Below are 55,980 nucleotides of genomic sequence, written 5' to 3'. Positions count from 1 at the left end.
GAAGAAGCCGGCTTGATGTCGAGGCCGCCTGTATCGAAGCAGACGCCCTTGCCGACCAGCGTCACCTTGCGGTGGCCCTTCTTGCCCCAGCGCAGTTCCAGCAGGCGCGGCGCATCGGCACTGGCGCGGCCGACGGTATGGACCAGCGGGAAGTTCTCCTTCAGCAGGTCGTCACCAATGATGACCGACATCTCGGCCTTGTAGTGTGTTGCCAGGTCACGGAAAGCGGCTTCGAGCTGCTCCGGCCCCATATCGTTGGTCGGCGTATTGATGAGGTCGCGGGCAAGAAAGACGCCGGCGAGCTGGCGCTTGATTTCGTTGGCGTCGGCATCGCGCGGGATCATCAGCGTCGCGGCCGGGGATTTTTCGGACTTGTAACGATCGAAACGGTAGCTGCCGAGGCCGAAGCCGAGCGACAGGCGGTTTGCCGTCAGCGGCGCGGTCTCGATATGCCAGTCGCCGGCCGGCAGCGCGCGGGCGAGCTTGCCGGTGATGTAGGGCTGCTCCGACGGATTGGTGCCGAGACCGAAAAGCGCACCGCCGAGATGGCCGTCAGCCGTGGGGATCAGAAGCAGCGAACCGCTTTCCGCCTTGTAGCCGGCTTTGCGAGCCCAATCGAGCGCGATCGGATCGATGGTGCCGGTTTCGATATGGGCGGGCGTGACAGCGAAGATCGGCAGCGTCGTCCCGCCCTTGGTGTTGAAAGGGGTCGGTCTCTCGATGAACTGGAAGGGGGCCATGGTTGTCCTTGGAGGCGGGGGCAGAATCACTTCTTAACTGTCTGTTAGGGTTAACAGACTATTGCTGGAGCGAAGATTGCGTCAAACCTTTCCCTGTTCCGCTTTGAGGTCAGGCGCCGATTTCATTCAGGATCGCGCAATGCCCGTCTCGGCCTCCATTCCTCTCACGAAGCGTATTTTGCAGGGAACCGCGACTGCCGTCGTCATGCTGGCGCTTGCCGGCTGCTCGACGACGGCAAAGGACCGGATGACGACCGGCTCGATCCCGAAGCTCGACAGGCCGGTCGAGCAGATGGACGCCAATCAATTGCGGGCCGCCACCGACCGCGTCGGCCAGGCCTATGAGAAGAACCCGCGCGATCCCGTCAACGGCGTCAACTACGCCAATCTGCTGCGCATGAACGGACGCGACGCACAGGCGCTAGCCGTCATGCAGCAGGTCGCCATCGCCAATCCTGCCGACCGCAATGTGCTTGCCGCCTATGGCAAGGCGCAGGCAGCCGCGGGGCAGCTTCAGCAGGCGCTGGACACGATCGGCAGGGCGCAGACGCCAGACCGTCCCGACTGGCGGCTGATCTCGGCAGAAGGCGCGATCCTCGATCAGATGGGCAAGCCAAACGATGCGCGTCAGCGCTACCGCGATGCGCTCGACATCCAGCCGAACGAGCCGTCGATCCTTTCCAACCTCGGCATGTCCTATCTGCTGACGGGCGATCTGCGCACGGCGGAAACCTATCTTCGCTCGGCGGCAGGTCAGCCCTCCGCCGACAGCCGCGTGCGCCAGAACCTCGCCCTCGCCGTCGGGCTGCAGGGACGTTTTCCAGAGGCCGAGCAGATCGCGCGGCGCGAACTCTCGCCGCAGCAGGCCGATGCGAATGTCGCCTATCTGCGCGGCATGCTTTCGCAGCAGAATTCCTGGCAGAAGCTCGCGGCGAAAGACACGACGTCCGCCGCCGCCAGCAATACCAACTGAGTTATTTGCCGCTCAATCCGGACAGGATGAGACGCAGGCCGAGGCCAGCCATGACCGCGCCTGCGGCCCTGTCGATCCAGGCCTTGACAGCAATATAAACCTTGCGCGGGTGCTGGGCCGAAAAAGCGAGCGCGACGATCGCATACCATCCCGCTTCGACCAGGAAGACACCGACCGGCAGCGCCAGCAAAAGTTCCACCGGCACGGTCTTCGGCAGGAGTGCTGCAAAGATACTGGCGTAGACAACGATCGTTTTGGGGTTGCTCAATTGCGTCAGCATGGCCGCCGTGAAACTGCGCGCCGGCATGCTTTTGCCGGCGATATCGCCTGACAGCGCAAGCGGTTCGCTGGCGCCCTTCCAGATCGCAAAAGCAATGTAGATCAGGTAGGCACCGCCGGCGATCTTCAGCACGAGATAGAGCCACTCGAATTGCGAGAGCAGCGCAGTCAGGCCAGCGAGAGCGAGAATAGCGAAGGTCACGCCGCCGACGCCCATGCCGAGTGCTGCGGCGAGCCCATCAAAGCGGGAGCGGGAGATGGCAATGCGCGAGACGACAACGAAACTCGGACCGGGGCTCATGGCGCCGATCACCAATGCACTGATGATACTGATAAAGATGCCGAGAGACGACATGGCAAAACTCCATCTCTTTGTTTCACGCGAAACCGCCGCACATTTTCGCTGAATTGCCCTGATAATCGAGGGGTGCGCAGGCGAGCGGCGAAAAAACGTTCGTGCTTCCCGATTGTGGCCCAGCTTCGCCAATTATGCGGGAGCGCAAGCTAGCCGGATTCCCTCATAGCGGCAAGCGTCAGAACCGGTCGGCGACCTGGATGCCGGCGGGGCCGAGGATGACCGCGACCAGCACCGGCAGGAAGAAGAGGATCATCGGCACGGTCAGCTTCGGCGGCAGGGCGGCAGCCTTCTTTTCCGCTTCGTTCATGCGTTCGTCGCGGCCTTCCTGTGCCAGCACGCGCAGCGCCGTTGCTACCGGCGTGCCGTAGCGATCTGCCTGAATGAGCGCCTGGGTGACCGAACGAACGAGATCGATCTGAGTGCGGGTTGCGAGATTTTCGAGCGCGACGCGGCGATCCGGCAGGAAAGAGAGCTCAGCGGTCGTCAACACCATTTCTTCGGCAAGCGGCGGCGATTGTTCACCGAGCTCTTCGGAGACACGGCGCATGGCCGCTTCGATGGAAATGCCCGATTCCACGCAAATCAGCATCATATCCAGCGCATCCGGCCAGGCGCGCTTGATGGACAGCTGACGCTTGCCCATACGGTTGGAGATATAGATGTTCGGTGCATAGAAGCCGATATAGGCGATGCCGATGACGATGAAGACCCGTATCGGCAGGCCCTTGTCGGCAAGGTTGCCGAGGCCGAACATCCAGAATGCGGCAACGGCTAGGAAGAGAAATGGCAGAAGAAAGCGCGCGACGAGGAAGGTGTTCAACGCGTTTTCCGAGCGAAAACCAGCGGCGCGCAACTTGTTCATCGTGTTGTCGTCGACGAGTGCCTTGCGCAGGTTGAAACGCTCGACAATCTGGCGGACGGGCCGGTTGTTCTGGCTTCTGAGCGTGGCCTTGCCGCCGGTATCGGCATTCAGGCGGGCGCGTTCGCGGGCGCGGATCTGCTCGCGCTCGGTCGAGACGGCCTTCATGCGCTTGTTGAGATCGCCACGCTCGAAAAAGGGAACGGCAAGCGTGTAGAAGGTGGCGAAGACGGCGATGGCGACGAGCACCGCCACGATCATGGCGGGATCGGTCAATGTTGCGGCAAGTTCTTCCGACATGCTGCCTTGCTCCCGCTAGATATCGAAGTTGATCATGTTGCGCATTACAAAGATGCCGATCGACATCCAGATCGCCGAAAAGCCCATGATGAAGTGGCCGCGCGGATCGGTGAACAGGACCATCATGTATTGCGGCGACGTCAGGTAGACGAGCGTGGCAACGATGAATGGAAGGGCGCCGATGATGACGGCAGACGCCTTGGCTTCCATCGACAGTGCCTTCACCTTGGCCTTCATCTTCTTGCGGTCGCGCAACACCTTGGAGAGATTGCCGATCGCTTCCGACAGGTTGCCGCCGGCCTGCGACTGGATGGCGATGACGATCGCGAAGAAATTGACTTCCTGCAACGGCATCTGATTGGTCATGCGTGCACAGGCTTCGGGCACGCTAAGGCCGACCTGCTGCGATTCGACGATACGCCGGAATTCGCCCTTGACGGGCTCGACTCCCTCGGTCGCAACGAGACGGATCGCATCGTTCAGCGGCAGGCCTGAGCGGATGGAGCGGACGATGACGTCGAGCGCATTCGGAAACTCGTCGAGGAACTTGTTCTGGCGGCGCGAGACGAGGAAGCCGAGCACCCAGCGTGGCAGACCAAGCCCTGCGGCCACGGGAATACCGAGCATGATCGGTGTCGATGCGCCGGCGAGGAAGAGCAAGACCAGCAGCACAAATGCGAAGAGTGCGCTGAAAAGATAGAAGCGGACGGGCGTGATCGGCAGTCCCGCCTGCACCAGGCGGGATTTCAGTGACAGCGTTTTCCTGGTCTTTTCGTGCTGCCGCTTTTCGAGATCCTTCAGGCTGTCCTGCACCGATTTGCGACGCTTCGACAATTCCTGCACGCGGTCGCGGGCGGCCTTGACCTTGGTGCGATCGAGTTCAGCCGATTTGACGCGGTTGATGCGGCTTGCCGATTTCTTGTCGCTCTCGATCCGAGAGAACAATATGGCATAGCTCACCGCCGCCGCCGCAACGGCTGCGAGAACGACAATAGCCAGCACTGTCGGATCGATGCCAAACATCTCAATCCTTCGATTTCGATTCCATCTCGTCGAGCGCGGCGGCGAGGCGTTTTTCTTCGTTGTAATAGCGGGCGCGATCCCAGAAGTGCGGCTTGCCGATACCGGCAGACATATGGCGGCCGATCAGACGGCCGCTCGCGTCCTCGCCTTCGATCTCGTAGCGCATCAGATCCTGCGTGATGATGACGTCGCCTTCCATGCCGACCACCTCGGTGATCTGGGTGATGCGGCGCGAACCGTCGCGCAGGCGCTGCGCCTGGATGATCACGTCGATCGAGGAGGAAATGATCTCGCGCACGGTCTTTGCCGGCAAGGTGAAGCCGCCCATGGCGATCATCGATTCCATACGGCTCAGGCATTCGCGTGGGTTGTTGGCGTGGATGGTGCCCATGGAACCGTCGTGACCGGTGTTCATGGCCTGCAGGAGGTCGAATACTTCGGGTCCGCGCACTTCGCCGACGATGATGCGTTCGGGACGCATGCGCAGGCAGTTCTTGACGAGGTCGCGCATGGTGATCTCGCCCTCACCTTCGATGTTCGGCGGTCGAGTTTCGAGACGCACGACATGTGGCTGCTGGAGCTGGAGTTCGGCCGTATCTTCGCAGGTGATGACGCGCTCGTCGCGGTCGATATAGTTCGTCAGGCAGTTGAGAAGTGTCGTCTTGCCGGAGCCCGTACCGCCGGAGATGATGACATTACAGCGGACGCGACCGATGATCTGCAGCACGGTTGCGCCTTCCGGCGTGATGGCACCGAAGCGCACCAGCTGATCGAGCGTCAGCTTGTCCTTCTTGAATTTGCGGATGGTGAGCGCCGGGCCATCGATGGAAAGCGGCGGGGCGATGACGTTGACACGCGAGCCGTCAGGCAGGCGCGCGTCGCAGATCGGGCTCGATTCATCGACACGGCGGCCGACCTGGCTGACGATGCGCTGGCAGATCGACAGGAGCTGCGAATTGTCGCGGAAGCGGATTTCGGATTCGATCGTCTTGCCGCCGACTTCGATGAAGGTCTGGCCCGCGCCGTTGACCATGATATCGGCAATGTCGTCACGCGCCAGCAGCGGCTCGAGCGGACCATAGCCCAGGACGTCGTTGCAGATATCCTCGAGCAGTTCCTCCTGCTCGGAGATCGACATCGCGAAATTCTTGATGGTGATGATATCGTTGACGATATCGCGGATTTCCTCGCGCGCGCTTTCGCCGTCCAGCTTGGAAAGCTGCGAGAGGTCGATCGTATCGATCAGCGCGGAAAAAACCTGCGCTTTTGTATCGTAATATTCGTCGGTGCGAGCCGGGCGCTTGCGCTGCGGCGTCTGCATCGGCGGCGGCGCGACCTGCTGGCGGGCAGGCTCGCGCGACGGCTCGACGAACACCGCGGGACCGGATGGCGCTGCCGGGGCGGCAGCGGGCATCGGCGGCGGAGGAGCGGCGACACCGCCGGCACCGGCCTTTCCGAAACCTTCATTTCCGCGTTTTCCGAACATTGATCCGATCCAATTCTACTCGTTCACTTGCGCTTCAGAAGGCCGAGAAGGCCGCCCTTCCTGGATTTCTTGATCGCCACGCGACCGGTGACGATGTGCGAGATCTGCGAAAAGGTCTCTGAAGTCGGCGACTTCGGATCGACCTCGGAAATCATCCGGCCGCTGTTGGCGGCGTTTCCGAAGAGGCCGATATCGAAGGGAATGATGGCAATCGGTTCGACCTCCAGCGGCTCACAGAAATCGGAAACCGAGATTTCCGGCCGCTTCGGCATGCCGACCTGATTGAGAATGAGATGCGGTAGCTTGTCGTTCGGGCGCATCTTGCGGAGAGCATCGAGCATGTTCTTGGTGTTGCGCAGGTTGGCGAGATCGGGGACCGCGCAGATAACCACTTCGTCGGCGCTTGAGAGTACCGAACGGGTCCAGTCCGACCAGGCATGCGGAACGTCGAGCACCGTGACAGGCGCGCTGCGCTGCAGCACATCCATGACAGGCTGGAAGGCCTGGCCCTCGAAATCATAGGCGCGGTCGAGAAGCGAGGGGGCGGCCAGCAGCGAAAGATGCTCCGAGCACTTGGTCAGCAGGCGGTCGAGGAAAACCTCGTCAAGCCGCTCCGGCGCAAAGACGGCCTCGGCAATGCCCTGAGCCGGATCCTGATCGAAATCGATATTCGCCGTGCCATAGGGCAGGTCGAGATCGGCCAGGATCGTCTCGGTCGAGAACAGGTTCGAGATACCGAAGGCGCAATTATGGGCGACAGTCGATGCGCCGACCCCGCCCTTGGCGCCGATGAAGGCAATGCTGCGGCCAAGCGGCTCGGCTTCCGGATCGACGAAAATCGCCGCCATCGCGCCCATGATGTCGGGCATGGCGATGGGCTGGACCATATATTCGGAAATGCCGTTGCGGATCAGATCGCGGTAGAGACCGATGTCGTTGTAGTAACCGACGATGATGACCTTGGTCGAGGGATCGCAGACGGCGGCGAGCGGCGCGAGCTCGGCAAGCAGGTTGGCCGGGTTCGTCCTGGTTTCAAGGATGATCAGGTTCGGTGTCGGTGCGCCGGAGAACATGTTTGCAGCGGCAGCCGTGCCGCCGCTGGTGATGCGCAGACTGACTTTCGACATGCGCCGGTCATTGGCACAGCGCTCCATCACCCGCTGCAATCCTTCGCTTTCGCAGAAGGCGTGAACGGAGATGCGCGGCAGCGGCCGCATGTTTTCCAGTTCGCCCATGCGCATCGCCTCTTCGGCATGGCGAAGCTCGCTGCTATTCTTGATCTCGTAGTCGACGGTGCTCATCGTTCTGTCCCGCGGTATTCCTTGATCACCTCGTTACGCTGCTCTGCGTCGATCGGGGTCATGCCGCGGGGAGCGACGAAATCCTCCGGATTGGCGACCTGGGCGGCGAGGTTGTTCTGCGAGGCACAGCCGAAATTGTAATAATTCTGGTTCGTGAAATCGGCCGAGATGTCCTTCGGCCATTGGCCACACTGGGTCGTTACCGCCGTCATGCCGGTGAAGCTCAGGCGTATCGGCGCGGCATCGAGAAGGCCGGTTGCCGCATAGGACGTATTGATGATCTTGCTGCTGGCAATGCCGCGCGAAGCAAGTTCGGCACGAACCTGGCTGCGCAATGCGCGGGCTGCCCCTGCATTCGCTGACCCCTCGGGAGACAGGATGTAGACGGGGCCGGAGGCGCGCGACACGTAATTCTGCGCAAAGCCGCGGATCAGCTCGCGCTGGGCGATCGTCAGACGGCGATCACTGGAGGCAACGGGAATATCGACCGTCTGTTCGGCTTCCGTCACGACGATGGGATGGCGCTCCCGGTAGTCATCGGGAATACCGCCGGTCGTCAGCTGATCACGCGGGCCGGCGCAGCCGGAAAGGATTGCAACGGCGAGCGATGCAGCCACGAGCCGAGGCTTTGCGGTGCGGGAATGTTTCGCGTTCCAAGGGGCCATTGCCTGATCTCTGTTGGTTTTCATCGGTTCAGACCGTGCCCCGCTCATTTGTAGATAAATCCGATGGAGCCGTGGAACTGCGCATCGGCAATCGGCGCCTGAGAGCTGCCGTAAACCTTGTTGACGCGGTTCATGAAGAAGGCGGACGCATCATTCGTCGGGCTGAAATTGTCATCCGGCCGATTGAGCTGATTGCGCGCTACCGGACGCACCAGGTAGGGCGTCGCGATGATGACGAGTTCCGTTTCCTGGCGTTCGACCCCTTTCTGACGGAAGAGCGTGCCGAGAAGCGGGAGCTTCGAGACGCCGGGGGTGCCGTTCATCGTCTGGGAGATGTTGTCGCGGATAAGGCCAGCAAGAGCGATCGAGCCACCCGACGGAAGCTCGACCGAGGTCTGGGCCGAACGGCGCTGATAGGTCGGCGCAGCACCCGATACCGACGGCGCGGGCTCGGAAACATTGGTCGTGATCTGCAAGCTGATGCGGCCGGAAGAAAGGACCACCGGCTTGAAGGCCAGATTGATACCGTAATCATAGGGAACGACGGTGACGTTTCCGTTATTGTCCGTCGTCGAGTAAAGAACCTGGCCGCCGGAATTGAAGGTCGCAGCCTGGCCGGAAATCGCCGTCAGCGTCGGCTCGGCCAGCGTGCGGACGACCTTGCCCTGTTCCAGCGCATTCAGGTAAGTCGAAATATCGTATTTGCCGATCGAGTTCTTGAAGAGCGCGGCCAGGCCGCCACCGATGACGGATGTGGCGCTATCGGCCGATGGGCTGCCGAGTTGGGCGACCGTCATGCCCGAGGAGTTGGTGACGAGATTGTCGAAACCAAGCTGTTTCAGGACTTCACGGCGAACCTCGGCGATCGTGACCTTGAGCGTGACCTGGTCCTCGCCCTGGATCTGCAGGAGGTTGACGACCTGGGACTGCTGACGGCCTTCCACAAAGAGCGCAACTGCGCTGTCACCGCCGGTCCCTGAAGCGGTTCTCGTGCGCGTCGTGGCCTCGCCGCCTTTCAGGAAGGCCATGGCGAGCGACGCTGCCTGGGTCGCATCCTGCGGTGTGCGAACGGTACCGGTCAGTACGATATTGTCGGAGACGATTTCGACTTTGATGGCAGAGTCCGGGATGAAGCGGCGCAGATTGGCCTCGAGACCGGAGACGTCGCGCTCCACCTCGACATCGAGGCTGACGACCTCTTCGCCGCTGGCGCCGAACACGAAAATATTGGTCTGCCCGACCGTCTTGCCGAACAAATAGATGCGCCGCGAGGTGCGGGTCACTGCATCGGCCATGCTCGGATCGGAAACGAGAATATCGTGCGCGTCATCAGGCAGATCGACGACGACGGCCTTGTTGAGACCGAGCTTCACGCGGCGATGCGCGCCGGGGCCGCCCTGCGATATGCGGATGAGGCTTTCCGACGCGGCATTGGCCTGTTCGACGCCCGAGGATGCGACGAAGGAGAGCGGCGTGATGCCGCCGGCAGCCATTGCCAGGGAAAGGCAGCCGGTCAGGAAAAGCCTGGTGCGCTGTGTTGAGTTGCCCATCTGCATTTCCCTTACTCCGGCTTCACTGAGCCGGTGGCATCCGTGACGATGGAGCCGGACTTGATGACCTGGATGAGTGCGCTGCCGTTATCGCCGCTCAGCAGATAATCTGCCGCGCCGGTGTCCTGCTCCTGCGCGTCGGCGACGGAGCGCAGGGCAAGCGAAAGGCGATCGGCCATCTGCTGGGCGACGGCCAGAACCTTGGTCTGGTCTGGGGTGAGCTCCAGGGTTGCTGTCGTGCCGACCGCGGCCTTGGTGCCGTCTTCCTTTTCCTCGATCTGCTGGTCGATGGCGAGGACGCGGACATTGCTCAGTACAGTTTCGGTTATGTATTTGTCCGTGCTCTGCCCCTTGCGCACCATGATGACGTCGACGCGGTCATTGGGGAGGATGAAGCCGCCGGCGCCGGTCGCAACGGAGATTTCGGTCGCAATGGCGCGCTTGCCGGCAGGCAGCAGCGAAGACAGGATGCGGCTGTTGGAATCGGCGACCTTTTCCGGACGGATCGGCTCTCCTTCGAAGACGGGCAGGCGCACGACGGCGCCTTGCAGATCCTTGATGGCATCCGGCCGATCGGTCTCGGTGATGAAGCCCTGGACAACGCCATTCTGCGGCCAGGCCATCCAATGGACAGCCTTCTCATCCAGCCGCGCGCCGACGGGGAGATTGGCGCTGGAGACCAACACGTTGACGGTCGGCTCTTTCTCGATGACGGATTGGACCTTCGTGACGACACCGGCACTACCGGCCATGTTCATCGCAAGAAGACCGGCAAGGCCGGCTGCCACCACGGCGACAGCTAGAATAATAAGGCGGGCCGGTTTCATTGATCATTCCTCGGGGCACGACACGTTCGCCCCGCAGAATGCTCAGGAATTGGTATAATTATGGTTAATGGAACACTTACATTTTAAGTTAACAGCCGATTAAAATGCCGTCATTTCAAGCCTTCCAGCGCGGCAACGAAGAGCGGCGAGGACGGGAAGGCTAGGAAGCCACCGATCGCGATGGCGATACCGTAGGGTATTTTCTTGGCGAGCAGGAGCGAACTCGGCAACGGTAGGCCGATGGCGAGAATGGTGTTCGATTGCGATCTTATAAGCAGGATAAGCAGCGTCAGAAGACCGCCGATCAACCCGACATCGGCCACCAGAAAAAGAAGAGACTGATTAAAGCCGAACCAGAGAGCGGTCGCACTCAACAGCTTGGCATCTCCGCCGCCCATGACATTGACCGCAAACAGTGCAAAGCAGGTGCAGAAGACGATGGCTGCACCCGCAAAATGCATGCCAATGATATCCCACCCAAGGCCCGAGAACGGAGTTAGGACGAGGAAAGACGCGACGAGGATGAAGGAAACGCGGTTCGGGATCGTCATGGTGAATAGATCCGAGAATGCCGCGATAGCGAGGCAGAGTGGCAGTATCACGAAGACTGCAGCTGCGATCATGTTTATATGCCCGATCGGAACACAATGCGAAAAAGGCTCACGGCTGTAAAGCTGCGAGCCCGATCATTGAGCGGCCGGATCATCTCCGCCGAGACGTTTTGAATACCTTGGATTATTCCTTAACCTCGGCAGCGGTCTTTGCCTTATCCATCTGATCGGTAAGATTGTTGAACGTGTCACCGATGCTGTTACCCAGTGTCGTGGCGCCGGCGATCAGCGCTACGGAAATCAGAGCGGCGATCAGGCCGTATTCGATTGCGGTCGCGCCGGATTCATCCTTCAGAAAACGGCTAAAAAGCTTGGTCATGGTTACCTCTAACTCCAGTTGATGTTCAGCACGTCCGCCAACTGTTGCCGTTGATCGGATGGCTGCAACCTAGCGAATGGCCGTTTCCATCGACTTAATGAAATGCCCTAACAAGGTGTAAACGAGACAACCGGCCCGCTCAGGGTAAGTAATTCCTTACCTCATTGCTTAGATTTCTCATGAATTTCCAGAAGCAATGTGGAACAATAGCCGTGCGGCATCCAGAAATGGCACGAATTTCCGCCGCCCGTCGATTTCACGCCTCGTCGGCGCGTACCGAAATGGTCCGATGCGTTTCACGCATGAACATGGCGTGGAAAGCTTAAAGCTTCGTTCACCATTTTTTTCCATTCTATCTGCAATTTGCATTGCGATCGTGAAAGAGGGCCAAAATGCCATCGAACGGCAAGACCGTTTTCTTTGCCTGGGTGATTGCGGCTCTTACGGCATCCGCGGCCTGCGCCCAGGAAGACATGCTGCGCGTCTATATGGATCACGCGCGCGTCCTGAAGCTCGACCGGGCGGTCAGCAAGGTCATCGTCGGCAATGCCAAGGTTGCCGATGCGACGGTCGCCGATGCCAGGACGATCGTATTGACGGGCCGCGCCTTCGGTACGACCAACATCGTGCTGCTCGATGGCGATGGCAACGCCATTCTGGACGAACGCATTCTCGTCTCCATCGATGAAGGCAATACGGTGCGCGTCTTTCGCCAGACGGAGCGCTCGGTTCTGTCCTGCACGCCCAATTGCGAGCAGCATTCACAGCAGGGTGAAGCCGCTTCCGCAAACTAGGCGACATCAACGAAGCTCACGCGCATTCGTTAAAATAGCTGCTCCGGCCTGAAACGGAAAATCAACGAACACGCCTTAGTGTGGCGCCCGAAGAACATTTTCGGGGCCAGACCATGGCGATCAGTGAGCAGGAGACGGGCAAGGTGCGTGCGTCCCTCCGTTTATCCAGACTTCGCGCCCTGGCCCGCTCGCGCGACGGCTCCGCGGCGATCGAATTCGCGCTGCTGGCCATTCCCTATTTCGTCGTCATATTCGCCATCCTGGAAACCTTCATCGCCTTTGCAGCGGAAGAACTCGTCTCGAACGCCGTCGATACAATGAGCCGCCAGATGCGGACGGGGCAGATCACCTTCGTCGATCCCGCGCGTGCGAGCTACAAGACGCAGACCCAGTTCCGGCAGGCCTTCTGCGACGAAATTTCGATCATCATCCGATGTTCGGATACGGAGGCGGCGACGCCCGGCAAGCTCTATCTGGATGTGCAGAGCTTCCCCACTTTCGCTGCCATGCCAACGGCGATCCCGAGAATGTCTGCGGATAAATATTCCGATCTGAAAATTTCAGCCTTCAAATTCACGCCCGGCGGCCCCGGTTCGATCAACATGCTGCGCGCCTATTATCGCTGGTCCATCATTGTCGATCTCGTGCGCCCCTATATTACAGGGCTTCGTCCGGCCGGCAGTTCCATGCCGAGCGAATATTTGATCGTCTCAACGGCTGCCTTCCAGAACGAGCAGTATCCATAATGGCGCGTCACGGACTTCTCATACGGCTGGCTTCGACGACGCGGCGCTTTGCACGCGACCGGCAGGGTGTCGGCGCCATCGAGTTTGCCATCATCTTCCCGGTTCTGGTCATGCTTTATCTCGGTGCATTCGAGATCACGATCGGGCTCAGCGTCAGCAAGCGCACGGCACGTGCCGCCGGGTCGATCGCCGATATCATCACCCAGCAGCAGAGCGTCACAAAGAGCTCGCTCACAGATATCGCCAAAGCCGCGTCGCCAATCTACTCGCCCTACGACAGCTCGGATATGTTGGTGAAGGTCACCGCAATCCAGATCGACGGCAGCTCCAATCCTACGGTCATGTGGTCCTGGGCATCAACGGGGGCAGCGCCTTATGCCAAGAACAGCACAGTTTCCGACGTTCCGACGGAAATGAAAAAGGCCGACAGCTTCCTCATCCGAAGCGAACTCAGCATACCCTATGCGCTATTCGTCTTTGCGCCCAATTTCATGCCGACGGAGATGCGCACCATCACGATCAGCCGCAGCTATTTCTATCGCCAGCGACAGAACAAAGATATCCCCTGCGGCGACTGCTAAAGCACGTCGCGATCCCTGGGATCTGAAGCTTCCACACCCCAAATTTGCCAAGCGGGTCCCGTCATTATATGGCTGGGCGCTACTGCATAATTCCTTAAATCGGAATCGATTTAAGAACAAAAATCATGCAGCAATTTAAAGTTCTACAGCGTTCTTTGCGCGTCCGAAAAGACGCGCGGCGCTGTAGTCAGATCGTTCCAGCTAAAGGCTGACGACAGCAGATAATACGGGTGAAAAATGGCGCGTGCCTTTCTCTTCGTTCTGGATTCCTTCGGTGTCGGCGGAGCACCGGATGCGGCAACCTATGGCGATGAGGGCGCCGATACGCTCGGCCATATCGCCGAATTCTGTGCGGCCGGTGCGGCCGACCGTGCCGGCCTGCGGTCCGGCCCGCTTTCGCTCCCGAACATGTCGGCGCTCGGCCTGCTGCATATTGCGCGAGCGGCCTCCGGGCAATTTCCCGCCGGCATGCCGCTGCCGGACGAGATCCACGGTGTCTATGGCGCCGCCAACGAAACCTCACGCGGCAAAGACACACCGTCTGGACATTGGGAAATCGCCGGAACGCCTGTTACCTTCGACTGGGGCTATTTTCCTGATAAGGGCGATGCCTTTCCGCAGGAACTGATCGAAGCGCTCTGCCGCGCAGCCGATGTGCCCGGCATTCTCGGTAATTGCCACGCCTCGGGAACCGAGATCATTGCCCGCTACGGCGAAGAGCATATGCGCAGCGGCAAGCCGATCTGCTACACATCAGCGGATTCCGTGTTCCAGGTGGCTGCCCACGAGGTCTATTTCGGCCTCGACCGCCTGCTCAACTTCTGCCAGATCGCCCGCGGCCTGCTCGATCCCTACAATATCGGCCGCGTCATCGCGCGCCCCTTCATCGGTCAAAGTGTGGCGACCTTCCAGAGAACGGGCAACCGCCGCGACTTCTCGGTGCCGCCGCCGGAACCGACGCTGCTTGACCGGCTCGTCCAGCATGGCCGCAATGTGCATGCCGTCGGCAAGATCGGCGATATCTTCGCCCACCAGGGCGTTTCGCGAGTCATCAAGGCAAATGGTAACGATGCCCTGATGGATGCTTCCCTTGCTGCAATCGACGAGGCGGAGGACGGCGATCTCGTTTTCACCAATTTCGTCGATTTCGACATGCTCTATGGCCACCGCCGCGACGTTGCGGGTTATGCGGCTGCCCTCGAAGCCTTCGACGCGCGCCTGGGCGAGGTTCATCAGAAGCTGCGGGAAGGTGATCTCGTGGTTCTCACCGCCGATCACGGCTGCGACCCGACCTGGCGCGGCACCGATCATACACGCGAGCGCGTGCCTGTTATCGCCTACGGTCCCGGTATCAGATCGCGCTCTGTCGGCGTGCGCCGGAGCTTTGCCGATATCGGCGAGAGCGTTGCGCGGCATCTCGGTATTCCCTCCGGACCGCATGGAAGGAGTTTTCTGTGACGTCGCATTTGAAGAAGGTCGAGCTGCACTGTCATCTGGAAGGTGCGGCTCCCCCGGCACTGACGGAAGCGCAGGCCCGTAAATACGGCATCGACATCAGCGCCTATCTGCAGGACGGCACCTATGTCTGGCATGATTTCGCGAGCTTTCTGGAATGCTACGACAAGGTTTCCGAGGTCTACAAGACCGAGGAGGACTATGCGCTGCTGACGGAAACCTATCTTGAAGAGCTGGCCGGCATCGGCACGATCTACAGCGAGCTCACTGTTTCGCCCGACCATGGCAAGCGCATCGGCCTCGGCGCCGACGCCTATATATCAGGCATATGCGAAGGCATCCGCCGGGCGAAGGCAAGGAGCGGAATCGAAGCGCGACTGATCGTGACCGGGGAACGGCATTTCGGCCCGGAAAGCGTGATCGGCGCTGCGGAATATGCGGCGAAGGCCAAGAATCCGCTGATCACCGGCTTCAACCTTGCCGGAGAAGAGCGGATGGGCCGCGTTGCCGATTATGCGCGCGCTTTCGACATCGCCCGCGATGCAGGGCTTGGCCTGACGATCCATGCCGGCGAAGTCTGCGGCGCCTTCAGCGTTTCGGATGCACTGGACGAGGTGCGCCCCGCGCGCATCGGCCACGGTGTGCGCGCAATCGAGGATGCCGACCTCGTGAAACGGCTTGCCGACGCGGGCACTGTGCTTGAGGTCTGTCCCGGTTCGAATATCGCGCTCAGGGTTTTTGAGGATTTCAGCTCGCACCCGTTGCGCAGGCTGAAGGACGCCGGTGTGAAGGTGACGATCAGCTCCGACGATCCGCCATTCTTCCATACCTCGCTCAAGCGGGAATACGAGCTTGCCTCGGAGGCTTTCGGCTTTGGCGATGCTGAGATCAATGCGATGACGCGCACGGCCATCGAAGCCGCCTTCGTCGATGAAGAGACCCGCAAGGCATTGCTCGCCCGCCTTTAAGGGCGTGAGATTGTCAAAGCTCCAGGCAAATTTGCCTCCGCTCTTGAAGTGAAGGCGGTTTCCATGGAAGAAACAGCCGATAAGAACAAGGAATTGGAAGGTTTCCCTATGGACGGCGTCACAGTCATCGATCATCCGCTCGTGCAGCACAAACTCACCATCATGCGGCGCAAGGAGACCTCGACAGGCAGCTTCCGCCGGCTGCTGCGCGAAATCTCGACACTGCTTTGTTATGAGGTCACGCGCGATCTGGAACTGACGATGGAAACGATCGAAACGCCGATCCAGGAGATGCAGGCGCCGATCCTCGAAGGCAAGAAGCTGGTCTTCGCCTCCATTCTGCGCGCCGGCAACGGCCTCCTGGAAGGCATGCTCGATCTCGTGCCTTCCGCCCGCGTTTCCCATATCGGCGTCTACCGCGATCACGAAACGCTGCAGCCGGTCGAATATTATTTCAAGGCGCCTGAGGATGTGGCGGAGCGCCTGATCATCGTCGTCGATCCGATGCTTGCGACCGGCAATTCCTCGATTGCCGCGATCGACAAGCTGAAGGAGCGCGGCGCCCACAATATCCGTTTCCTCTGCCTGCTGGCGGCACCTGAGGGCATCAAGAACTTCCGCAGCGCCCATCCGGACGTTCCAGTCTTCACGGCGGCGATCGACAGTCACCTGAACGAGAAGGGTTATATCGTGCCCGGTCTCGGCGATGCCGGCGACCGTATGTACGGCACCAAATGATTTCGACTTCCTTTACCAATTCGAAAGACTTCCAAGGCCCGGCGCTTCATTCCGGGCCTTTTTATGTCGCGGTTAGCAACTTTTCAGCAGTTGTGGCTTAGCTGCTTGAAGCATGAGGTCCGCATGAGGCGGGTTTTGTACAGGAAGGATTTCTGTTTCATGCTCATGCGCACCGTCATATTTGCCAGCATCGCGGCTGCGCTGGCGACACAAGTGCCTTCTCTGCTCACCCGCACGACGCAGCCCGGCAATACGATCTCCGCAAATTTCGTCTCGACCGAAGATAACGCGCCTGACACGTCGGCCACGATTTCCGACGGCGGCATGATCAGCCTGCAGGCCGACGCGCGGGGTCACTATACCGGCAATTTCAGGATCAACGGCAAGCCGGTGCAGGGGCTGATCGATACCGGCGCCACTTATGTCGCACTGAACGAAAGCCTTGCGCGCAGGCTCGGCTACAGCGGCAACCAGCTCGACTTCCGCTACGCGGTTAATACCGCGAACGGCCAGACCAAGGCCGCGCATGTGACGCTTGATCGCGTGGAAATCGGCGGCATCCGCGTTCGCAGCGTCGAAGCCTTCGTGCTGAAAGACGAAGCCCTGAGCGGCACGCTGGTCGGAATGAGCTTCCTGCGGAAGCTTGCCTCCTACTCCGTCGCCGACGGTTCGCTCAGCCTCAAGCAGTAAATTCCATCAGATACGGCCGGCGATAACTGGGGGAAGCTCCGGCTTCTCGTCGGCAATGCGATAGTTTGCGGCAAGTGCGACGGCGGCTCTTTCCGCCGATGCCTCATCTGCTGCGTGAACGAGGGCTATCGGATCGCCCTCATTCACACGCGTTCCCAGCGGCAGCAGACCGGTGAAGCCAACGCTGTGGTCGATCCTGTCGGCCGGATGGCGCCGCCCGCCGCCAAGGTCGATCACGCTCATGCCCACATCGCGGGCGTCGCAGGCCGCGAGCCAGCCGGTGCGCGATGCCGCAACAGGCCGCTCGATCGGCGCCCTGCGCAGATAGGCATCCGGCCGCTCCAGAAGATCGGCCGGGCCGCCGAGCATATGCACCATGCGTGCGAAGATCTCCGCAGCTTTGCCGGAAGAAAGCGCGTCCTGCGCCTTGCTCTCCGCCTCCATAAGCGAGCCGGCAACGCCCGACTGCACGAGCATTTCGGCGGCAAAGGCAAGCACTATGGTTTCAAGGCGGGTACTGGCCTTTCGGCCAGCCAGGAAATCGAGACAATTGCGCACTTCGACAGCATTGCCGGCGCTATCGGCAAGCGGCTGGTTCATATCCGTTATCAGCGCAGATGTCTTCACACCCGCGCCATTTGCGACCTCGACCAGGGAATGCGCCAGCACGATCGCCTGCTCCGGATCGGCCATGAAGGCACCGTTGCCGGTCTTGACATCGAGCACCAGCGTCTGAAGGCCGGCAGCAAGTTTCTTGGACAGGATTGAGGCCGTTATCAGCGGGATGGAATCGACGGTTGCCGTCACGTCGCGCACCGCATAGAGCCGGCCATCGGCTGGCGCCAAGGTACCCGTCGGGCCGATGATGGCGCAGCCGACCTCCTTCACCACGTTTCGGAAGAGAGCGGCATCCGGATTGATCGTATAGCCTGGAATGGATTCGAGCTTGTCCAGTGTGCCGCCGGTATGACCAAGGCCGCGGCCTGATATCATCGGCACAGCCAGACCGCAGGCAGCAGCGATTGGGGCAAGCATCAGCGAAACATTATCCCCCACACCACCGGTCGAATGCTTGTCGGCGACGGGGCGGTCGATACCGTTCCAGGAGAGCATATTGCCGGAACGCGCCATGGCGAGCGTCAGAGCGACCGTTTCCGTGCGCGACATGCCCTTGAACCAGACCGCCATGGCGAAGGCGCCGATCTGGCCTTCCGAGAGGTCGCCGGCGGCAAGTGCCGCAATGAAGGCGTCGATATCGCCTGATGGCAATTCGGCGCCGTTGCGTTTCTGGCGGATGATTTCCTGGGGGATCATCTCAATAGCTCAAGACAGCCGCCGGCTTCGGTTCCGTGCCGCTGAGGACGGCCAGGATATGGTCGAGCAGGCCGGAGGCACCGAAACGGAAGGTGGAGGGCATCGGCCAGTCCGGCGTCATGATGGTTTCGGCCAAGCTCAGATAAAGGGCCGCATCCGCGACAGTCGAGATACCGCCGGCGGGCTTGAAACCCACCTTCCGGCCGCTTTCTCTGATAGCACGGATCATGATGTCGGCGGCTTCCAGCGTGGCGTTGACGGAAACCTTGCCTGTGGAGGTCTTGATAAAATCGGCGCCCGCTTCGATCGCCAGCTCAGAGGCGCGGCGGATGAGGGCCGCGTCCTTCAGCTCACCGGTCTCGATGATGACTTTCAAGAGGACAGGCGCGACACACTCGGCGCGCACGGCCGAAACCATATCGGTGACGGCCTTTTCGTTGCCCGAAATCAGCTTGCGATAGGGAATGACGAGATCGATCTCATCGGCGCCGTCGGCGATCGCCTCACGCGTTTCGGCGGCGACATCGGCGATTTCCAGATCGCCGGAGGGAAAATTGACGACGGTCGCGATGTGGACCGGATGGCCTTTGCCGAGCACGGTGCGGGCATGGGCGACGAAACGCGGCCAGATGCAGATCGCGGCGCTGTTGCCATAAGGCGTCTGCGCGCGGGCGCAAAGCGTGTCGATCTGCTCCTGCGTGCAGTCGTCATTCAGATTGGTGAAATCGAGAAGGGAAAGGGCGACGGCGGCCGTTTCCCGGCTGGAATGGCTATTCATTTCGCTTCCTCCGCCGGCAATCAATTACCGGCAATCATCTCTTTGAGTATGGCGGCGAGACGGGCACCGCCAACCGGCGCCATATCCTTGGTCTCCTCGTGGCTGAGCTCGTTTCCGGTCATGCCAGCCCCATAGTTGGTGATTACCGAGGCAGCCGCAACCCTCAGGCCCAGCATTCTTGCAATGATGACCTCGGGCACAGTCGACATGCCGACCGCATCGGCGCCGAGGATACGGGCCATGCGGATTTCGGCCGGCGTCTCGAAACTCGGGCCTGAGAACCACATGTAGACACCGCTTGCGAGCGGAATGCCGAGCGTCTTGGCTGCCTTGTGCATAGCCGCCGAAAGCTCGGCATCATAGGCATTGGTCATGCCGACGAAACGATGATCGCTTTCTTCGCCGATCAGCGGGTTTATGCCGGAATAGTTGATGTGGTCGGCGATCTGCATGACCGAGCCGGGCGGTATGTCCTCTTTCAGCGAACCCGCCGAATTGGTAAGGATCAGGGCCTCGACGCCGAGGGCCTGCAGGACCTCGATCGGCAGGCGCATGGCGTTGGCATCACCCTTTTCATAATAGTGTACGCGGCCTGAGAGCATGATGACCGGCACCGAACCGAGATGGCCGGCAACGACGTTTCCGGCATGGCCGGAGACCGCACTGACCGGAAAGCCCGGCAGGTCCTTGTAGGGGATGCAGACAGCATCTGTGACCTGATCGACCAATGAACCGAGGCCTGAGCCGAGCACGATGCCGTAACGCGGCTTGAGCCCACCGAGCAAAGCCGCGAGCAGATCGACGGTCGCGTTCATCCGAGTTCGGTCTCGAAGCTGAAGGGGAGAAGCTCTTCCATGGTCATGGTCTTCTTTACGCCGACGTCGTCGCAGAGATAGATCTTGGTGTCCTTCGAGGCGAATTCCGAGATCTTCTGCCGGCAGCCGCCGCAGGGCGGGCAGAGCGGCAGCTTTTCGGCGATGACGGCCATTTCGACGATTTTCTTCGCACCGCCCATGATCATGGCGCCGATTGCCGTCGGTTCGGCACACCACCCTTGAGGGAAGGAGAGGTTCTCGATATTGGCGCCGGTATAGACCTTGCCATCCTCGGCGCGGATCGCAGCACCCACCGGGAACTTGGAATAGGGCGCATGCGCGAAGGCCATGGCGCCGCGGGCGGCTTCGAACAGGTCGTGAGACATATCAACGCTCCTTCACATAGGGCACGCCGCCGGCCTTCGGCGGGATTGCAACGCCGATGAAGCCGGCGAGCAGAACGCAGGTCAGAATATAGGGCAGAGCCTGGAAAACCTGAACCGGTACTTCGCCGATCAGCGGCACCTGCTTGCCCTGCATGAAGTTCGCCAGCGCATCTAGGAAACCGAAGAGCAGGCAGGCGAACATGACGGGCACCGGCCGCCACTTGGCGAAGACGAGGGCGGCGAGCGCGATATAGCCCTTGCCGGCCGACATGTCCTTGATGAAGGCAGCCGATTGGGCGATCGCCAGATAGGTGCCCGAAAAGCCGCAGAGGATGCCGGCGCACATGACGGCGCGGTAGCGCAGCCAGGAGACCGAAATGCCTGCCGTATCCACCGCACCCGGATTTTCGCCGACGGCGCGAAGGCGCAGGCCGAAACGCGTGCGGTAGAGGACCCACCAGGAGAAGGGCACGGCGAGGAAGGCAAGGTAGGTGAGGATATTGTTGCCGGAGATTACGCCGGCATAGAGCGGGCCGATGATCGGCACGTCCCTGACAACATCGGCGCCCGGCAGAATGATCGGTGCGAAACGCGCGTCGGCCGCCAGCTGCGGCGTGCGGCCGCCCTGCCCGAACCAGGCCTGGCCGAGCACGATGGTGATACCGGCGATGAAGAAGTTGATGGCGACACCCGAGATGATCTGGTTGCCGCGATTGGTGATCGAGGCAAAGCCATGCACGAGGCTGAGCGCCACCGAGCACACGATGCCGGCGCCAAGGCCGGCCCAGGCCGAGCCGGTGAGATAGGCGATGCAGGCAGCAGCAAAGGCCGAGCCCAGCATCTTCCCTTCGAGACCGATGTCGAAGATGCCGGCGCGTTCGGAGAAAAGACCGGCAAGCGCGGTGAAGATCAGCGGAATGGAGAGCCGGATCGTCGAACTCAGAACGTTGATGAAAATTTCATAATATTCCATCGTCTGTTCCTCAGGCTCGCTTGAACTGCTGGTAGATGAGCACCATTGCCGGGCGGAACATATATTCCAGCGCGCCGGCAAACAGGATCACCAGACCCTGAATGACGAGGATCATCTCGCGGGTGATGTTGGGCATTTCGAAGGAGATCCAGTCGCCGCCCTGATAGAGGACGCCGAAAAGGATCGCGGCGAAGATGATGCCGAGCGGATGGTTTCGTCCCATCAGCGATACGGCGATGCCGACGAAGCCCGCGCCGCCGACGAACTCCACCTGCAGACGAGCCGACGAGCCCATGACCGGGTTCAGCGCCATCATGCCGGCGAGTGCGCCAGAGAGCAGCATGGCGATGATGATGGTGCGCGCATGAGGCGTGCCGGCATAGGCGGCGGCGGTCGGGCTGATGCCCAGCGTGCGCATATCGAAGCCGAGCTTGCTGCGCCAGACCAGCACCCAGACAAACCAGGCGGCGAACAGCGCGATGATGAAGGAGACGTTGAAGGGCGCTGCACCGAGCTTGGCGCCGAACATGCTCATGACCCAGCCGAGCTTCGGAAGCTGTCCGCCTTCGAGGAAGGTGCGGGTTTCCGGCGCCATCTTGCCCGGCACGATCAGCACATGCACCAGCAGATAGACCATGAGAGCGGCGGCGATATAGTTGAACATGATCGTCGTGATGACGATGTGGCTGCCGCGCTTGGCCTGCAGGAAGGCGGGAATGAAGGCCCAGGCGGCCCCGAAGAGACCGGCGCCGATAATGGCAACCGGCATGGTCACATACCAGGGCACATAATTGTCGAGTGCCAGCGCCACCAGCGCACAGCCAAGCCCGCCAATATAGGCCTGACCTTCCGAGCCGATGTTGAAGAGGCCGGCATGGATGGCTACGGCGACCGAAAGGCCGGTGAAGATGAAGCTCGTCGCGTAATAGAGCGTGAAGCCGATGCCTTCACCGCTGCCGAAGGCACCTTCGATGAGCAGCGAAAGCGCGGCCAGCGGGCTTTCGCCGATCAGCCAGATGACAAAGCCCGAGATCAGGAAGGCGACGACCAGGTTTAAAAGAGGGATCAGACCGTAATTGATCCATCTCGGTAGGGATACGGAAGCAGTGCTCATCGAGGCCTCACGCGGCAATGCCGGCCATCATCAGGCCGAGGGTCTGTTCACCGGCATCGGGCGTCTTCTCGCCGACGACATGGCCGGCAAACATGACAAGGATACGGTCTGAAAGGGCGCGGATTTCGTCGAGTTCGACGGATACGAGCAGGATGGCCTTGCCCGCATCGCGCATCTCGATGATCCGGCGATGGATGAATTCGATGGCGCCGATATCGACGCCGCGGGTCGGCTGGCCGATGATCAGCATCTTCGGGTCGCGCTCGATCTCGCGGGCGACGACGATCTTCTGCTGGTTGCCGCCGGAGAAATTCGCCGTCTTCAGGCGCGGGTTCGGCGGGCGGATGTCGTATTTCTCGATCTTCTCCATGGCATCCTTGCGGATGGCGTCGAGATCGAGCAGCGGGCCACGGCTGTATTCGGGACGGTGGTGATAGCCGAGTACGGCATTTTCATATTCCTCGAATTTCAGGACCAGGCCCATGTGATGGCGGTCTTCGGGAATATGGGCGAGGCCGAGTTCGCGAAGACGTGCCGGATCGGCCTTGTCGATCGGCTGGCCATCAAGCAGGATTTCGCCCGATGCCGGCTTGCGGATACCGGCAATCGCCTCCAGCAGTTCCGACTGGCCGTTGCCGGCGACACCGGCAATGCCGACGATCTCGCCGGCGCGGACATCGAAGGAGACGTTGTCGACCATCGTCACGCCTCTGTTGTCCTTGACCGTCAGGTTGCGGACGGACAGCAAGACCTCGGCAGGCTTTGCCTCGCCCTTCTGGACGCGCAGCAGAACGCGGCGGCCGACCATGAGTTCGGCAAGTTCCTCGACCGTGGTCTCGCTGGTCTTGCGGGTGGCGACCATCTCGCCGCGGCGCATGACGGAGACGGTATCGGTGATCGCCATGATTTCGCGCAGCTTATGGGTGATCAGGACAACGGTCTTGCCCTCGTCGCGCAGCACGCCGAGGATGCGGAACAGGTGATCGGCCTCGGCCGGGGTCAACACGCCGGTCGGCTCATCGAGGATCAGTATCTCGGCGCCGCGATACATGGCTTTGAGGATTTCCACGCGCTGCTGCAGGCCGACCGGAAGCTGCTCGATCAGCGCATCCGGATTGACCTCCAACCCGTATTCGGTTTCCAGCCGCTTGAGCTCGGCGCGCGCGGAAGCAACGCCCCTTGCCAGCAGCGCGCCGCCTTCGGCGCCGAGCATGATGTTTTCGAGGACGGTGAAATTGTCGACCAGCATGAAATGCTGGTGCACCATGCCGATGCCGGCGGCGATCGCTGCCTGGCTGTCCCGGATGGTGACGGGCTGGCCGTTGACGCGGATCTCGCCGCTGTCGGCGTGGTAGAAACCGTAGATGATGGACATCAGGGTCGATTTGCCAGCGCCGTTTTCCCCGATAATGCCATGGATCGAGCCCTTGGCGACGGTCAGGTTGATGTCCTTGTTGGCGTGAACGGCGCCGAATTTCTTGTCGATGCCGACAAGTTCGATGGCAGGCTGGTCTGTCACAGCAGGCTCCAAATAAGAAAAGGGCGTATGGCGAAAATCCTTGTCCGCCATACGCCCGATCTCAGTTACGACTCACTTCGGGCAGGCATTGTCCGTGGTGTAATCGTGAACCTTGATGGTACCAGCAATGATATCGGCCTTGGCCTTGTCGACGGCAGCCTGCATCTCCGGCGTGATCAGCGGCTTGTTGTTGTCGTCCATGGCGGCGGCAACGCCGTCTTCCTTGATGCCGAGAGACTGGACACCGGCCGTGAACTTGTCGCTCTTGGTGTCGTTGAAGGCGTTGTAGACGGCGAGGTCGACGCGCTTGACCATCGAAGTCAGAACGGAACCCGGATGCAGGTGGTTCTGGTTGGAATCGACGCCGATCGACAGTTTCTTGTTGTCGGCTGCCGTCTGCAGGACGCCGAGACCGGTCGCACCGGCTGCCGCGTAAACGACGTCAGCGCCCTGGTCGATCTGGTTCTTGGTGAGTTCGCCGCCGCGGACCGGATCGTTCCAGGCTGCACCCGTCGTGCCGGTCATGTTCTGAAAGACTTCGATGTCGGCCTTGGCGGCGCGTGCGCCCTGCTCGTAGCCGCATTCGAACTTGCGGATCAGCGGAATGTCCATGCCGCCGACGAAGCCGACCTTGCCGGTCTTGGAGGCCATGCCGGCGAGAATACCGACGAGGTAGGAGCCTTCCTCTTCCTTGTAAAGGACGGAACGGACGTTCGGCTTGTCAACGACGGAGTCGACGATGATGAACTTGGTATCCGGGAATTCAGCGGCAACCTTCTCGACAGCCGAGGTCCAGGCGAAGGAAACGGCAACAACCGGGTTGAAACCGCGGCTTGCGAAGTTGCGGATGGCCTGCTCGCCCTGGGTATCGCCGGTCGGCTCGAAATCGCGGTAGGCGATACCGGTCTCTTTCTTGAACTTTTCAGCGCCGTTAAAGGCAGCTTCGTTGAAAGACTTATCGAACTTCCCGCCGGTGCCGTAAACGAGAGCCGGCTTGATGTCGGCGGCAAGCGCCGTCGTCGACATCGCTGCCACGGCAAGGAGGGTGAGAAGGGATTTTTTCATGAGTTTGCAGCCCTGTTGTTTGCTATTTGTCTGGGGTCCTCCCGCAAGCCTTTTTCAGGCATGTCTGCGGAACCACCGACCTCCCCCCGGAGGCCTGGCTGCGTGCATCCTTGCATGGCTCAACGAAAAATTCACGAGAAATTTTTCGGTTGGTAAAGATTTGCCATGATTGCCGAAATTCAGTCCACAGGTCCTGAATTCTGGGCAAATCGACCGCTGAAATGCGGATTTTCTAACCAGTGCCGCCGCGTCATCGGCATCATCCTCCGGCCGTTTCCGGAACTGCCGATTGCACTTTTTCAGACCCCGCAGCCCTTCAGCTATGCGGTAAAGCGGCCTGCCACCGGCGGCTTCTTGTAGCCGATCATCCATAGAAGCAGCGCCAATACCAGAAGCACGGCAAAGGCCGGCTGCAGCATGAGCCACTGAAAGATGAAGGCGTAAAAACGCGGATGGACATAATAAGAGACGGACGACTGGAGCGCGATCAGCGTCGACGGGCTGACATCCTGCCATGCATCCGCCATCGGGGTCATGATCACCTGCGAGGATGCAACGGACTGAATGGAATCGATGGTTCCGGCAATGACAGCAACTGCCAGCGCAAACAGACTGGCAAGACGCAACAAGAAACGCATCAAATCCTCCGACGACGGGTGTGCCCTGATGTCCGGCGAGCCGCGCCATTCTCCACTCAAACCTAGAGATAGGCTTGGAGCGGGCACGGCGCAATGGACGGCATGCGCGCAGTTTTATCGGAAGAAGTCAAAAAACTGTTAGATTTGGGTTGATCGGCAAAAATTCATCGGTATATATCGCGCCGTTCCGACGATTTGCTCCTCTCCGGTGCGAAACGCAAAATGGACAGGTGGCCGAGTGGTTGAAGGCGCACGCCTGGAACGCGTGTGTACGTGAAAGCGTACCGAGGGTTCGAATCCCTCTCTGTCCGCCATTTTGTTTCTAGCTAATGCACTGAAAATGCTGCGTTATTTGGTTCATCTCGCCTGCATCTCCATTTTGACCGCGGCGTATAGCTCTGACTGACAGCTACTGAAGACCTATGAAGAATGTTCACGCTTGCTGTGAAGTTCAAGAAGTTGACTAGCTGGCCTTGTTGCGCGGTACGAGCGCCTACTTCGCAGGGAAGCACAGCGGAAGTATGGCACGCGCGAGGCGCTTTAACCAACAACTGAGTTGCCGGTAACCCTTCCTTCAACTGCTTCTTGTAAATTGACTCAACGATGGCCAAATGATACGGCGGGCGCCGGCTGCGCCAGATATCGCGGAACGAATCGATGCACCGTCCGTTGCATCTTGAGTCAAGCGTTTCTTGTAGTACACTCAACCTAATTCGATTCGGGGGAAGTCATGGTAATAAACCTAATTCTCGCCGTGGCGTCGGGCGCCATCGGTCTATCCCTGATTCGCTTCGCTTTCAGCCTCGCGAAGCTCGATAAGATCGAATATCAGAAATCGCGTGCGCGATATCCTTCCCTGCGAGCAGCAATTTCCGGCCAGGCCACGGTACGCTACAACGGCACTCCGGACGGGCGCGTTCGTGCAGGCATCGTCTATAACACCCGTAAGAATCGTATCGAGCCTAATGGCAAATTGCGTAACGATGTTGTCGATCAGGTTCTTTAAAGCGGGATGTTTTACAAGGGGTGGGTGCCGACGGTAAACGGGCGACTGTCGTTCAAGCTTATCGGAGAGACCCGATATCCGGCTGAACCTGAGTACGTCAATTCTGCCGACGATTCTCATCTTTATGTCTCTGCCCTCCAGTCTCGACAATTGAGCGACGTCCTGTTTGAGCGGGTAGTGGGTCCCCTTCTAGGGTATAGTGGGAAATTCGAGTTCGTCTTGTGCGCGCGTTCTCGTCGATCTCGCACCTCGCCGGACTCGAAGCTCATTGGCAAGGTGTTTATATTCCACTGCCAGACCTTTAAGGAGACGAAAGCTCGAGACATATTTCGGAGCTCCGTGAAATCTATGCGCGCGCTTGATCCTGGTGCGCTAAATCCGGGTTTGAAGCAGCAATATCTCGCCCTCAGCCAAACGCTGCTTAGCCGATGCGACATGTACATGAACGTCGTCTTGAATCGCGATGGCGTCGTAACGCTCTCACATCTCACCTGGGGAAACTCTCGTCTGGAGAGAAACACCGAGGAGCACGCCATTGAAATTGGGTTCGACCTCGAACACGGCATTGCTGACCAGACGTATTTCTTTGTCCGCGACTTAACTCATCAGCATCAACATCACGGAAACGACGCGGATACGATTATCACGACCCAGCGCCAGGAGAAGCCTGACGACCTGAGCTGGTGCTTAGAGATTATGTACAGTCTCTATTTCCACATCATCACGGTGAAGAGAAAAGGAAACCCGACAGAACATGTTAGGGCGCTCGGGATTCTGGCCTACCTTCAGTCTTACAAAAATATAATTAAACGGCGTAAAGACCTCGTCCAGCCTACTCTGGTTTTGCCTGAGTTCGATGACGCGTCGTCAAAGGAATCGATTAAAGCGACGAAGGACTACATCGATTTCAAACTCAACGAGCAGAAGCGAAACAGCGACAATCGGAAATCCTTTTTTCTCTGGGTGTTAGCGACAATCTTCACTGTCGTGAATTTTACAGTCAGTTTTGCCGATAAGGCGCTTCCGCCGAACCCGACCGTCGCGTCGGTAGCCAATTTCCTTAAAACAAACGCCTACGTGCTTCCGATGATGGCGATTGCTGCGTTAATTTATCTAGTCAGCAATCTCATCTCAAAGCCGCGATATGATTTCAAACGAGACGTTGTTCGAGTGTCTATTGCTGGAAGGGTGCCCTCCGTTGCAATAGCGCTTGCGCTGGGTGTCGGAATGATGGCTGTCTGCGTCTATTATGTTATTCGCCTCCTAGCAGATTGAATTCCTCGCCAGCGTTCCGGCATGTTTGCCTTTTACTCCGGGGCGCCGCATACACGACCATCCCGCCCTCGACGTGCAATCCCGTTTCATGTTCCCTAACTTTTTCAGCACTTGAACCGCCGCCCGGACCAGGTTCGTCAAAGCGACGAATTTCGTCGCGGTGGTCCACAACGCGACCGCAACACGATAAGCTGCTCCAGACTTTCAGCACAAAGCACTTCATTGCCAACGACGCAGAGGGGAAACCAGCGATGGCGAATTTCAAGGCTGAAGATGAAGCGATCGGGACGATCATCCTGGTGGAGGAACTGTTTCAAAGCTTGGTCAAGTCCGGCATCGTGCCGGCAGCCGTTATGGCGGATGTCGTGCGCGGCGCGGTTGCGAGGCTGGATACGACCGATCATTTCGGCGCGGGTGCGGCTGTCCGCCACTATTTCGAAAGCTGGCTGTCGAAGTAGATAATCTTCGCTGGGTGCATAGGACGCATAAGATGCATAGGCCGTTTCAACGGCTCTATAGGAAATGTCAGATTCAATGCCTGTCATGTCACCGTCTGACATTTCCCACACGACCAATGAAAAAGCCTATGCAACTTATGCAACCTATGCACAGAGGTCATTGAAAGCCCTCCTCGAGGCGGGATTATTGGTTGGCTGCCGCGATGAACATCCATTTCGACGAAATCCGTGCGGCTTGGCGTGTCACGCAGGCAGCTCCTTTGCCTCAACTTTCCCCGCGTTTTCGACCTTCCAAAGCACCCCGTTCACACGGTTTTTCCCTGCGCTGACGATCATCTGCCCGTTGACGATCCTGCCGCAGTGCTTGCGCAGGAACCCGCTGAAGCGCGTCGTATTCAGCTTGCCGCGCTCGATGAATTCGCCGAGAGCATCGATCAGCCCCTGATGCCGGCGGTTGCCGACCGGATCGAAGGCGCCTTCGTCCACCATCCTGGCAATATCGGCCGCGGCCCAGGGTTTGCCGGCCGGCAGGGCCGCGATGATCGCCGATGTGCGCTCCTTCTCCGGGTCGTTGTCCCTGATCTTGGCCGCATTGCCGAGCGGATCGGGCAGGCCGAGCCAGACGAGCGCGGAGCGAACGAGGTTCGACCATTGCTCGAAGGAGCCGAGCGCCGGCGAGACCTTGTCGGCCTCATTGGCGACGAAAGCCCGCAGGAGCGTCAGGGCCGATGTGACGATTTCCACCCGCTGCCGGCGTGTGTCTTCGATGACGTCGCTCTCGAAGACGCGCTCTTCCGGCCGCTCGACGCCGGCATCGAGGTTGATCAGCACCACGCGCCGCGTCAGGTCGCCGGCAAAGCGCAGCCCGTTGCCTGTGGCGCAGAGCATGACCGCCGTTGCCGAATCCACCGCAAGCGTCTTGCCGAGCGGACGGATACTGACTTCCTCCTGGGACAGAACCTGGCAAAGATGATCGGAGCGAAGCGCCACCGACAGGTTGTCGAGAGTGATGAAACTGTCGCCCTGCAAGAGCCTGGACTCGAGCACCTTGCGCAGTTCGTTGTCGTCGCCCGCATAGGAGTTGACCGCCGCGAGCCGGCCGGTTGCGAGAATGGCGGCAACGTCCACCAGCTTGGATTTGCCCGTGCCGGGCGCCGTCGCATTGACCCCGAACAGCGGGGCGGTTTTCAGGCTGGGGCGGACGATCGCCGTCAGGATCATGGCGAGGGCTGCCGATTCATCGATGCCGCTCACGAAGGGGAAGCTCGCGACAAGCTTCCTGATGTTTTCCAGCGCTGTCATGGCTTGCGCCCTGTCGGGGCATTCGGGGATTTGGGGCCATGTCTTGTCCGATTCGAAGAGTATGCCGGATTGCCGGTCGAATCCCCTGGTGTCGATGACGGTGCCATCGCTGCGCATCGTCGGCAGGGATGCGACCGCCGTGATCTGCGGGAAAGGCCATTCCCCGTGCCGCGCAATGACGGATCTCGCGACCAGCGCCGGGCAGGACACGGCGTTGTAGCCGAGCGTCCTTCTCGCATCGGGTTTCAGCCAGCGTATGTATTTTGTCAGTATTGCGATCAGCGCATGCTCGTCGACGGGGACCAGCACCGTCTTTTCCTTCCCCGCGATGCGGACGGCGTGAAACAGGGCCGTGTCGCGGGCATAGAGCGGCGCGCCGGCATCGAGCGCCAGGCGGCAAGCGGTCGTTACCGCTTCCGAAAGGTCGGCTTCATGGAAGAGCAGCGTCGGCCGTTCGTCTCCCTCCGTGGTCGGTGGGGGCAGGTCACGGACGACTGGTTTGCGGTGCGATGCGCGGCCCTCACCCTCGACCGTCACAGGTTTTTCGTCGTCAGCACCCGCGGGCGCGAAGGGGCGCACCGTGGCCTGCATGAAGGCGTCGATCTCGGCTGGCGTCCATCCGTCATCGAGCGCATCGGCGCAGTCCCAGCCGCGGCCGGGAAAAAGGCCGGCGCGCCAGTCGTCGACGCGATAGCATTCGAGTTCGCTTGCGGCACCGACATCGGCAAGGCCGACAAGCCGGATGCGAGCCCCGAGGCGCGTCAGCTGCAGCGCGATTTCATGCGCTGCGGCCATGCCCGGGCGATCGAAATCCGGCCATATCAGCACGTCGCGGCCCGAGAGCGGCGACCAGTCGGTGTGCCTGACGCCCTGCGTGCCGCCCGCCCAGGAAACGACCGCCCGCTCGCTCGCCATGCTGAGCCTGTCGCCGCACTTCTCGCCCTCGACAATGATCACTTCTTTCTCGCCGATATCCTGCAAACCATAGAGCGGCCGCGGCTTGGCGAACGGCAGGCGGCACCATGTTTGCGTCCCGTCGGGCAGGCGGGCGAACATGACCATCGGCGTTTCCTTAGCCCCATCGGCGAGATCATGGCGCAGCACGTAGCCAAGGAGCGAACCGTCAGCGTTGCGATAGGGAAACACCATCGACGGCGCAAAGGAGCCCCATTCGGAGCGCCCGCCCCTGCGCTTGGGATTGTAAAGCCTGACAGGCCGGCCGGCCTGCAACAGATCCGCCGGCGGCGGCAGGGCCGTTATGCCCTCATAGGCATCCTGCGCCTTGACCTCTCTCGGCCGGGCGTTCGGCCGGCTGCCGATGCCGCCGAGGATGCGGATCGCTTCGGGCAGATCGACGCCCTTCACCTCCTGCACGAAATCAATGATATCGCCCTGCCTGCCGCAGCCGAAGCAATGGAAACGCTCCATTCCATCGTGCGCTATGAAAATCTTGAACGACGGCGTATCTTCGGCATGGAAGGGGCAGCAGGTTTCGAACTCCCGGCCATTTCGGCTGAGCTTGTAGCCGTATTGCCTGACGGTCGAAGACAGCGATATGTCCCGCCGCAGACGTGCGATATCGTCAGGTTCGCCCGAGGATGCGTATGCATGTGTTCGCGACATGAAATTTCCGTGTGAGTTAAAGCTGATCTTTTGCCGGGATCGTTTGGTGCATCGCCTGTGGGTCCCTCATCCGCCCTTCGGGCCGCCTGACCGATGAAGGCCCTAGTCCGAAGCCTGGAGGTTCCGGTTGACGAAATCCTGCAGATCCGCGGGACGGAACAGCGTGCGGGAACCGAGTTTCACGAAGGGAAGTTGGCCGGTCTTCATCTGCCGGTAGATGCTGGCGCGGCTGATGCCGGTCGCCTCTGTGACTTGCCTGATGTTCAGCAGAATTTTAGGCGTGACTTCCACGGTTTCTCTCCAGGTCTGGTTATGTGTCTGAGCGTATCCGTAGAGGCGAACAGTTATCGGGGCGAAGTTACGCCTTTCGGGAACAAGAGCGCGCCGGCACAGTTCCTCTCCCATGGCGAAAACAGGCACGATCCGCATCGGCATATCGGGATGGACCTATGCGCCCTGGCGCGGCGTCTTCTACCCAAAGGGGCTGGCCAGGAAGAGCGAGCTTGCCTATGCCTCGCGGCAATTTCCTTCCATCGAGATCAACGGCACATTTTACGGGCTGCAGAAGCCGGATGCCTTCGCCAGCTGGCGAGATGAAACGCCTGACGGTTTCGTCTTTTCGGTGAAGGGCTCGCGCTACATCACCCATCTCAAACGGCTGCGCAACGTCGAAACGCCGCTTGCCAATTTCCTGGCATCCGGCCTGCTGCGCCTGGGGCTGAAGCTCGGGCCGATCCTCTGGCAATTTCCGCCGAGGCAGAAATTCGATGCCGAGCTCTTCGACCATTTTCTGGCAATGCTGCCCAGGGATACGGATGCTGCGGCCGATATGGCGAAGCGGCATGACGAACGGCTTGACGGCCGAGCCTGGACGAAGAGCGAGAGGGTGCTGCCGATGCGTCATGCGCTGGAAATCCGCCACGACAGTTTCTGCGCACTCGAATTCATCGAACTGCTGCGCAGGCACAAGGTTGGGCTGGTGGTCGCCGATACCGTGGAATGGCCGCTGCTGATGGATGTGACGGCGGATTTCATCTATTGCCGCCTGCACGGGTCGGAGCAGCTTTATGTCAGCGGCTATGGTGACGAGGCACTCGATCGCTGGGCTCGGCGCATCGATGCCTGGACGCATGGAATCGAGCCCGACGATGCCAAGCGCATCAAGCCGCCGCTGAAACGCTCGGCCAAGGGCCGCGATGCCTATGTCTATTTCGACAATGACGTGAAGGTACGCGCGCCGGCCGATGCCCGTTCACTTGCCGAAAAGCTCGGTGTCGCGCTGCCGCCGGATGACAGGCTCGCCATCAAGCCGACACGCCGTGGCGGCAGAACGATGGTCGAAGAGCCGCGCCGGCATTGGCCGGCGCTGCGTTCAGGACCTTGATCTAGACCAGCACGGCCTGATCGGTCCGGTCCTCGGTGCCGAAGAATTTCAGATAGCGCTCGACCTCGGCCGGTTCGCCGGTCGCCTTCTGGGGATTGTCCGAGAGCTTGACGGCGGGGCGGCCATTGGCGTCGCTCACCTTGCAGACGATCGAAATCGGCAGGAAGTCGGAACTGTCGTTCGGCGCGCAGCCGGCGAAATCATTCGTCAGGTTCGTGCCCCAGCCGAAGCTCATGCGGACACGGCCTTCGAAATGCCTGTAGGTATCGATGATCGCATCGACATCGAGGCCATCGGAGAAGATCAGGAGCTTCTGGCGCGGGTCGCGGCCCATCTTCTTCCACCAGTCGATGATCTTTTCGCCGCCTTCGACCGGCGGGGCGCTGTCCGGGCGGAAGCCGGTCCAGTCGGCCACCCATTCCGGCGCGTCGCGCAGGAAGGCGGCGGTTCCGAAGGCGTCCGGCAGCACGATCAAGAGGTTGCCGCCATAAAGCTTGTTCCAGTCGCGCAGCACCTTGTAGGGCGCGTTCTTGAGCTGCTCGTCGGTTTCCGCGAGAGCTGCGGCGACCATCGGCAGCTCGTGGGCATTGGTGCCGACGGCTTCGAGATCGGAATCCATAGCCAGCAATACATTGCTGGTGCCAGTAAAGGCTGGGCCGATGCCTTCCTTCAGCGCTTCCACGCACCAGCGCTGCCAGAGGAAGCTGTGGCGGCGGCGGGTGCCGAAATCGGAAATGCGCAGGCCCGGCAGCTCACGCAGTTTCTCCACCTTGGCCCACATCTTGGCCTTGGCGCGGGCATAGAGAACATCGAGCGTGAAAGGCCCCATCGTCTTCATGGCTGCGCGCGAGCGCATCTCGTTGATGATGGCGAGGGCCGGGATTTCCCACATGGTCGTTTCCTTCCACGACCCATGGAAATCGAGCACATATTGCCCGTCCTTCTTGGAAAGCTCGTATTCCGGCAGCTGGAAATTGGAGAGCCAGGCCAGGAATTCCGGCTCAAAGATCTGGGCGCGGCCATAGAAGCTGTTACCGGCCAGCCAGATCATCTCCTTCTTGGCGAGCCTCAGCGTGCGCGCATGATCGAGCTGCTCGCGCAGTTCGCCCTCGTCGATCTGCTCTGCGAGGCGCACGCGTTTGGTGCGGTTGATGAGGGTGAAGGAGGCGTCGACATCAGGATAGAGCTTCCAGATCATCTGCAGCATCAGGAGCTTGTAGAAATCCGTATCGATCAGACTGCGGACGATCGGATCGAGTTTCCAGGTATGATTGTAGACGCGCCTTGCGATATCGGTCCTGGCCATGAAGCTCCTGCCTGTCCGTCAATCCGGTCAGGTGCGGCCGTCTTGCAGCCGGCGCACGAAACCGGCTCGTGCGCCTTCTTATCGAAAAATAGATCGGCAAAGTCCAGAAAAAACAACAGGCAACGTCCCGCAGCGGGAATGGCTGCGGGACGTGGTTTAAATGCCTGACATCCGCACGTTATCGTGTGGGTGCTGGCTGGGCCGGTGCCGGGCCGGCGTTCTGCGGCGGAGCCTCCGGAACCTGAGACTGCAACTCCTGGCCGGGCTGCTGCGGGGCAACGTCATCGGCTTCCTTCTGACCCCAGATCTCGACTGGGATCCAGACAAGGAAAGCCAGGACCAGCGCGGCAATCAGCACAGTCAGAATGCGGTAGCCCATGCGGCCCTGCCTGGCCTTAAGCGACGAAATCCGGTTTTCTTCATGAAGCTTCTGATCGGACTTTCCCCAACGCGTTCCCATATGCGCCATGATCGTCTCCTTCCGGTAAACCACAAGCCAAGCCTGCGGCGCTTCTGGAAAGAAACGAGAAGCGATGGAGGATGGTTCCGAGAGAGGTCAATATCCCGTTGTGCGATCGACGACGAACTGAAGCGGCTCGCCGCGTTCGAAGCGGGCTATCTGGCTCTCGACATGACGGAAAAGTGCATTCTCTTCCGAAGTCGCGGCGTCATGCGGCGTGATGAAGACGTTTTCCAGATGCCAGAGCGGATCATCCGCCGGCAGCGGTTCGACCTCGAAGACATCGAGCGAGGCACCGCCGAGCACGCCGCTTTCAATCGAGGCGACGATATCGGCCTGGATCTGGCTCCTGCCGCGACCCGCATTGATGAAGACCGGCTTGCCGAGCGCGCCGCCCTGGCGAAGCTTGGCGAAGAAGGCCTTGTTGTAGAGACCCGTGGTGTCAGGCGTCAGCGGCAGCAGGCCGACGACAATATCGGTTTTCGACAGGAACGTATCGAGTTCCGAGCCACCGAATGTTTCGATGCCGTCAACCTGCTTCTTCGAGCGCGACCAGCCGATCACATTGAACCCCATAACACGCAGCTTGGCGGCGGCATCCTGGCCGAGAATGCCGAGGCCCATGATACCGACCGTCATTTCGGCGGCTTCCGGCGGGACGCGCTTGCCCCAGACACGGTCGCGCTGATGCCGGTCATGCTCGCGCTGCCGGCGCAGATGCATGAGGCATTGCATGACCACCCATTCGCTCATGCGGGTCGTCAGGCTGCGATCGACGAAACGGACGATCGGAACGTCAGGCAGATCAGGAATGGACAGGATGCTATCGACCCCCGCGCCGCCCGAAAAGAGCACCTTCAGGTTCGGCGCGCGCTGAAAAATATCCGCATCCGGCTTCCAGAGCAGCGCATAGTCCACGCCTGTCAGGTCGAGCCGCTTGCTGGCGGGATCGGCGGCATTGATGCTGCCGCGATCGGCAAAGGCGGTCTTCAGGATGCGGGCGGTGCTTTCGGGATCGAACTTGAGGTCGACGAGAACGGGAGGTCTTGTTGGCATGATCTTCTTTTACTGCTGGACCGCTGTTGTCGGCACCGCCTCGATATTGAAGGCGGCTGCCATCAGCGCCTTGGTATAGTCATCCTTCGGCGCGCGGAAGATCTCCGCTGACGGCCCCTGTTCCACGACCTTGCCGAAACGCATGACGATGACATCGTTGGCGAGCGCCTTGACCACCTTCAGGTCGTGGCTGATGAAAAGATAGGCGAGATCATGCTTCTTCTGCAGGTCGCGCAGCAGGTCCACCACCTGCGCCTGGACGCTCATGTCGAGCGCCGAGGTCGGCTCGTCGAGCATGACGAAGCGCGGCTTCAGGACCATGGCGCGGGCAATGGCGATGCGCTGGCGCTGGCCGCCGGAAAATTCATGCGGGAAACGCCAGCGGGTCAGCGGATCGAGGCCGACCTCCTCCAGCGCCCAGCAGACGCGCTGGTCGCGCTCGGCGGCAGAGAGCGAGCGCTCATGCACCTTCAGGCCTTCGGCGACGATATCGCCGACCGACATGCGCGGGCTCAGCGAACCATAGGGATCCTGGAAGACGACCTGAAGCTGGTTGCGCAACGGCCGCATTTCCGTGAATGAATAGCTTGCTATATCTTTGCCGACGAAGGATATGCGCCCCGTCGACGAGATGAGGCGTGTCAGCGCCAGCCCGAGCGTCGTCTTGCCCGAACCGGATTCGCCGACGACGCCGAGCGTCTGCCCGGAGCGGAGCGTCAGGTCGATGCCGTCGACTGCCTTCACATGATCGACGACCTTGCGCATGAAACCGGCCTTGATCGGGAACCAGACCTTGATGTCACTGCCTTCCATGACAACAGGCTTTGAGGGGTCGGTCACCGGCGGTTCGCCGCGCGGTTCGGAGGCGAGCAAATGGCGGGTGTAGTCGTGCTTCGGATTGGTGAAGACCTCTTCCACCGGTCCGCTCTCGACGATCTTGCCCTTGGTCATGACACAGACACGGTCGGCGAACTTGCGCACGATGCCGAGGTCGTGGGTGATGAAGAGCATGGACATGCCGTGCTCGCCCTTCAGCTTGCGCAGGAGTTCGAGGATCTGCGCCTGGACCGTGACGTCGAGCGCGGTGGTCGGCTCGTCGGCGATCAGCAATTCGGGCCGGTTGGCGAGGGCCATGGCGATCATCACGCGCTGGCGCTGGCCGCCGGAGAGCTCGTGCGGATAGGCTTTCAGGCGCTTTTCCGGCTCGCGGATGCCGACCTGGTTGAGGAGTTCCAGCACGCGGGTACGCGCCGCCTCCCCGGTCAGGCCCTGATGCAGGTCCAGGATTTCGGCAATCTGCTTCTCGATCGTGTGGAGCGGATTGAGCGATGTCATCGGCTCCTGGAAGATCATGGTGATGTCGTTGCCGCGAACCTCGCGCATTTCGCGGTCGGGCGCCTTCAGCAGATCTTTGCCCTTGAAGAAGATCTCGCCGCCCGGATGACTGGCCGAGGGATAGGGCAGAAGCCGCAGGATGGAGCTTGCCGACACCGACTTGCCGGAACCGGATTCGCCGACGAGCGCGACAACCTCGCCCTTGCCGATATCGAAGGAGATGCGGTCGACGGCAAGCGAGGTTTCACCGCCCTGATGGAAGGCGACCGAGAGGTCGCGGACGGAGAGCAGCGCTTCACTCATTGGAACGTCTTTCTCGGATCGAAGGCATCGCGCACCGCTTCGCCGATGAATATCAGCAAGGACAGCATGATCGACATGGTGAAGAAGGCCGTCAGCCCGAGCCAAGGCGCCTGAAGATTGGCCTTGCCCTGGGCGATCAGTTCACCCAGCGAAGGAGAGCCCGGCGGCATGCCGAAGCCCAGGAAGTCGAGCGAGGTCAGGGTAGTGATCGAGCCGGAGAGGATGAAGGGCAGGAAGGTCAGGGTCGCGACCATCGCGTTCGGCAGCATATGCCGCCACATGATGGTGCGGTTGTTGACGCCGAGCGCGCGGGCGGCCCGGACATATTCGAAATTGCGGGCACGCAGAAACTCGGCGCGCACGACGCCGACGAAGCCCACCCAGGAGAAGAGCAGCATGATGCCGAGCAGCACGAAGAAGCCGGGCGGCAGGATGGCGGCGATGATGAGCAGGATGTAGAGCACCGGCATCGAGGACCAGATCTCGATGAAACGCTGGAAAAACAGGTCCGTCCAGCCGCCGAAATATCCTTGAATGGCACCCGCCGTCACACCAATGACAGCCGAGCAGATGGTGAGCACCAGGCCAAAGAGAACGGAAATGCGGAAGCCATAGATGACCCGGGCCAGAACGTCGCGCGCCTGGTCATCCGTGCCGAGCCAGTTGAGATTGCCAAGCCTGCAGCCGGGATCGTCGATGCCTTGCGGATAGGCCGAGCAACGCTTTTCCGCCGACATCAGCCAGAAGGGCGCGGTTGGGGCCGAATGCGGGATATTGGAATTGACTGATTGATAGGAATAGCGGATCGGCGGCCAGATCATCCAGCCGTTGGCATCGATCTCGTCCGAGATGACGGAGGAGCGGTAGTCCGTCTCGGCGAGGAAGCCGCCGAACTTCTCCTCGGGATAATCGATGACGACAGGAAAAAGGATCTCGCCCTTGTAGGAGGCGATGATCGGCTTGTCGTTGGCGATGAACTCGGCAAACAGGCTGAGCACGAAGAGGACGAGGAACAGCCAGAGCGACCAGTAACCGCGCCTGTTGGCCTTGAAGTTCCGCCAGCGGCGGACGTTGGTCGGCGACAGCAGACCCTTGCGGGGCGGGCGAACGGGCGATGTTGTGGGGTTTGCAGCGACGTCCATCAGACATCCCTCCGCTCGAAGTCGATGCGCGGATCGATCCAGGTATAGATCAGGTCCGAGATCAGGCCGACGAAGAGGCCGAGCAGCGAGAAAATATAGAGCGTTGCAAAGACGATCGGATAGTCTCGGTTGACGACCGAGAGGTAGCCGAGGCGGCCGAGACCATCGAGCGAGAAGATGTTCTCGATCAGCAGCGAACCGGTGAAGAAGGCGGAGATGAAGGCGGCCGGAAAGCTTGCGATGACGATCAGCATGGCATTGCGGAAGACATGGCCGTAGAGCACCTGGCGCTCGTTCAGGCCCTTGGCACGCGCGGTGATGACATATTGCTTCTTGATCTCGTCGATGAAGGAATTCTTGGTCAAGAGCGTCGTCGTGGCGAAGGATGCCAGCGACAGCGAGATCAGCGGCAGCGTGAGATGCCAGAAATAATCGAGCGGTTTCTGCCACCAGGCAAGCTGGTCGAAATTATCCGAGACCAGGCCGCGCAGCGGAAACCAGTCGTAGAAGGAACCGCCGGCAAACAGCACGATCAGCAGGATGCCGAAGAGGAAACTCGGCACGGCATAACCGACGACGATGACGCCGGAGGTCCAGACATCGAAGGAGGAGCCGTCCTTGACCGCCTTGCGGATGCCGAGCGGGATGGAGATGGCGTAGGAAAAGATCAGGATCCAGATGCCGAGCGAGATCGAAACCGGCAGCTTCTCCTTGATAAGGTCGAGCACGGAGGTGTTGCGGAAGAAGCTCTCGCCGAAATCGAAGCGGATGTAATTCCACATCATCTCGCCGAAGCGGGTCAGCGGCGGCTTGTCGAAGCCGAACTGCTTTTCGAGCTTGGCAATCAGTTCGGGATCGAGGCCCTGCGCACCGCGATATTTCGAACCGGCATCGTCTCCTCCTCCGGCCATGAGATCACCGCCACCGGAAAGGCGTTGGTCGGCACTGTCGGCCTGGCCGGTCAACTGGGAGATCACCTGCTCGACGGGGCCGCCGGGAGCGAATTGAACGACGATGAAGGAAATCGCCATGATGCCAATGATCGTCGGGATCATCAGGAGCAGGCGGCGAAGGATATAGCCCCCCATCAGTCTCGAGCCTCCGGGAATATCTTCGCCTGCATGCCGTCCAGTCTATTGCCGTTCAATCTGCCAGCCTTCCCTTGCCGGCGTGTGCCGGCGTTTCATGATTCGCCGATGCCATTTGGAGCGCAGGCCTCCTCGCATTGCAAGTCCGCTCATTTCGCCGAGGTGGACCACCAGGCATCGGGGAAGCCGAGGCTGTATGCCGGAAACTCTGCCGGACGTGTCACCGTGTTCCAATAAGCAATCGAATAGGTGTCGCGGTAGAACAGCGGAATGACATAGTGGTTGGCGAGCAGCACACGGTCCATGGCCTTGATGGCCGCAACCTGCTCATCTCGATTAGGGGCAAAGATAATCATGCGAACGAGCGCATCGATGGCCGGATTGGCAATGCCGGCATAGTTGCGCGAGCCTTGCTGATTGGCGGAACCCGATCCCCAGTAGTCGGCCTGTTCGTTGCCCGGGTTCACGGTTTGAGCCCAAACATTCCAGATCATATCGAAATCGAAGCTGCGCGCGCGGTTGGTATATTGCGCGGCATCGACCGTGCGGACCCGCGCATCGATGCCGATCTTCTTCAGATTGGTGGCATAGGGCACCGCCCAGCGCTCGAGCACGGGACTCGACAACAATATCTCGAAACTCATCGGCTGGCCGCTCTTGGCATTGACCATGCGATTGCCCTTCAGCTCCCAGCCGGCTTCCCTCAGAAGAGAGATCGCCTTGCGAAGGTTGTCGCGGCTCTTCTGCGGATCTCCGCCGACGGGATTGCTGTAGGGGGTGGTGAAGATATCCGCGGGGACCTGATCCTTCAGGCCCTGGAGAATTTCCAGCTCCCTGCCCTGCGGAAGGCCGGACGAGGCAAGATCGGTGTTCCAGAAGTAGCTGTCAATGCGCTTGTAGCTGTTGAAGGCTATCGTGCGGTTCAATTCCTCGAAATCGAAACCGTAGTTCAAGGCCTCGCGCACCCGCTCGTCCTTGAAGATGTCGCGCCGCATATTCGGCACGAGCGCCTGCATGATGCCGGTGGAGCGCAGGGGATTGGTGACATCTTCCTTCTTGACGCGCCCTTCCTTCACCGCGGGGAAATCATATCCGGTTGCCCAACGCGCCGCAAAAGTCTCCTGCCAGTAATCGCTGTTGCCGGCACGAAACGCTTCGAACTCGACATCGCGATCACCATAATAGGTGTAGAGAATGTTGCGGAAATTGTTTTGGCCGACGTTCACATTGAGGTCCTTGCCCCAATAGTCATCCCGCAATTCGTAGCGGATCGTCGCACCAGCCGAGAAGGCGGCAATCTTGTACGGCCCTGAACCCATGACGGGCTCAAGCGTTGTCTTCGAAATGTCTCGCGGCTTGCCATCCGGTCCCGGTGCTTCCCACCAGTGTTTCGGCACGATCACCAATTGGCCCAGAATGTCCGGCAGTTCGCGATTGTTCTTCTCGTCGAAGGTGAACGTAACGTCCCGCTCGCCCGTCTTCTCGGCCTTGACCACGTGACGGTAGTAGTTTCCGGTAAGCGGGTTCAGCTCCTTGGTCTTGTCGAGGCTGAAAATCACGTCTTCGGGCGTGACCGGCTGGCCATCGGCCCATTTCGCTTCCTTGCGAAGGCGAAAGGTCGCGCTCGAGACGTCGGGTGGATAGGAGACACCTTCGGCAAGCAGACCATAGGAGACCAGGAGTTCGTCATCGGCGGGTTTCAGCAGGGTGTCGTAAACGCGCGCCAAGCCGACCGCGATCTGGCCTTTTGCGAGCAAAGGATTGAAGGTGTCGAAAGTGCCGCTGGAAGACAGCCGCAAGTCACCGCCTTTCGGGGCATCGGGATTGACGTAGTCGAAATGGGTAAAGCCCGGCTTGTACTTCATCTCGCTGATGACCGAGCTGCCAATCTGGAACTGCTGATCCTGAGCCAATACAGCCGCAGGTATAAGCGTACCCAGAAATACTACCAAAACGCTGATTTTCGACCACGAAGCCACTATTCATTCTTCCCCTGTTATTAGCCTTCTCCGACAATACGAGAAATGCAGGCGAAAAACAGGAAAGACTTTGTTTTTTACCGGGCTCGCGAAATTTTGACCTTACCAGCGGAGGTCAGGGCGTCACTTCCTCGAGACGCTTGCGGAGCATGCGGCGCAGCTCTCCGACCAGGCGCGGATCGCCCGAGCCGTCGGGGTCGTTGGCGGCCGCGACGACGATGCGCAGCAGCTCCAGGACGAGGGCGCCCAGGAGATCGACATCGCGCTCGACCGACGGTTCAGCATTCTTCAGGAGTGCGGCGATGCTGGCGCGAAGCTCCGCGCGCGATTTCGCCTTGCGTTCCTTGGGCACATCGCGCCTAGCTGCGAGAACCGGAAATTCCGGATGATCCTCGATGAAGCGGCCGAGCCGCGTGAAAATCGCATCGCCGATTTCGGCAGCACTCTTCCCCCTGGTCTTTTCCGCGAGTTCGGCGAGCCCGCTGTTCAGACGCTGCAGGCGATCGATATGCAGCGCCTCGGCAAGCAGAGGCTTGGTCGGAAAGAACTGATAGAGCGAACCGATCGAAGAGTTCGCGGCCGCAGCAATCTCCGTCATGGTCGCAGCGTCATAGCCTTTTTCGAGAAAGACCCTGGCTGCCGCTTCGAGCAGGGTCGCGACGCGTTCATGGCCGCGCTGCCGTTTCGGCACACGGGTTTGCGGTTCAGGGCTTGATTTTTGTGAGGCAATCCTCGTATTTTTCATTGTGAGGATATCCTCATATTTTCTTCCCCGGAGACTCCCGATGTCCCTTTACGATCCGAAGACCACCGCACTCATTTCCATCGACCTGCAAGGCTTCATTATCGGCCGGCAGCTTGCGCCCCATTCCGCCCGGCAGGTGATCGAGAACACCGCCGCGATCGCCACGAAACTGACGTCCGAAGGCGGGACGGTGATCCTCGTTACCGTCGGATTCTCCCCGGACTATGCCGATGCTGTCAACCAGCCGGTGGACGAACCGGCGGTTTTCCCCGAAGGCGGTCTTTCGGAGGCCGCGCTTGCGGCACCGGTGGAAATCGCTGCGCTCGCAGCCGATGTCCATATCGTCAAGCATCAGTGGAGCGCCTTCTACGGCACCGAGCTGGACCTCCAGCTTCGCCGCCGCGGCATCAAGACCGTGATCCTGACGGGCATCGCCACGAATTTCGGCGTCGAGGCAACGATCCGCGATGCATTTGCCCATAATTACGGTGTCATCGCCGTCGAGGATGCGATGAGCTCCTTCACCGCCGAGATGCACGCGCTGTCCTGCGAGCGCATCCTGCCGCGCCTGTCGCGCGTGCGCAAAACCGCGGAGGTTCTTCCCAACGCGTGACGCTGCGGCGATCCGTCCCCGCGCCGCCTGCCAAAACATCGATTCACCAAAATTGCTTTTCACGGTAGATTCGATTGCAAATCACTTCGGCAGGCGCGGCAAGGAAACGGCATGGCATTCAGCTTGGTTCAGGCTTTCAAGGCCCAGACTCTCAGAACTCTCGGCAAACTGACGCTCGGTTTCAGGACGTTTGGCAAACTGACGCTTGGTTTCAGGACGTTTGGCAAACTGACGCCTGGTTTCAGGACGTTTGGCAAGCTGACGCTTGCCGGGGCAATGGGCGCAAGCCTTGTCGCCGGCGATGTCGGCGCACAGCAGAAGACGCCGAGCCCCGGCAGCGCCAAGGCGATTTTCGGTTCCGAGAAACTGCCGACGCAGGGGCCGGCGCAGCCGATCGGCTTCTACGCCAAGGGCTGCATGACCGGTGCCGAGGCGCTGCCGACCGACGGGCCGACCTGGCAGGCGATGCGCCTGTCGCGCAACCGGCGCTGGGGCAATCCGGCGATGATTTCGCTTCTGGAAAAATTCTCGCAGGATGCGCGCACCAAGATCGGCTGGCCCGGCATCCTCGTCGGCGATATCGCCCAGCCGCGCGGGGGGCCGATGGCCAACGGCCATGCCTCGCACCAGATCGGGCTGGATGCCGATGTCTGGTTTACTCCCATGCCCTCGCAGCGCATGAGCTACGAACAGCGGGAAGACCTGCCCTTCACCACCATGTTGCAGAAAGACAAATTTCTGACCGTCGACCCGAAAGTGTGGAGCAAGCAGCGGGCGGAACTCCTGATGCTGGCGGCAAGCTATCCGCAGGTCGAGCGCATCTTCGTCAACCCGGCGATCAAGAAGAAAATGTGCGATACCTGGACGGGCGACCGCACCAATCTCGGCAAGCTCAGGCCCGAATACGGGCACGATTCGCATTTCCACATCCGCATGAAATGCCCTGTTGGTGCCAAGGGCTGTACAGGGCAGGCGCCGGTGGCAGCCGGCGACGGCTGCGACAAGTCGCTCGCATGGTGGTTTACGAAAGAGCCGTGGGCGGCACCGAAGCCGAGTGCAAAGCCGCCGAAGCCGCCGCGTGAGGTCATGGTCTCCGACCTGCCGAAGGCCTGCTCTGCCGTTGTCGATGCCCCGTCCATCGCTTCTACGGAAGCAGAGACCTATGGCGGCCCTTCCGCGGCGAGTGCGCTGACGGCAGTCCCAGCGGCGGCACCACCTGTCGATACCGGCAGCGCGCTTCCTTCCGTCGGCCCGGTCCCAAGCGACAAGCCGGTCGTGCAATAGGCTGAACAGGCGGGCGGCGGGCTGTCTTTCAAATCGCAAACGCCTGGTGTAGAAGCGGTCAAATCGATTGAATTACGCGTGGAGAACCCGTTCATGGCCGGCGACAAATGCCTCGCATTGATTGCGCATGACCAGAAGAAGGACGAGATGGCGGAGTTTGCCCGCCGCAACAGGGATCTCCTCGCCCAATGGAAAATCGTCGCCACCGGCACGACGGGCGGGCGCGTGCTCGACGCGGTTCCCGACCTTCACGTTGTCAGGCTCAAGAGCGGTCCGCTCGGCGGCGACCAGCAGATCGGCGCGCTGATCTCCACCGGCGAGGTCAGCGCCCTGATCTTCTTCGTGGACCCGCTGACGCCAATGCCGCATGATGTCGACGTCAAAGCGCTGATGCGGCTTGCGATCGTCTACGACATTCCGATGGCATTGAACGAGTCGACAGCCGAAAAGCTTCTCCCTACCCTTAACGCCTGATCCCTCGGGCTACAGCACGGAACCGGCCATGACTGCATCCTCTACTCCCTTGCCCTTTCCGATTCTGATCGGCGACATCGGTGGCACGAATGCCCGCTTCTCCATCCTGACGGATGCCTATGCGGAGCCGAAGCAGTTTCCCAATGTCCGCACCGCCGATTACGAGACGATCGACGAGGCGATCCAGAAGGGTGTGCTCGACAAGACCTCCGTGCAGCCGCGCGCCGCGATCCTGGCCGTCGCCGGCCCGATCAAGGCGGATGAAATCCCGTTGACCAACTGCCCCTGGGTGGTGCGGCCGAAGAGGATGATCGAGGGCCTCGGCCTCGTCGACGTACTCGTCGTCAACGACTTTGAAGCGCAGGCGCTGGCGATCGCGGCACTCTCCGACGAAAACCGCGAGCGCATCGGCAATGTCTCGGGTGACATGGTGGCCTCCCGGGTCGTTCTCGGGCCCGGCACCGGCCTTGGCGTCGGTGGTCTGGTCCATACCCAGTCGACCTGGATTCCGGTTCCCGGCGAAGGCGGGCATGTCGATCTCGGGCCGCGCAGCAAACGCGACTATGAAATCTTCCCGCATGTCGAAACGATCGAGGGCCGCATTTCGGCCGAGCAGATCCTCTGCGGGCGCGGCATCGTCAACCTCTACCGCGCCATCTGTGCGGCAGATGGCGTCGAGCCGACCATGAGCGACCCGGCGGACATCACCTCGCATGCGCTTGCCGGCAGCGACAAGATCGCGGTCGAAACCGTCTCGCTGTTTGCGACCTATCTCGGCCGCGTGGCGGGCGACATGGCGCTGGTGTTCATGGCCCGCGGCGGCGTCTATCTCTCCGGCGGCATCTCGCAGAAGATCCTTCCGGCGCTGAAAAAGCCGGAATTCCGGGCAGCCTTCGAGGACAAAGCGCCGCATTCGGCCCTGCTGCGCACGATCCCGACCTATGTCGTGACGCATCCGCTGGCTGCTCTTGCCGGGCTTTCTTCCTATGCACGCATGCCTGCAAACTTCGGCCTTTCGACGGACGGACGGCGCTGGCGGGCCTGAGCCTGAAGCATGGTTTCAAGGCTCTAGAGCGTCCTTTGTCCGCCCCGATGGAACGCACGGCGCTCTAGCCAAAGCCCCCTCAACTCTTTATAGAGCCCGCGCATATGCGTGCCGCGCCTGTGGCATGCAGCCCCGAGACAGGAAGCCTATTTTTGGAAGCCGCCGACAGCAGAAAGCCACACGTCAACAGCGATACCGTGACCGGAATCCTGAAGCGCATCATCGCGGAAAACGGCCGGGACCATCTCTGGGGCTATGTCTTCGCGATCTCCTGCCTTGTCATCGTGGCACTATCGACGGCATTTACCGCCTGGATCATGCGGGCGATCATCGACGAGGCCTTCGCCAACCGGCGCGCGGACGTCGTCTGGATCATCTGTCTTTCCATTTTCATCGCCTTCATGCTGCGCGGTTTTGCGAGCTACGGACAGGGTGTGGCGCTGTCGCGGATCGGCAACGATATCGTCGCGCGCTACCAGCGCCGGCTCTATTCGCACCTGATGACGCTTTCCGTCGGCTACTTCAACGAGGCGCGCTCGGCCCAAATCGCCGCACAGGTCAGCCAGAATGTCAGCGGCATCCGCGACGTCCTGAACCTCACCATCACCTCGACGGTGCGCGATCTCCTGACCTTCGTCTCGCTGATCGGCGTCATGGTGCTGCAGGATCCGCTGCTGAGCCTTGCCGTCTTCATTCTGGCGCCGCCGCTGCTTTATGCACTGCGCTACGTTTCCAAACGCCTGCGCTCGGCCACCCGCGAGGCCGTCGACCTCAACAGCCACGTTCTCGGCGCCATGCAGGAGACGATCCAGGGCATTTCCATCGTGAAGGCCTTCACGATGGAAGAGGCGCTGGAGAACAAGGTCAACAAGCTGATCGGCGCCGCCGAGGGCCGGGCAAACCGCATCGCGCGGCTTTCCGAGCGTACCTCGCCGCTGACGGAGAGCTTTGCCGGCTTTGCCGTCGCGAGCGTGCTTGCCTATGCCGCCTATCGCTCGATCTATCAGGGCGTGCCGCCAGGCGCCTTCTTCTCCTTCGTCACCGCATTGCTGCTCGCTTACGATCCGGCCCGGCGCCTTGCCCGCCTGCAGGTGCAGATGGAGCGCGCCGTCGTCAACGCCCGGATGATCTACGAGCTGCTCGACATGGAACCGCGCCAGCGTGACTTGCCGGATGCCAAGCCGCTTGTTGTCACCGAAGCGAAGATCGAATTCCGCAACGTCTCCTTCGCCTATGGCAATGAACGCGTGCTTGACGGCGTGACGCTGACGGCCGAGGGCGGCAAGACGACGGCGCTCGTCGGTCCTTCGGGCGCCGGCAAATCCACCGTCATCAGCCTCATTCCTCGCTTCTACGATCCGAAGGAAGGCCAGATCCTGATAGACGGGCAGGATATCGCCCATATCACCAAGCAGTCGCTGCGCCGGCAGCTCGCCTATGTCTCGCAGCAGCCCTATCTCTTCGAAGGCACGATCCGCGATAATATCCGCTACGGCCGTCCTGAAGCCACGGACGAGGATATCGAGAAGGCGGCGCGGCTTGCCTATGCGCATGACTTCATTCTCGCGCAGCCGCAGGGCTACGACACGCCCGTCGGCGAAAATGGCGTGACGCTGTCCGGCGGCCAGCGCCAGCGGCTGTCGATCGCCCGTGCGCTGGTGCGCAACGCGCCGATCCTACTCCTCGACGAAGCGACCTCGGCACTCGATACGGAATCGGAAGCGGCCGTGCAGAAGGCACTCGACGAAGCCATGACCGGTAGAACGGTCGTCGTCATCGCCCACCGGCTTTCGACTGTGGTGCGCGCCGACAAGATCATCGTGATGCAGCAGGGCCGCGTCGTGGAAGAAGGCAATCACGAGACGCTTGCGAAGGTCAGCGACGGACTTTACGCTCGCCTCAACAATCTGCAGAGGCCTTCGGCTTCTGATTCATACTGATCGGGATATGGACTGACATGAGCTACGCTGCGATGAAACTGGTGGTGGTTGGAGCAGCGGGGCGCATGGGTCAGACGCTCATCCGTCTCATCCATTCCATCGACGGTGTGACGCTGCACGCAGCGATCGAGCGTCCCGGCTCGCCCTTCATCGGCACGGATGCCGGTGAAATCGCCGGGCTCGGAGCAACCGGCGTCATTGTCGGCGACGATCCGCTGTCAGCATTCCTGCATGCCGAGGGCGTGCTGGACTTTACCTCGCCCGCCGGCTCCATCGAATTTGCCGGTCTCGCTGCGCAGGCCCGCATCGTTCATGTCGTCGGTACGACCGGCTGCTCGCAGGAGGACGATCAGAAGATTGCGGCGGCCGCGCGCCATGCCCGCATCGTCAAATCTGGCAATATGAGCCTCGGCGTCAATTTGCTCAGCGTCCTCGTGCAGCAGGCCGCACAGGCGCTCGACCCGGCCGACTGGGATATCGAGGTTCTCGAAATGCATCACAAGCGCAAAGTCGATGCGCCCTCGGGTACGGCATTGCTGCTCGGCGAGGCGGCGGCGAAGGGCCGCAACATCGATCTTGGCTCAAAATCGGTACGTGTGCGTGACGGCCATACCGGCGCGCGGGAAGCCGGCACGATCGGCTTTGCGACATTGCGCGGCGGTTCCGTCATCGGCGAGCATTCCGTCCTCTTTGCCGGCGAAGGCGAGACCGTCACTCTGTCTCACAGTGCGACCGACCGTTCGATCTTTGCGCGTGGCGCCATCAAGGCAGCCCTTTGGGCGCGCGACAAGAAGCCGGGGCTCTATTCCATGCTCGACGTTCTCGGGCTTTCTTCCCATTGACCATTTCTCGGAGGCATTTTTCATGAGCGGTACCCTCGTCCTCGTTCGTCACGGCCAGAGCGACTGGAATCTCAAGAATCTCTTCACCGGCTGGAAGGACCCCGATCTGACCGAGCTCGGCATCCAGGAAGCCACGGCCGGCGGCCAGGCGCTTGCCGACTACGGCATCAAGTTCGATATCGCCTTCACCTCTGCGCTGGTGCGCGCCCAGCACACGCTGAAGCTCGTCCTCGACAAGGTCGGCCAGCCCGATCTCGAGACGATCCGCGACCAGGCGCTGAACGAGCGCGACTACGGCGATCTCTCCGGCCTCAACAAGGATGACGCGCGTGCCAAGTGGGGCGAAGAGCAGGTGCATGTCTGGCGCCGCTCCTATGACGTTCCGCCTCCGGGCGGCGAAAGCCTGCGCGACACCGGCGCCCGCGTCTGGCCTTACTATCTGACGGAAATCCTTCCGCGCGTCCTGCGTGGCGAAAAGGTGCTGGTCGCCGCGCACGGCAATTCGCTTCGTTCGCTCGTCATGGTTCTCGACAAACTCACCCGCGAGCAGGTTCTGTCGCTCAATCTCGCGACCGGCGTGCCGATGGTCTACAAGCTGAAGGCCGATTCCACCGTCGCTTCCAAGGAAGTGCTCGGCGACATGTCCGGCGCGCACTGATCGCGATCAGGCATCGATAGAGTTCAAGGCCGGGTTCGCGCCCGGCCTTTTCATTTTCAGTTTTCGATGGTGAACTGGACGCGATCGGCGGCAAAACGGCTGATCGAATATTGCACCGGCACGCCCTCCAGATCGGTGTTCAGTGCCTTGGTGATCAGGAGGACAGCACCCGGCGTCAGTCCCAGATCGGCGATATCGCCGGAATCGGCGTGAGCGGCAGTGATCTCCGTCGTGGCGCGCACATAATCCGACAAGCCGAGGGCGACAAAGGCCTTGGTGATGGATCCCGCCGTCCGGTAGGCTTCGCCGATACCGGCAAAGCGCGCGGCCGGGAACCAGCTCGTGGCGCGGGAAACCGGACGTTTATCTGCTTCGCGCACCGTTTCCAGCCGGATCACCGGCGTGCCTTGCTCCAGGTGCAGCCAGCGGGCCACCTCTGAATCCGCCTCCTCCTCGGCATGGCCAAGCAGGAGCGCGCGCGTCTCGCGCGCCTGATCCCTGATACCATCGGTGAAGCGGGTGCGGCGGCTGATCGGAAAATTCAGGCGTTCCTTGCGCTCGATCAGCGTGCCACGACCCTGCACCGCGCGTACGATGCCTTCCTGCGCCAGGGCGGCGAGCGCGCTGCGGACGGTGTGCCTGTTGACCCCGAACTGCAGCGCCAGAACGGTTTCCGGGGGCACCATGCCCGTTTCGTCGTAAGCGCCACTGCTGATCGCCTCGCGGATCCTGTCGGCGATCTGGCGCCAGAGCGCCACCCCCGTCTGACGCTGCACCTGCTTTATTCCTGCCATTACACCCCTGCCAGCCAATTTCGGACGCGCCGTGTCACACGCTTGTCACCTCGCCGATTTAGGGATAGGCATAGCTTGTATGGTTGTCTATATCAATAGACATTTCGAGGAAAAGATGATGACGGCAGCGGAGAAGACGGAAGCTGCGGCGCGAACGGATGACGGGCGTAAACGCACCGTCGATCTGCTCGCCCGCGCCGAGACACAGGAATTGCAGGCGGCGTGGGATGCGCTTGCCGAGAAGCCGGTCGTGCAGCCGGTGCGCGGCCCGGAGACGGGCCTCGTCATGGTCCGCGGCCGCATCGGCGGCGGCGGCGCCCCCTTCAATCTCGGCGAAGTGACGGTGACGCGCGCAACGGTGCGCCTTGCCTCCGGCTCAGTCGGTCACGCTCAGGCGCTCGGCACCAACAGTGAGAAGGCACGGCTTTCCGCGATCTTCGATGCGCTCTGGCAGGAGGAGGCAACCAGGGGCTTCGTCGAGGAAAGGCTGCTTTCGCCGATCGCCCGGCGGGTCGCCGATGACACCAATCGCAAGGCTGAAGAAACGTCCGCAACCCGCGTCGACTTCTTCACCATGGTTCGGGGAGAAGACTGATGGGCCTCAAGACCGACGTTCTGACCGGCGGCTTCGCTGAGCCGGTTTTCAATGCGCAGAGCGTGTTCAAGATGCTGATGGACGGCATGGCCCGGCCCGGCACGATCCAGACCGTCACGCCTGACGTTGTACCTCCTGCGCCGCTTGGCATTGCCGCCGGTGCAATCGGCCTGACGCTCTGCGACCATGACACGCCGGTCTGGCTTTCTGCGGGGCTTGCCAAGTCGGCGGTGCCGGAATGGCTCGGCTTCCACGCCGGCGCACCCGTGACCGCCGAAAAGGCCGAGGCGCGCTTCGCTTTCGTCGAAGCCGGTATGACGTTTTCCACCTTCGGCCTGTTTGCATCAGGCACGCAGGAATATCCCGACCGTTCCACGACTGTCGTGATCGAACTTGAGGATCTCGAAGGCGGCCGCCGGCTCGCCCTGATGGGTCCCGGCATCCAGAGCGTGACCGAGATTTCGCCTGTCGGCCTGCCGGAGACCTTCCTGCGCCTGTGGGCGGAAAACCGCGCCCTCTTCCCGCGCGGCATCGACATCGTGCTGACGGCGGGCAAGCGTTTCCTCTGCCTGCCGCGCACCACCAAGATCACAGCAACGGAGATCTGAGCTCATGTATGTTGCCGTCAAGGGTGGCGAGGCCGCCATCGCCAATGCCCACCGCCTGCTCGCCGACCGCCGGCGCGGTGATCGCTCCGTGCCTGCCATCGGCATCGAGCAGATCGTCGAACAGCTGGCGCTCGCCGTCGACCGCGTCATGGCCGAAGCTTCCCTCTATGACCGGACGCTCGCCGCACTTGCCGTGCGCCAGTCGCGCGGCGACATGATCGAGGCGATCTTCCTGCTGCGCGCCTATCGCACGACGCTGCCGCGCTTCGGTTATTCGAAGCCGCTCGATACGGCCAATATGCAGATCGAGCGCCGCATCTCCGCGACCTACAAGGATCTTCCGGGCGGCCAGCTGCTCGGCCCGACCTTCGACTACACGCACCGCCTGCTCGATCCCTCGCTGCTTTCGGACGAGGCCGTGGAAGAGCCGGCGCAGCGCGAGGCGGAGAGCGGCCGCGTCATACGCGTTTCCGAAATCCTCGGCCAGGAAGGGCTGATCGAGAACGACGGCGAACTCCCCGAGGACCACGAGACGGGCGACCTGACGCGCGAACCGATGGAATTCCCGATGACCCGCGATCTTCGCCTGCAGGCGCTTGCCCGCGGCGACGAGGGTTTCCTGCTGGCGCTCGGCTATTCCACCCAGCGCGGCTATGGCCGCAACCATCCCTTCACCGGTGAGATCCGCATCGGCGAGGTCGAGGTGGAATTCGACGTGCCGGAACTCGGCTTTGCCGTTTCGCTCGGCACGATCCAGCTTACCGAATGCCAGATGGTCAACCAGTTCAAGGGTTCGGCCAAGGCTCCGCCGCAGTTCACCCGCGGTTATGGCCTCGTCTTCGGCCAGAGCGAGCGCAAGGCGATGGCCATGTCGCTGGTGGATCGCGCGCTGCGCGCCGAAGAGCTCGGCGAGGACATTACCGCGCCGGCGCAGGACGAGGAATTCGTCATTTCCCATTCCGACAATGTGCAGGCGACCGGTTTCGTCGAGCACCTGAAGCTTCCGCATTACGTGGACTTCCAGGCCGAACTGGACCTCGTCCGCCGCATGCGCCGCGAATTCGAAGCCGCCCGCAACAGCGGCGAGACCCAAAAGGAGGCCGCCGAATGAGTGATCTCGCCACCTACAATTTCGCCTATCTCGACGAACAGACCAAGCGCATGATCCGCCGCGCCATCCTGAAGGCGATCGCCATTCCCGGCTATCAGGTGCCCTTTGCCTCGCGCGAAATGCCGATGCCTTATGGCTGGGGCACCGGCGGCGTGCAGGTGACTGCCTCGATCATCGGACCCGACGACGTCCTCAAGGTCATCGACCAGGGCGCCGACGACACGACGAACGCCGTCTCCATCCGCGCCTTCTTCCAGAAGGTCGCCAATGTCGCGGTCACGACGCACACCAAGGATGCGACGATCATCCAGACGCGTCACCGCATCCCCGAGGAGAAACTCGCAGAAGGCCAGGTGCTCGTCTATCAGGTGCCGATCCCGGAACCGCTGCGCTTCCTCGAACCGCGCGAGACCGAGACACGCAAGATGCATGCGCTCGAGGAATACGGCCTCATGCATGTGAAGCTCTACGAAGATATCGCCCGCAACGGCCGTATCGCCACAACCTATGCCTATCCGGTCAAGGTTCACGGCCGCTACGTCATGGATCCCTCTCCGACGCCGAAATTCGATAATCCGAAGATGCACAGGTCGGACGCGCTGCAGCTTTTCGGCGCCGGCCGCGAAAAGCGCATCTATGCCGTGCCGCCCTATACCGATGTCGTCAGCCTGGACTTCGAGGACCATCCCTTCGAAATCCAGCGCTTCGGCAAGCCCTGCGCGCTCTGCGGCGCCGAGGACGTCTATCTCGACGAGGTGATCCTCGACGACAAGGGCGGGCGCATGTTCGTCTGCTCCGATACCGACCATTGCGAAGACCGCCGCGCACACGGACATGCCGGCGAAATGCTGGCCCAGGAGGCTGCAGAATGACCGAAACACCGCTCCTCAAAGTCAACGACCTCTCGAAGTTCTACGGCAACCGCATCGGCTGCCGGAATGTCTCCTTCGAGCTGTGGCCGGGCGAAGTGCTCGCCATTGTCGGCGAATCCGGCTCGGGCAAGACGACGCTGCTGAACTGCATCTCCACCCGGCTGATGCCGACCACCGGCAGCGTCGAGTACCATATGCGCGACGGCAACTACCGCGACCTCTACCATATGAACGAGGCCGAGCGCCGCTTCCTGATGCGCACAGACTGGGGCTTCGTGCACCAGAACCCGGCCGACGGACTGCGCATGACGGTGTCTGCCGGCGCCAATGTCGGCGAGCGGCTTATGGCGATCGGCGACCGGCACTACGGCAAGATCCGCTCCACCGCCATCGACTGGCTGAAGCGAGTCGAGATCGATACCGGCCGCATCGACGACCAGCCGCGCGCGTTCTCCGGCGGCATGCGCCAGCGCCTGCAGATCGCCCGCAACCTTGTCACCGGCCCGCGTCTCGTGTTCATGGACGAGCCGACCGGTGGTCTCGACGTTTCGGTCCAGGCGCGTCTTCTCGATCTGGTGCGCAGCCTCGTCAACGATCTCGGGCTGTCGGCCATCATCGTCACGCACGACCTCGCCGTCGCCCGCCTCCTCTCCCACCGCATGATGGTGATGAAGGATGGCTTCGTCATCGAGCAGGGTCTGACCGACCGGGTGCTGGACGATCCGCGCGAGCCTTACACCCAGCTCCTCGTTTCCTCGATCCTGCAAGTTTAAGAAAGAAGAACCATGGCAACGCCTCTCGTCGCTTCAGAAGTCGCCAAGAGCTTCACCATGCACCTGCGCGACGGCATCAAGCTGCCTGTCGTCTCCGATGTCTCCTTCTCGGTGGCTTCGGGCGAATGCGTCGTGCTCGGCGGCCCCTCGGGCATCGGCAAAAGCTCGCTGCTCAAGATGATCTACGGCAATTATGCCGTCGATACCGGACAGATCCTCATCGACCACAAAGGCAAGGTCGTCGATCTCGCCTCTGCCGATCCGCGCACCATTCTCGACGTGCGGCGCCAGACGCTCGGCTATGTCAGCCAGTTCCTGCGCACCGTGCCGCGTGTCGCGGCGATCGACGTCGTCGCCGAGCCGCTGCTCGCACGCGGTGAGGCCGCCGCAAGCGCCAGGGAAAAGGCAGCAAGCCTGCTCGAAAAGCTCAATCTGCCGGAAGCGCTCTGGCAGCTGCCGCCCGCTACTTTCTCCGGCGGCGAGCAGCAGCGCGTCAACATCGCCCGCGGCTTCATCACCGAGCACACGATCCTGCTGCTCGATGAGCCGACGGCCTCGCTCGATGCGAAGAACCGGGCCGTCGTCGTCGGTATGATCGAGGAAAAGAAGAAGGCGGGCGTCGCGCTGCTCGGCATCTTCCACGACGAGGAAGTGCGCGAGGCCGCCGCCGACCGCATTCTCGACGTTCAGCAATTCTCCCCGCGAAAGGCAATCGCAGCATGAGCCGCAAGCTGGGCATCGAGCCCTATTTCCACGAGACCGCCTCGGTCTCCAATTCGACCTTCGGCCGCTATACGGAAGTTTCCGAGCGCTGCCGCATCAGCGAGGCGGAGTTCGGCGACTATTCCTACATCATGCAGGACGGCTCCATCTGGTGCGCGACGATCGGCAAGTTCGTCAACATCGCCGCTGCGGTGCGCATCAATGCGACCAACCATCCGACCTGGCGCGCGACGCTGCATCACTTCACCTACCGCGCCGTCGACTACTGGCCGGATGCCGACATGGAGAGCGAATTCTTCGAATGGCGCCGCTCCAACCGGGTCGTCATCAGCAATGATGTCTGGATCGGTCATGGCGCCACGATCCTGCCCGGTGTGACCGTCGGCAACGGAGCCGTCATCGGCGCGGGGGCCGTCGTCTCGAAGGATGTCGCTCCCTACACCATCGTCGGCGGCGTGCCTGCCAAGCTCATCCGCGAACGCTTCCCGAAAGAGATCGGCGAGCGCATGGACAGGCTTGCCTGGTGGGACTGGGAACACGACCGGCTGCGCGACGCATTGCCTGATTTCCGGGCACTTGGGGCTGAAGACTTCCTCTCCCGCTACGGCGGCTGAGCTGAATATTGCGGCGCAGAGTTTTGTGACAGGACTTACACAAAACTGACACGCGAGGTTCATGAAGCGGGACTAATGCGATCCCATAAGCAAGCCTGAAATGCGAGGGAAGAGCATGATGTTCGAACTGAAGAATGTCACACGCCGGTTCGGAAAGAAGCTCGCTGTCGACTCCGTGACGCTGGACATTCCTCAGGGCCAGATGGTCGGCATCATCGGCCGTTCCGGCGCCGGCAAGTCCACGCTCCTGCGCATGATCAACCGCCTGCAGGAGCCTTCCTCCGGCACGATCCATTTCGGTGGTGTCGAGGTTTCCGGCCTTCGCGGCCAGGCGTTGCGCAACTGGCAGCGCGACTGCGCGATGATTTTCCAGCAGTTCAACCTCGTGCCGCGTCTCGACGTGCTGACCAACGTCATGCTCGGCCGTCTGAACCATCGCTCGACGATCCTTAGCCTGCTCAACGTCTTCAGCCGCGAAGAGCGCATCCACGCGATTGCTGCATTGGAACGTCTCGGCATCGAGCAGACGGCGCTGCAGGCGGCCGGTACGCTCTCGGGCGGCCAACAGCAGCGCGTCGCCATAGCACGCGCGCTGATGCAGAAGCCGAAGATGGTTCTCGCCGACGAGCCGATCGCCTCGCTCGACCCGCTGAACGCCAAGATCGTCATGGACGCCCTGCGTGACATCAACGAGCGCGAAGGCATCA

At 61.0% G+C, this 55,980-nt stretch carries 58 protein-coding genes and 1 tRNA gene (2 of these 59 running past the window's edge); 28 read left to right on the top strand and 31 right to left on the bottom strand.

Going from position 1 to position 55,980, the window contains the following annotated elements; translation table 11 throughout:
- Positions 1-740: the 5' portion of a M17 family metallopeptidase gene (locus tag FHT82_RS06705; protein ID WP_183727642.1), read on the bottom strand. Its footprint begins 652 nt before the window's first position; 740 of the gene's 1,392 nt are visible here — the first part of the coding sequence; the start codon lies at positions 738-740; the stop codon falls past the left edge of the window.
- Positions 741-879: 139 nt separating this feature from the next.
- On the opposite strand from FHT82_RS06705, the gene FHT82_RS06700 reads away from it, so the two are divergent.
- Positions 880-1,713 carry a tetratricopeptide repeat protein gene (locus FHT82_RS06700; protein WP_183727640.1) on the top strand — a complete coding sequence of 278 codons (834 nt, stop codon included), beginning with the start codon at positions 880-882 and terminating at the stop codon, positions 1,711-1,713.
- Between the two features lies 1 nt (position 1,714).
- On the opposite strand, the gene FHT82_RS06695 is transcribed toward FHT82_RS06700, so the two are convergent.
- The 10 genes from FHT82_RS06695 to FHT82_RS06650 all read right to left on the bottom strand — a co-directional run bounded on the left by FHT82_RS06695 (position 1,715) and on the right by FHT82_RS06650 (position 11,291).
- Positions 1,715-2,347: a LysE family translocator gene (locus tag FHT82_RS06695; RefSeq protein ID WP_183727638.1), complete on the bottom strand. Its 633-nt coding sequence runs from the start codon at positions 2,345-2,347 to the stop codon at positions 1,715-1,717.
- 178 nt (positions 2,348-2,525) lie between these two features.
- Positions 2,526-3,509, bottom strand: coding sequence for a type II secretion system F family protein (locus FHT82_RS06690; protein WP_183727636.1), 984 nt, complete (start codon positions 3,507-3,509; stop codon positions 2,526-2,528).
- A gap of 15 nt (positions 3,510-3,524) precedes the next feature.
- Positions 3,525-4,532 (bottom strand): type II secretion system F family protein, encoded by a 1,008-nt coding sequence (locus FHT82_RS06685; protein WP_183727634.1) that lies wholly within the window; start codon positions 4,530-4,532, stop codon positions 3,525-3,527.
- A gap of 1 nt (position 4,533) precedes the next feature.
- Positions 4,534-6,018 (bottom strand): CpaF family protein, encoded by a 1,485-nt coding sequence (locus tag FHT82_RS06680; protein ID WP_183727632.1) that lies wholly within the window; start codon positions 6,016-6,018, stop codon positions 4,534-4,536.
- A 23-nt stretch (positions 6,019-6,041) separates the two neighbouring features.
- A complete protein-coding gene (locus tag FHT82_RS06675) occupies positions 6,042-7,319 on the bottom strand; it encodes a CpaE family protein (RefSeq protein ID WP_183727630.1) in 1,278 nt (425 codons plus the stop codon).
- Entirely contained in the window at positions 7,316-8,032 is a 717-nt protein-coding gene (locus FHT82_RS06670) for a CpaD family pilus assembly lipoprotein (protein ID WP_183727629.1), read from the bottom strand. Before FHT82_RS06670 ends, FHT82_RS06675 begins: the two co-directional genes overlap by 4 nt.
- On the bottom strand, positions 8,029-9,534 hold the full coding sequence (locus FHT82_RS06665; protein WP_183727627.1) for a type II and III secretion system protein family protein: 1,506 nt from the start codon (positions 9,532-9,534) through the stop codon (positions 8,029-8,031). Before FHT82_RS06665 ends, FHT82_RS06670 begins: the two co-directional genes overlap by 4 nt.
- Before the next feature lie 11 nt (positions 9,535-9,545).
- A complete protein-coding gene (gene cpaB, locus FHT82_RS06660; RefSeq protein WP_183727625.1) occupies positions 9,546-10,361 on the bottom strand; it encodes a Flp pilus assembly protein CpaB in 816 nt (271 codons plus the stop codon).
- A gap of 110 nt (positions 10,362-10,471) precedes the next feature.
- Positions 10,472-10,984 carry a prepilin peptidase gene (locus tag FHT82_RS06655; RefSeq protein WP_183727623.1) on the bottom strand — a complete coding sequence of 171 codons (513 nt, stop codon included), beginning with the start codon at positions 10,982-10,984 and terminating at the stop codon, positions 10,472-10,474.
- Between the two features lie 112 nt (positions 10,985-11,096).
- On the bottom strand, positions 11,097-11,291 hold the full coding sequence (locus FHT82_RS06650; RefSeq protein WP_183727621.1) for a Flp family type IVb pilin: 195 nt from the start codon (positions 11,289-11,291) through the stop codon (positions 11,097-11,099).
- Positions 11,292-11,683: 392 nt separating this feature from the next.
- Here FHT82_RS06650 and FHT82_RS06645 point away from each other — a divergent pair, with 392 nt between their 5' ends.
- The 7 genes from FHT82_RS06645 (at position 11,684) to FHT82_RS06615 (ending at position 17,263) form a co-directional block, all read left to right on the top strand.
- A complete protein-coding gene (locus tag FHT82_RS06645; protein ID WP_183727619.1) occupies positions 11,684-12,085 on the top strand; it encodes a pilus assembly protein N-terminal domain-containing protein in 402 nt (133 codons plus the stop codon).
- Positions 12,086-12,198: 113 nt separating this feature from the next.
- Positions 12,199-12,831 carry a TadE/TadG family type IV pilus assembly protein gene (locus tag FHT82_RS06640; RefSeq protein WP_183727617.1) on the top strand — a complete coding sequence of 211 codons (633 nt, stop codon included), beginning with the start codon at positions 12,199-12,201 and terminating at the stop codon, positions 12,829-12,831.
- A complete protein-coding gene (locus FHT82_RS06635) occupies positions 12,831-13,412 on the top strand; it encodes a TadE/TadG family type IV pilus assembly protein (protein ID WP_183727615.1) in 582 nt (193 codons plus the stop codon). The genes FHT82_RS06640 and FHT82_RS06635 overlap by 1 nt, the downstream gene beginning before the upstream one ends.
- 237 nt (positions 13,413-13,649) lie before the next feature.
- A complete protein-coding gene (locus FHT82_RS06630; protein ID WP_183727613.1) occupies positions 13,650-14,870 on the top strand; it encodes a phosphopentomutase in 1,221 nt (406 codons plus the stop codon).
- Positions 14,867-15,835 (top strand): adenosine deaminase, encoded by a 969-nt coding sequence (locus tag FHT82_RS06625; protein WP_183727611.1) that lies wholly within the window; start codon positions 14,867-14,869, stop codon positions 15,833-15,835. Before FHT82_RS06630 ends, FHT82_RS06625 begins: the two co-directional genes overlap by 4 nt.
- Positions 15,836-15,943: 108 nt before the next feature.
- A complete protein-coding gene (upp, locus tag FHT82_RS06620) occupies positions 15,944-16,573 on the top strand; it encodes a uracil phosphoribosyltransferase (protein WP_183729158.1) in 630 nt (209 codons plus the stop codon).
- 123 nt (positions 16,574-16,696) lie between these two features.
- Positions 16,697-17,263: a TIGR02281 family clan AA aspartic protease gene (locus FHT82_RS06615; protein WP_183727609.1), complete on the top strand. Its 567-nt coding sequence runs from the start codon at positions 16,697-16,699 to the stop codon at positions 17,261-17,263.
- A gap of 6 nt (positions 17,264-17,269) precedes the next feature.
- Here FHT82_RS06615 and deoA read toward each other — a convergent pair whose 3' ends face one another.
- The 9 genes from deoA to FHT82_RS06570 all read right to left on the bottom strand — a co-directional run bounded on the left by deoA (position 17,270) and on the right by FHT82_RS06570 (position 25,865).
- Entirely contained in the window at positions 17,270-18,577 is a 1,308-nt protein-coding gene (deoA, locus tag FHT82_RS06610; protein ID WP_183727607.1) for a thymidine phosphorylase, read from the bottom strand.
- A 1-nt stretch (position 18,578) separates the two neighbouring features.
- Entirely contained in the window at positions 18,579-19,355 is a 777-nt protein-coding gene (gene deoC / locus FHT82_RS06605; RefSeq protein WP_183727605.1) for a deoxyribose-phosphate aldolase, read from the bottom strand.
- 20 nt (positions 19,356-19,375) lie between these two features.
- Entirely contained in the window at positions 19,376-20,170 is a 795-nt protein-coding gene (locus tag FHT82_RS06600) for a purine-nucleoside phosphorylase (RefSeq protein WP_183727603.1), read from the bottom strand.
- Complete coding sequence (locus tag FHT82_RS06595; protein WP_183727601.1) at positions 20,167-20,556, bottom strand: cytidine deaminase; 390 nt, start codon at positions 20,554-20,556, stop codon at positions 20,167-20,169. Before FHT82_RS06595 ends, FHT82_RS06600 begins: the two co-directional genes overlap by 4 nt.
- A gap of 1 nt (position 20,557) precedes the next feature.
- Positions 20,558-21,529 (bottom strand): ABC transporter permease, encoded by a 972-nt coding sequence (locus tag FHT82_RS06590; RefSeq protein WP_183727599.1) that lies wholly within the window; start codon positions 21,527-21,529, stop codon positions 20,558-20,560.
- A gap of 10 nt (positions 21,530-21,539) precedes the next feature.
- Positions 21,540-22,643 (bottom strand): ABC transporter permease, encoded by a 1,104-nt coding sequence (locus FHT82_RS06585; RefSeq protein ID WP_183727597.1) that lies wholly within the window; start codon positions 22,641-22,643, stop codon positions 21,540-21,542.
- Between the two features lie 7 nt (positions 22,644-22,650).
- Complete coding sequence (locus tag FHT82_RS06580) at positions 22,651-24,162, bottom strand: ABC transporter ATP-binding protein (RefSeq protein WP_183727595.1); 1,512 nt, start codon at positions 24,160-24,162, stop codon at positions 22,651-22,653.
- Between the two features lie 72 nt (positions 24,163-24,234).
- The gene (locus tag FHT82_RS06575) at positions 24,235-25,227 is read right to left on the bottom strand and encodes a BMP family ABC transporter substrate-binding protein (RefSeq protein WP_183727594.1); all 993 of its coding nucleotides are present in this window, start codon (positions 25,225-25,227) and stop codon (positions 24,235-24,237) included.
- A gap of 320 nt (positions 25,228-25,547) precedes the next feature.
- Complete coding sequence (locus FHT82_RS06570) at positions 25,548-25,865, bottom strand: hypothetical protein (RefSeq protein ID WP_183727591.1); 318 nt, start codon at positions 25,863-25,865, stop codon at positions 25,548-25,550.
- A 224-nt stretch (positions 25,866-26,089) separates the two neighbouring features.
- Here FHT82_RS06570 and FHT82_RS06565 point away from each other — a divergent pair.
- From FHT82_RS06565 to FHT82_RS06550, 4 genes are all read left to right on the top strand, one after another.
- Positions 26,090-26,179 (top strand) — tRNA-Ser (locus FHT82_RS06565).
- 416 nt (positions 26,180-26,595) lie between these two features.
- Positions 26,596-26,871: a hypothetical protein gene (locus FHT82_RS06560; protein WP_183727590.1), complete on the top strand. Its 276-nt coding sequence runs from the start codon at positions 26,596-26,598 to the stop codon at positions 26,869-26,871.
- Between the two features lie 348 nt (positions 26,872-27,219).
- Positions 27,220-28,146: a hypothetical protein gene (locus FHT82_RS06555; RefSeq protein ID WP_183727588.1), complete on the top strand. Its 927-nt coding sequence runs from the start codon at positions 27,220-27,222 to the stop codon at positions 28,144-28,146.
- Positions 28,147-28,397: 251 nt separating this feature from the next.
- A complete protein-coding gene (locus FHT82_RS06550; RefSeq protein ID WP_113320548.1) occupies positions 28,398-28,604 on the top strand; it encodes a hypothetical protein in 207 nt (68 codons plus the stop codon).
- A gap of 243 nt (positions 28,605-28,847) precedes the next feature.
- On the opposite strand, the gene FHT82_RS06545 is transcribed toward FHT82_RS06550, so the two are convergent.
- Positions 28,848-31,529: a CHC2 zinc finger domain-containing protein gene (locus FHT82_RS06545; protein WP_183727586.1), complete on the bottom strand. Its 2,682-nt coding sequence runs from the start codon at positions 31,527-31,529 to the stop codon at positions 28,848-28,850.
- A 102-nt stretch (positions 31,530-31,631) separates the two neighbouring features.
- Complete coding sequence (locus tag FHT82_RS30655; protein WP_183727584.1) at positions 31,632-31,820, bottom strand: helix-turn-helix domain-containing protein; 189 nt, start codon at positions 31,818-31,820, stop codon at positions 31,632-31,634.
- 112 nt (positions 31,821-31,932) lie between these two features.
- On the opposite strand from FHT82_RS30655, the gene FHT82_RS06535 reads away from it, so the two are divergent.
- Complete coding sequence (locus FHT82_RS06535) at positions 31,933-32,913, top strand: DUF72 domain-containing protein (protein WP_183727582.1); 981 nt, start codon at positions 31,933-31,935, stop codon at positions 32,911-32,913.
- Between the two features lies 1 nt (position 32,914).
- Here the strand turns inward: FHT82_RS06535 and pncB are convergent, their stop codons facing one another.
- From pncB to FHT82_RS06495, 8 genes are all read right to left on the bottom strand, one after another.
- On the bottom strand, positions 32,915-34,219 hold the full coding sequence (gene pncB / locus FHT82_RS06530; protein WP_183727580.1) for a nicotinate phosphoribosyltransferase: 1,305 nt from the start codon (positions 34,217-34,219) through the stop codon (positions 32,915-32,917).
- A 178-nt stretch (positions 34,220-34,397) separates the two neighbouring features.
- Positions 34,398-34,688: a hypothetical protein gene (locus FHT82_RS06525; protein WP_183727577.1), complete on the bottom strand. Its 291-nt coding sequence runs from the start codon at positions 34,686-34,688 to the stop codon at positions 34,398-34,400.
- Positions 34,689-34,775: 87 nt separating this feature from the next.
- On the bottom strand, positions 34,776-35,735 hold the full coding sequence (locus FHT82_RS06520) for a glyoxylate/hydroxypyruvate reductase A (protein ID WP_183727576.1): 960 nt from the start codon (positions 35,733-35,735) through the stop codon (positions 34,776-34,778).
- Between the two features lie 9 nt (positions 35,736-35,744).
- Positions 35,745-37,373 (bottom strand): ABC transporter ATP-binding protein, encoded by a 1,629-nt coding sequence (locus FHT82_RS06515; RefSeq protein WP_183727574.1) that lies wholly within the window; start codon positions 37,371-37,373, stop codon positions 35,745-35,747.
- Positions 37,370-38,515, bottom strand: coding sequence for an ABC transporter permease (locus FHT82_RS06510; RefSeq protein WP_183727573.1), 1,146 nt, complete (start codon positions 38,513-38,515; stop codon positions 37,370-37,372). The genes FHT82_RS06515 and FHT82_RS06510 overlap by 4 nt, the downstream gene beginning before the upstream one ends.
- Complete coding sequence (locus FHT82_RS06505) at positions 38,515-39,603, bottom strand: microcin C ABC transporter permease YejB (protein WP_183727570.1); 1,089 nt, start codon at positions 39,601-39,603, stop codon at positions 38,515-38,517. The genes FHT82_RS06510 and FHT82_RS06505 overlap by 1 nt, the downstream gene beginning before the upstream one ends.
- 149 nt (positions 39,604-39,752) lie before the next feature.
- A complete protein-coding gene (locus FHT82_RS06500; RefSeq protein WP_348647590.1) occupies positions 39,753-41,564 on the bottom strand; it encodes an extracellular solute-binding protein in 1,812 nt (603 codons plus the stop codon).
- A 133-nt stretch (positions 41,565-41,697) separates the two neighbouring features.
- Positions 41,698-42,327, bottom strand: coding sequence for a TetR/AcrR family transcriptional regulator (locus FHT82_RS06495; RefSeq protein ID WP_183727569.1), 630 nt, complete (start codon positions 42,325-42,327; stop codon positions 41,698-41,700).
- Positions 42,328-42,367: 40 nt separating this feature from the next.
- On the opposite strand from FHT82_RS06495, the gene FHT82_RS06490 reads away from it, so the two are divergent.
- The 7 genes from FHT82_RS06490 to FHT82_RS06460 all read left to right on the top strand — a co-directional run bounded on the left by FHT82_RS06490 (position 42,368) and on the right by FHT82_RS06460 (position 49,183).
- The gene (locus tag FHT82_RS06490) at positions 42,368-42,940 is read left to right on the top strand and encodes a hydrolase (protein WP_183727567.1); all 573 of its coding nucleotides are present in this window, start codon (positions 42,368-42,370) and stop codon (positions 42,938-42,940) included.
- Positions 42,941-43,216: 276 nt separating this feature from the next.
- Positions 43,217-44,224 carry a penicillin-insensitive murein endopeptidase gene (gene mepA, locus FHT82_RS06485; RefSeq protein WP_183729152.1) on the top strand — a complete coding sequence of 336 codons (1,008 nt, stop codon included), beginning with the start codon at positions 43,217-43,219 and terminating at the stop codon, positions 44,222-44,224.
- 93 nt (positions 44,225-44,317) lie between these two features.
- Positions 44,318-44,698, top strand: coding sequence for a methylglyoxal synthase (locus FHT82_RS06480; RefSeq protein ID WP_183727564.1), 381 nt, complete (start codon positions 44,318-44,320; stop codon positions 44,696-44,698).
- A 28-nt stretch (positions 44,699-44,726) separates the two neighbouring features.
- On the top strand, positions 44,727-45,743 hold the full coding sequence (locus FHT82_RS06475) for a glucokinase (protein WP_183727562.1): 1,017 nt from the start codon (positions 44,727-44,729) through the stop codon (positions 45,741-45,743).
- A 152-nt stretch (positions 45,744-45,895) separates the two neighbouring features.
- Positions 45,896-47,683, top strand: a complete 1,788-nt coding sequence (locus tag FHT82_RS06470; protein ID WP_183727560.1) for an ABC transporter ATP-binding protein — start codon at positions 45,896-45,898, stop codon at positions 47,681-47,683.
- A gap of 17 nt (positions 47,684-47,700) precedes the next feature.
- On the top strand, positions 47,701-48,525 hold the full coding sequence (dapB, locus tag FHT82_RS06465) for a 4-hydroxy-tetrahydrodipicolinate reductase (RefSeq protein WP_183727558.1): 825 nt from the start codon (positions 47,701-47,703) through the stop codon (positions 48,523-48,525).
- A 22-nt stretch (positions 48,526-48,547) separates the two neighbouring features.
- The gene (locus tag FHT82_RS06460; RefSeq protein WP_183727556.1) at positions 48,548-49,183 is read left to right on the top strand and encodes a 2,3-bisphosphoglycerate-dependent phosphoglycerate mutase; all 636 of its coding nucleotides are present in this window, start codon (positions 48,548-48,550) and stop codon (positions 49,181-49,183) included.
- A gap of 56 nt (positions 49,184-49,239) precedes the next feature.
- On the opposite strand, the gene phnF is transcribed toward FHT82_RS06460, so the two are convergent.
- Positions 49,240-49,977, bottom strand: coding sequence for a phosphonate metabolism transcriptional regulator PhnF (gene phnF / locus FHT82_RS06455; RefSeq protein ID WP_183727554.1), 738 nt, complete (start codon positions 49,975-49,977; stop codon positions 49,240-49,242).
- Between the two features lie 118 nt (positions 49,978-50,095).
- Here phnF and phnG point away from each other — a divergent pair, with 118 nt between their 5' ends.
- The 8 genes from phnG to phnC form a co-directional block, all read left to right on the top strand.
- The gene (phnG, locus tag FHT82_RS06450) at positions 50,096-50,572 is read left to right on the top strand and encodes a phosphonate C-P lyase system protein PhnG (protein ID WP_183729149.1); all 477 of its coding nucleotides are present in this window, start codon (positions 50,096-50,098) and stop codon (positions 50,570-50,572) included.
- Positions 50,572-51,180, top strand: coding sequence for a phosphonate C-P lyase system protein PhnH (gene phnH, locus FHT82_RS06445; protein WP_183727552.1), 609 nt, complete (start codon positions 50,572-50,574; stop codon positions 51,178-51,180). Before phnG ends, phnH begins: the two co-directional genes overlap by 1 nt.
- 4 nt (positions 51,181-51,184) lie before the next feature.
- The gene (locus FHT82_RS06440; protein WP_183727545.1) at positions 51,185-52,291 is read left to right on the top strand and encodes a carbon-phosphorus lyase complex subunit PhnI; all 1,107 of its coding nucleotides are present in this window, start codon (positions 51,185-51,187) and stop codon (positions 52,289-52,291) included.
- The gene (locus FHT82_RS06435; RefSeq protein WP_183727543.1) at positions 52,288-53,163 is read left to right on the top strand and encodes an alpha-D-ribose 1-methylphosphonate 5-phosphate C-P-lyase PhnJ; all 876 of its coding nucleotides are present in this window, start codon (positions 52,288-52,290) and stop codon (positions 53,161-53,163) included. The genes FHT82_RS06440 and FHT82_RS06435 overlap by 4 nt, the downstream gene beginning before the upstream one ends.
- The gene (gene phnK, locus FHT82_RS06430; protein ID WP_183727541.1) at positions 53,160-53,936 is read left to right on the top strand and encodes a phosphonate C-P lyase system protein PhnK; all 777 of its coding nucleotides are present in this window, start codon (positions 53,160-53,162) and stop codon (positions 53,934-53,936) included. The genes FHT82_RS06435 and phnK overlap by 4 nt, the downstream gene beginning before the upstream one ends.
- A 12-nt stretch (positions 53,937-53,948) precedes the next feature.
- A complete protein-coding gene (phnL, locus tag FHT82_RS06425) occupies positions 53,949-54,659 on the top strand; it encodes a phosphonate C-P lyase system protein PhnL (protein WP_183727539.1) in 711 nt (236 codons plus the stop codon).
- Positions 54,656-55,273: an acetyltransferase gene (locus tag FHT82_RS06420; RefSeq protein ID WP_183727537.1), complete on the top strand. Its 618-nt coding sequence runs from the start codon at positions 54,656-54,658 to the stop codon at positions 55,271-55,273. The genes phnL and FHT82_RS06420 overlap by 4 nt, the downstream gene beginning before the upstream one ends.
- A 118-nt stretch (positions 55,274-55,391) precedes the next feature.
- Positions 55,392-55,980, top strand: the 5' portion of a protein-coding gene (gene phnC / locus FHT82_RS06415) for a phosphonate ABC transporter ATP-binding protein (protein WP_183729146.1). The gene runs 257 nt beyond the window's last position; only the first 589 of its 846 coding nucleotides appear in the window; its start codon is at positions 55,392-55,394; its stop codon lies off the right edge, out of view.

Origin of the sequence: Rhizobium sp. BK275, assembly GCF_014193555.1 — a bacterium.
GTDB lineage: Bacteria > Pseudomonadota > Alphaproteobacteria > Rhizobiales > Rhizobiaceae > Rhizobium.
This window is presented reverse-complemented; position numbering and strand designations above follow the sequence as displayed.

Excerpts from the sequence above, each read along its gene's own strand:
- FHT82_RS06695 (WP_183727638.1), bottom strand. The coding sequence starts at position 2,347 with ATGTCGTCTCTCGGCATCTTTATCAGTATCATCAGTGCATTGGTGATC.
- phnF (WP_183727554.1), bottom strand. The coding sequence starts at position 49,977 with ATGGCAGGAATAAAGCAGGTGCAGCGTCAGACGGGGGTGGCGCTCTGG.
- FHT82_RS06650 (WP_183727621.1), bottom strand. The coding sequence starts at position 11,291 with ATGACCAAGCTTTTTAGCCGTTTTCTGAAGGATGAATCCGGCGCGACC.
- cpaB (WP_183727625.1), bottom strand. The coding sequence starts at position 10,361 with ATGAAACCGGCCCGCCTTATTATTCTAGCTGTCGCCGTGGTGGCAGCC.
- FHT82_RS06545 (WP_183727586.1), bottom strand. The coding sequence starts at position 31,529 with ATGTCGCGAACACATGCATACGCATCCTCGGGCGAACCTGACGATATC.
- FHT82_RS06440 (WP_183727545.1), top strand. The coding sequence starts at position 51,185 with ATGTATGTTGCCGTCAAGGGTGGCGAGGCCGCCATCGCCAATGCCCAC.
- FHT82_RS06495 (WP_183727569.1), bottom strand. The coding sequence starts at position 42,327 with ATGAAAAATACGAGGATTGCCTCACAAAAATCAAGCCCTGAACCGCAA.
- FHT82_RS06535 (WP_183727582.1), top strand. The coding sequence starts at position 31,933 with ATGGCGAAAACAGGCACGATCCGCATCGGCATATCGGGATGGACCTAT.
- FHT82_RS06460 (WP_183727556.1), top strand. The coding sequence starts at position 48,548 with ATGAGCGGTACCCTCGTCCTCGTTCGTCACGGCCAGAGCGACTGGAAT.
- FHT82_RS06590 (WP_183727599.1), bottom strand. The coding sequence starts at position 21,529 with ATGGAATATTATGAAATTTTCATCAACGTTCTGAGTTCGACGATCCGG.
- phnL (WP_183727539.1), top strand. The coding sequence starts at position 53,949 with ATGGCAACGCCTCTCGTCGCTTCAGAAGTCGCCAAGAGCTTCACCATG.
- pncB (WP_183727580.1), bottom strand. The coding sequence starts at position 34,219 with ATGGCCAGGACCGATATCGCAAGGCGCGTCTACAATCATACCTGGAAA.
- deoA (WP_183727607.1), bottom strand. The coding sequence starts at position 18,577 with ATGATCCCCCAGGAAATCATCCGCCAGAAACGCAACGGCGCCGAATTG.
- FHT82_RS06520 (WP_183727576.1), bottom strand. The coding sequence starts at position 35,735 with ATGCCAACAAGACCTCCCGTTCTCGTCGACCTCAAGTTCGATCCCGAA.
- FHT82_RS06550 (WP_113320548.1), top strand. The coding sequence starts at position 28,398 with ATGGCGAATTTCAAGGCTGAAGATGAAGCGATCGGGACGATCATCCTG.
- FHT82_RS06585 (WP_183727597.1), bottom strand. The coding sequence starts at position 22,643 with ATGAGCACTGCTTCCGTATCCCTACCGAGATGGATCAATTACGGTCTG.
- FHT82_RS06615 (WP_183727609.1), top strand. The coding sequence starts at position 16,697 with ATGAGGCGGGTTTTGTACAGGAAGGATTTCTGTTTCATGCTCATGCGC.
- FHT82_RS06655 (WP_183727623.1), bottom strand. The coding sequence starts at position 10,984 with ATGATCGCAGCTGCAGTCTTCGTGATACTGCCACTCTGCCTCGCTATC.
- FHT82_RS06665 (WP_183727627.1), bottom strand. The coding sequence starts at position 9,534 with ATGGGCAACTCAACACAGCGCACCAGGCTTTTCCTGACCGGCTGCCTT.
- FHT82_RS06555 (WP_183727588.1), top strand. The coding sequence starts at position 27,220 with ATGCGCGCGCTTGATCCTGGTGCGCTAAATCCGGGTTTGAAGCAGCAA.
- FHT82_RS06630 (WP_183727613.1), top strand. The coding sequence starts at position 13,650 with ATGGCGCGTGCCTTTCTCTTCGTTCTGGATTCCTTCGGTGTCGGCGGA.
- phnH (WP_183727552.1), top strand. The coding sequence starts at position 50,572 with ATGGGCCTCAAGACCGACGTTCTGACCGGCGGCTTCGCTGAGCCGGTT.
- FHT82_RS06680 (WP_183727632.1), bottom strand. The coding sequence starts at position 6,018 with ATGTTCGGAAAACGCGGAAATGAAGGTTTCGGAAAGGCCGGTGCCGGC.
- FHT82_RS06480 (WP_183727564.1), top strand. The coding sequence starts at position 44,318 with ATGGCCGGCGACAAATGCCTCGCATTGATTGCGCATGACCAGAAGAAG.
- FHT82_RS06595 (WP_183727601.1), bottom strand. The coding sequence starts at position 20,556 with ATGTCTCACGACCTGTTCGAAGCCGCCCGCGGCGCCATGGCCTTCGCG.
- FHT82_RS06685 (WP_183727634.1), bottom strand. The coding sequence starts at position 4,532 with ATGTTTGGCATCGATCCGACAGTGCTGGCTATTGTCGTTCTCGCAGCC.
- FHT82_RS06645 (WP_183727619.1), top strand. The coding sequence starts at position 11,684 with ATGCCATCGAACGGCAAGACCGTTTTCTTTGCCTGGGTGATTGCGGCT.
- FHT82_RS06675 (WP_183727630.1), bottom strand. The coding sequence starts at position 7,319 with ATGAGCACCGTCGACTACGAGATCAAGAATAGCAGCGAGCTTCGCCAT.
- mepA (WP_183729152.1), top strand. The coding sequence starts at position 43,217 with ATGGGCGCAAGCCTTGTCGCCGGCGATGTCGGCGCACAGCAGAAGACG.
- phnK (WP_183727541.1), top strand. The coding sequence starts at position 53,160 with ATGACCGAAACACCGCTCCTCAAAGTCAACGACCTCTCGAAGTTCTAC.
- deoC (WP_183727605.1), bottom strand. The coding sequence starts at position 19,355 with ATGAATAGCCATTCCAGCCGGGAAACGGCCGCCGTCGCCCTTTCCCTT.
- phnG (WP_183729149.1), top strand. The coding sequence starts at position 50,096 with ATGACGGCAGCGGAGAAGACGGAAGCTGCGGCGCGAACGGATGACGGG.
- FHT82_RS06570 (WP_183727591.1), bottom strand. The coding sequence starts at position 25,865 with ATGCGTTTCTTGTTGCGTCTTGCCAGTCTGTTTGCGCTGGCAGTTGCT.
- dapB (WP_183727558.1), top strand. The coding sequence starts at position 47,701 with ATGAGCTACGCTGCGATGAAACTGGTGGTGGTTGGAGCAGCGGGGCGC.
- FHT82_RS06670 (WP_183727629.1), bottom strand. The coding sequence starts at position 8,032 with ATGAGCGGGGCACGGTCTGAACCGATGAAAACCAACAGAGATCAGGCA.
- FHT82_RS06640 (WP_183727617.1), top strand. The coding sequence starts at position 12,199 with ATGGCGATCAGTGAGCAGGAGACGGGCAAGGTGCGTGCGTCCCTCCGT.
- FHT82_RS06505 (WP_183727570.1), bottom strand. The coding sequence starts at position 39,603 with ATGGGGGGCTATATCCTTCGCCGCCTGCTCCTGATGATCCCGACGATC.
- FHT82_RS06475 (WP_183727562.1), top strand. The coding sequence starts at position 44,727 with ATGACTGCATCCTCTACTCCCTTGCCCTTTCCGATTCTGATCGGCGAC.
- FHT82_RS06600 (WP_183727603.1), bottom strand. The coding sequence starts at position 20,170 with ATGAACGCGACCGTCGATCTGCTCGCGGCTTTGCTCGGTGGGCTCAAG.
- FHT82_RS06690 (WP_183727636.1), bottom strand. The coding sequence starts at position 3,509 with ATGTCGGAAGAACTTGCCGCAACATTGACCGATCCCGCCATGATCGTG.
- FHT82_RS06700 (WP_183727640.1), top strand. The coding sequence starts at position 880 with ATGCCCGTCTCGGCCTCCATTCCTCTCACGAAGCGTATTTTGCAGGGA.
- FHT82_RS06635 (WP_183727615.1), top strand. The coding sequence starts at position 12,831 with ATGGCGCGTCACGGACTTCTCATACGGCTGGCTTCGACGACGCGGCGC.
- FHT82_RS06515 (WP_183727574.1), bottom strand. The coding sequence starts at position 37,373 with ATGAGTGAAGCGCTGCTCTCCGTCCGCGACCTCTCGGTCGCCTTCCAT.
- FHT82_RS06490 (WP_183727567.1), top strand. The coding sequence starts at position 42,368 with ATGTCCCTTTACGATCCGAAGACCACCGCACTCATTTCCATCGACCTG.
- FHT82_RS06525 (WP_183727577.1), bottom strand. The coding sequence starts at position 34,688 with ATGGCGCATATGGGAACGCGTTGGGGAAAGTCCGATCAGAAGCTTCAT.
- FHT82_RS06510 (WP_183727573.1), bottom strand. The coding sequence starts at position 38,515 with ATGGACGTCGCTGCAAACCCCACAACATCGCCCGTTCGCCCGCCCCGC.
- FHT82_RS06575 (WP_183727594.1), bottom strand. The coding sequence starts at position 25,227 with ATGAAAAAATCCCTTCTCACCCTCCTTGCCGTGGCAGCGATGTCGACG.
- FHT82_RS06435 (WP_183727543.1), top strand. The coding sequence starts at position 52,288 with ATGAGTGATCTCGCCACCTACAATTTCGCCTATCTCGACGAACAGACC.
- FHT82_RS06560 (WP_183727590.1), top strand. The coding sequence starts at position 26,596 with ATGGTAATAAACCTAATTCTCGCCGTGGCGTCGGGCGCCATCGGTCTA.
- FHT82_RS06420 (WP_183727537.1), top strand. The coding sequence starts at position 54,656 with ATGAGCCGCAAGCTGGGCATCGAGCCCTATTTCCACGAGACCGCCTCG.
- upp (WP_183729158.1), top strand. The coding sequence starts at position 15,944 with ATGGACGGCGTCACAGTCATCGATCATCCGCTCGTGCAGCACAAACTC.